Here is a 45,750-nt window from a genome sequence, read left to right on the forward strand (position 1 = left end):
CCACATCATCAAGGGTTCCAGGAGAATGGAAAGATATTCCGGTTGCAAGTGTAAGCAAAAATCTAACGGATCAGCCTGTCGAGTTTAGTCACTATGCTGCCGACAAATATTGGCTCGACACCTACGACATAAACCTGGTTGATGGTGAAAATTTCACAGGTGCAGATAAGTCGGATAGCCTGTATGTTTTAATAAATGAAAAAGCAGTTGCAACACTGAGCTTCAAGCAGCCGATTGGTGAAAGCATTTGGGTAATGTCTGATGGGGATTCTGTCAAAATGCGGATCAAAGGCATCGTGGAAGATTTCCATTTTCAATCGTTATATGAGCCTATAGGGCCGGTATTAATCACTCACTGGAATAATCACGTAAGATCCATTGATTACTTCACAATCAAATACAGTCAAAATCCAAAAGAAACCATCTCACATATAGAAGAAGTAAATGCTCAGTTTGATCCAGGCACACCTGCTGAAATACACTTCCTTGATCAGCAATGGGAACGATTCTATGAAGCAGAAGAAAGCAGAAGCACGATAATCCTTATTGCTTCAATTGTATCAATAATCATTTCAGCATTTGGACTTTTTGGCCTAATCAACTTCACTGTCGAGAGGAAAACCAAGGAAATAGGGATCAGAAAAGTAATGGGTGCAGATCTTCGGAACATTGCTACACTCATTTTGAAAGATTATTTGATTCTACTTATTATTTCATTGGGAATTGCGGCTCCTGCTTCCTGGTGGATGTTTGGTGATTGGCTGGCAGATTTTGCTTACCGCATCAACTTGAGCGTTGACTTGTTCATCATTGCATTTGTTGTGGTGCTTTTCATATCCTTTACTACTGTTTTGGCTCGTATTTATAAGATTGCGAAAGCGAATCCAGTTCAATCCATTCGCTACGAATGATAAATCACATTCCACCAAAGTGGCCGTTGAAATTATTGCGATGGTTTTGCAAGGATGAATACCTTGATGAAATCGAAGGAGACCTCTTGGAGCTCTACCAATTTCGAGGGAAACAATCCAGAGCAAAAGCTAATCTGTTCTTGGTTTGGAATGTTTTCAGGTCTTTTAGGAGGGTAAATCTTAAGCAAAGTGAAAGGCTGAAATTTGGTTTGATAAGAAACTATTTCAAAGTCGGTTTTCGCGCCTTGATTAAGGATCGTCAGTTCACAGTGATCAATCTATTCGGTCTTTCACTAGGACTATCAGTCTTTCTTACCATCCTTCTTTTGGTAAAACATGAGTTGAGTTTTGATCAATTTCATTCCAAAGTTGAACGTATTTATCAAGTCATTCAGGTTCATCAAAATGCAGACGGTGATGATCCGGAAATCTGGACCTCCTGGCAGTTATCTAATGCACTACGAACAGATCTTGATATCGTGGAAAATGCAGTCACAATTCATGCAACTTCATCCACTTGGGTAGAAGCTGGTGGCAAGCGTTTCTTTGAAGAGGAGGGGATAGTGGCAGGATCACAATTCTTTGAGATTTTTGATTTTGAGCTCAAGGAAGGGCGAGTGAAGGAGGTACTCGCAAAAAAGCGATCAATTATATTATGCGAGTCATTGGCCCAGAAGTATTTTGATTTTGAAGATCCAATTGGAAAAGAAGTAGATCTGGAATTTTATGGAAGATTTACCGTGACAGGAGTTTTAAAAGACATTCCACCCAATTCGTACATTCAGTTTGAATTTATCCTATCACAGGACTATGATGTCTTTCTTCAAAACGTTTCAGAAAATTTCCAAAAGTACTTTTATGAATGGAATGGAGACCCGGTGGCTACTTATGTGCTATTGAAGGATTCCAAAGACAAGCATCTTTTCGATACAAAAGTGGAAAATATGCTAGACAAGTACCTTGATAAAAGTGACATTAATAGACACTATTTATTGGGATTAAAAGACCTCCATTTCAATTCTCAAGGTATTGATGGACGAATCAATGAGTATGTAAAAGGAGACTTTGCAAAAGTTCAGTTTTTGATAATTGTAGGTTTCATCATATTGCTGATGGCCTGCTTTAATTACATCAGCATTTCTACAGCACGTTACATCAAACGGAGTAGAGAAGTTGGCGTAAGAAAAGCAATGGGAGCTCATGGAAGGCAAGTAGCTGCTCAGTTTTTAATTGAATCGTTTCTGATGGTTTTGTTTTCATTTTTGTTGGGAATGATTTTTACGAATTTCCTATTGCCATATTTCAATTTGCTTACAGGAATTGAGTTGGTTTTAGGAGCCCCATTCCTGATTGAATCACTTCCATATTTTATAGTCACCATCATCTTAGTCACACTTTTTGCAGGCTTCTATCCAGCCTTCCACTTAAGCCGATTTTCCGTGGTGAATGTCCTTAAAAACATGACCATTTCTGCTACCGGTAATGATCTGCTTCGAAAATCTTTAGTTGTTGTTCAATACTTGTTTGTCGTAGTGATCTTGGCAGGATTAATTATCGTCAATCAGCAGTATACCTATATGAATAGCAAATCATTAGGATTTAATACGGAACAACTAGTGGTGGTTGAAATCAATAGTGGTTCGGTCCGACATAATTATCTCAAAATCAAAGACGAACTACTAAAAATTCCAGACGTTCAGAAAGTAACTGGTCTCACCCGAATGATTAGCGGCTATCGATCGGGCACCGCAGTAGAAGTAAACAGTGCAGACAAGCCGGATGAAAAAGTTCCAATGAGATATTACGGCATGGATCAGGATGGTCTGTCAACCTTAGAACTGCAGCTAATTGCCGGAGCAAATTTTTCTGGAATTGAAGCACAGGATAGCACGTCTGTTATTATTAATGAGACAGCAGCAGAAAAGTATGGCGGTATCGGTGCGATTGGCAAATTCATTAAGATTCAGGAAATTGGCGATGATGATCTAAACGCCAGGGTAATTGGAATAGTAAGTGACTTCCACTATCGCTCTTTACGAAAATCCATAGGGCCTGTCGTTATTGGCCATTACAACAATCCGTTTGTTAGTCTGGATGACATTGTGGTTCAGCTGAGTGGATTCAATACAATAAGAACGCTCGAAAAAATTGAAACCATCCACAACCAATTTGACACAAACAAAGTGATGACATGGGAATTTATGGATGATATGGTTCAAAGGGAATACGAGAAGGAAGCGATTTTTAGAAATGTATTTGTCAGCGCATCTATTGTGTCTTTTTGTATAGCCATATTGGGTATGATTGGGTTAGCATCTTACAATGTGGTCGCACGTAGAAAGGAGATTGCCATACGTAAAATTTTGGGTGCTGGGTTTCTGAGTTTGCTGAATCAGCACGTACACGAGTTTGTCAAATTCTTGCTAATAGCTTCAGCCGTATCAGTTCCTCTATGCTGGTGGCTTGCCAATCAATGGTTAGTAAATTTCGAATATCGAGTAAGTATTTCACCAATCATTTTTTTAGGAGTTATCTTTTTTATACTGACTATAACATGCCTCGTGATATTGGTCGTAAGTAATAAAACAATCAAGTCAAACCCAGTCAATTCTATCCGCTACGAATGATAAAACATGTCGCTATAATCTGTTTGTTAGTTATTTCAACACTCAAAGTCAGGGGGCAAATAGATCTATTAAGGATAGAACAGCAACAGATGGTTGGGCAACTTTCAGGCAAGTTCGCTTTAGAAAATGGTTCATTTCTAAAATCTAGAGATACACCCTCAGCCAGAGCAGTAGCCAGGCAATACTTAGCCAAGCAAATTGAGGATATAGGACTTAAGCCAAAAAGGCAGAGTTACCGAATGCCAAACCTCAACCCTTTGATCGATATGCTTTTTTCACCTTTCAAAGGAGCAAACGTGTATACCGTTATTCCTGCGTCACGCAAAAGTGATAATTATGTAGTTCTTGGCGCTCATTTTGATACTGAATTAGATTGTCCGGGTGCTATAGATAACGCAACCGGTTCCACTCTCATTTTTAGTGTTGGGAAGATGCTGTATGCATTAGAAGAGCGTAAGATGAACGTGATCATTGTGTTCTTTGATCAGGAAGAAGAAGAGTTAATCGGGAGTCAGGCTTTTGCAAAATTCTTGAAAGCTGAGAATTTTAATGTTCATTCTGTACACACTTTTGACATGGTAGGTTGGGATGAAGACGGCAATAAGGAAATGGAACTGGAATTACCAACACCAGATTTAGAAAACGCATATCAAACCAAAGCACTGGAGTTAGGTATCCCGCTATACGTTACCAGTATCAACTCAACAGATCATCACTCGTTCAGACAAGTCGGATTTCAAGCCATAGGGATAAATGAAGCCTATGGCAAGAGAGACTCTACTCCATACAAAGACACACCTGAAGATACATATGAGACGGTCAACTTTGATTACCTGGCAGAGTCAACAATGTTTGTTTATGCCGTGATAAAAGAAATAATAAATGGAGGCGATTAAAGAAAGCTTTAAGTCTGACCCAATCTATGCTATATCTATGATTGGCTGTGGAATGGCATTTTTCCTAAAAGGAATAGATTATTTACTACTGGGCAGCCCGCTGCCTTTTGCAATTGGAACACTAATCGCAGGTGGAGCTTTTTACGTGCTTGTTAATAAGGATAAATCTTCGAGGAGAATCGTCAAGGTCATTGCCGTTTTTCTGATACTATGGGGTGTGACTCGATTAGGAATAGAGATTCTGTTTTCGTTCGCCTCTTTAACTGAGGCACACATAAGGTCTCAGTTCACTTGGGTCAATAAACTGTTTAGCCTTTCGGCAATATGGTTTGGTATTTACTTTTATAGAAAACTTAAGAACATTCGCTCCTTGAGTGCTGGGAAACACGTATGATTTTTCTTTCGTAGAAAAGAAATAAAAATGGTAATCAATTATATTCGACGAATTTTTACCAGAATTAAAGAAATCTGAAACCAGAACACACAATTTCTGGTTCTTTAGTCGTATATTATAAGGCAGTCTATTGCAAATACACGGCTCAAAAGCCTATCTTTGCAGATTGCTTTTTTATACCCATAACAAATTAGTTTTTAATAAGATAATATGCGACAGTTAAAGATTACCCAGTCGATTACCAACAGGAGAGAAAGCCACACCCTGGAGAAATATTTTACTGAGGTAAGTAATGTTCCAATGATTACCCCGGACGAGGAGGTTACGCTTGCCAAGCGAATCAAAGAGGGCGATGATCTGGCATTGGAAAAACTCGTTAAAGCAAACCTTAGGTTCGTAGTGTCTGTAGCTAAGCAGTACCAGAACAGAAGTTTACCCTTAAACGATTTGATCAATGAAGGAAACCTTGGATTGATCAAAGCGGCAAAGAAATTTGACGAAACCAAAGGATTTAAGTTTATCTCATACGCCGTATGGTGGATTCGTCAGTCCATTATGCAAGCGCTAGCTGAGCAGTCTCGTATCGTTCGTCTACCGATGAACAAGTCTGGTGCTATTAACCAGATCAGAAGAGCATATGCAGAGCTAGAGCAGCAGTTTGAGCGTGAGCCGACGGAAGAAGAACTTGCTGATATTTTGGACATGAAGCCAAGTGAGGTGAGAAACACACTAGGTGCGGAAGTAAAGCAAATGTCAATGGATGCACCTTTCGGGGAAGACGAAAGTGGATCACTTCTAGATGTTCTTGAAAATGTAACTACAGGGCCTACGGACGGAAACCTTGTATTTAACGATTCTTTGAAGGTAGAAACCATGCGAGCGCTATCAACACTTACAGCTCGTGAGAGAGAAGTAGTGATGATGAGCTTCGGTATTGGATGTGACAATCCATTTACTCTCGAGGAAATTGGAGACGCTATGGGACTTACTCGTGAGCGAGTGAGGCAAATCCGTGAGAAGGCACTTCAAAAACTAAGAGAGCCAGGCAAAAACAGAAGATTGAAAGAATTCTGTGCGAGCTAATAATCCGGGAAAAGCATAAATTTAATCCTGACCAAAGAGTCAGGATTTTTTTTGCCTAAACTTTAACGATGCCCATTCAGAATCAACTTGCATACGCACTGGATCGAAACGATCAGGAACCTAATAAGCAGGTTGCCAAGCAAATTGTTGATACTGGCGGTGTGAAAGAAGTAGACGAACTTGTTTTTTTTGTTAAAAGCAGGCCCAGGCAACGAGCACAAGCGGATGCCATACTTGCATTGGCTTACATAGGTGAGATCACACCCGAGCTGTTAACCAATCAGGCAGATTTTCTAATCGGTGAGTTAAAGAGTAAGATCAACCGAGTGATTTTCGGAAGCATGATAGGACTTTCACATATTGCTCATTTACAAAAAGAAAAACTATATGATTCATTACCTCAAATAATTGATGCAATGGATGCCGGCACTGTAGTTACTCGTGATTTTGGGTATCGAATCATGATCACACTCTATCAAGAAAATCGATTGCAAGCAGATATGTTTTTACTCATACAAGAGCAACTGATGAAAGCACCTGCCAATCAATTGGGGCAATATACAGAACGATTAATAGAAGTATTGAACAAATCTCACCTCAATTTGCTTATTGAGACATTGGAGGAAAGAAGAACCGATATTAGCAATGAGTATCACATAACAAGATTAAATAAGAACCTTAAAAAGCTGTATAAACAACTATGATTAGCTGGAGTGATTTCGAAAAAATTGATATGCGAGTAGGTACCATTATTAAAGCTGAAGAATTCCCAGAAGCTCATAAACCTGCCTACATTCTCACCATAGATTTTGGGCCGGAGATAGGCACAAAAAAAAGCTCTGCACAAATCACCGACCTGTATAATAAAAAACGTTTAAAAGGCGAGCAAGTCATAGCAGTAGTCAACTTCCCACCCAAGCAAATTGGCCCATTCATTAGTGAGTGTTTAGTCATGGGGATTTATAATGAACAAAAGGAAGTAGTACTGCTTCGGCCACAACGTGAAGTTATGAACGGGTGTAAGGTTGGATAATGAATAGGTGTGGTGTTTCTTTGCGCACCTAACCAAAAAAATCAACTCCTTAAATGCCCCAAATTCATCTGGTTTCCTGGAACGTAAATGGCATCAGAGCCATGATAAAGAAAGATTTCATAAAAGATGTAAGAGAGATGGATCCTGACGTGCTTTGCCTTCAGGAAACAAAAGGACAGCCAGAAGATGTGAAAACTGCATTGCAATTGTTACCAGAATATACAGTTGCAGTAAACTCATCAAAGGAACGAAAGGGATACTCAGGTACTGCCATACTATCAAAAGAAAAACCAATAGAAATATTCTATGATATGGGCATAGAGGAACACGATCAGGAAGGAAGAGTAATTGCAGCTGAGTTCGAGAATTTCTTTGTGGTGACAGTTTATACGCCCAACTCCGGGGAAGGCATGAAGCGTCTGGATTACCGTGCCACCTGGGACGATGCTTTTAGAGAATACATCATCAGCCTGGAGGAAAAAAAGCCCGTAATTATCTGCGGAGACCTGAATGTTGCGCATACTGAGATTGATCTTGCACGTGGCAAAGAAAATTACAACAAGCAGTCCGGATATACACAAACCGAGATTGACGGTTTGGATGCACTACTCAGTGAAGGATATATTGATACTTTTAGACTTCAATATCCCGATGAGATTAAATATTCCTGGTGGAACTATAAGTATCGGGCACGCGAAAGAAATGTAGGGTGGAGAATCGATTATTTTTTGGTGAGTGAAAAACTGAAGGAACAAGTTGATCAAGCTCATATTTACAATGAATACATGGGATCAGATCACTGTCCTGTCGGATTAAAACTAAATAGCTAATAGCATGGAAACGAAACAAATCCCTTTAAATGACCTGCACGAAAAACTAGGTGGTAAAATGATGCCTTTTGCAGGATATAATATGCCCGTTCGCTATTCTTCAGACAAAGAAGAGCATTTGACCGTTCGCGAAGGTGTTGGGGTATTTGATGTATCCCATATGGGAGAATTTATGTTGCGAGGGCCGCATGCACTGGACTTAATCCAATGGGTTACAAGCAATGATGCTTCCAAGATCATCAATGGTCAGGCACAATATTCTTGCCTGCCAAATGACAAAGGTGGTATTGTTGATGACTTATTGGTGTATCGATTTTCCGAGGAAAAATACATGTTGGTAGTAAATGCCTCTAATATTGAAAAAGATTGGAACTGGATAAAAAGTCAGGACAAATGGGGTGTTGAAATGGAAGACGTTTCAGACGATTTAGTACTTCTTGCTGTGCAGGGACCTAAGGCAGTGGAGACGCTTCAAAAACTAACTGAAGTAAATCTTTCGGAAGTAAAGTTTTATCACTTCAAGGCGGCATTCCTAGCTGGATATGAGATGATTATTTCTGCTACCGGCTATACGGGTTCAGGTGGTTTTGAATTATATATCAACAAAGAAGACGCGAGAGATGTCTGGAATAAGATTTTCGAGGCAGGTAAAGAGTTCGGTATCAAACCAATAGGGCTAGGCGCACGAGATACGCTCAGATTAGAAAAAGGATTTTGCCTGTATGGAAACGATATCACGGATGAAACATCTCCACTAGAAGCGGGCCTTGGCTGGGTTACTAAGTTCACCAAAGACTTTGTAAATGCAGAGAACTTGAAAGCTCAGAAAGAAGCAGGTGTTCAGAGAAAACTCGTTGGATTTGAAATGGTCGAGAGAGGAATCCCTCGTCACGACTATGAGCTTGCCGACCTTGAGGGCAATATCATTGGCAAAGTAACTTCAGGTACCATGTCTCCTTCACTGAATGTTGGAATTGGAATGGGCTATGTGACAGTAGAAAATAGCAAGGCAGATACAGAGATCAATGTGATCATTCGTGACAAGTCAATCAAAGCGAAGGTCGCAAGACCACCTTTTTTGAAATAACCTTGGTCATCCTGAACTTGTTTCAAGATCTTATAATATTGACATGAAAACCATTGAAGTTTGCTTAACACCCGACCTGATCCATCAGCATGAGCTTAGTGGGAAGATTGTTGTTGTAGTTGATATTTTCAGAGCTACATCATGCATTGTTACCGGTTTGGCTCATGGAGTAGAATCTATGAAACCCGTTGGTGAAGTAGAAGAAACTAAAGCATTAGGTAAAAAAGGTTACTTAATGGCTGGCGAGCGCGGAGGGATCAAAGTTCCCGAATTTGACATGGGCAATTCGCCATTTGAGTATCAGGCAGATGAGGTAAAAGGAAAGAAAATTGCCATCTCTACTACCAATGGCTCTCAAGCAATAATCAAATCAGCTGAAGCTCAAGAAATTATTATTGGTGCCTTCTTAAACTTGGAAAGCATAGCTCAATACGTGCTTCAGTCTAAGATTAATGTAGTCATTCATTGCGCAGGATGGAAAGGCACTCCAAACCTGGAGGATACACTTTTTGCAGGTGCATTGATTGATGAATGTGTTGAGGAAATGGGAACAGTTGGAGATTCCGCTCTGGTTGCACATCAGCTGTACATAGCTAATCATGAAAACCTATTTGGCATAGCCAAACAATCAAGCCATGCAGAGCGACTCAGTGGATTCGGCATAGAAGAAGATCTGGAGTTTTGCATGACAGAGAACGAATATCAGGTAGTGCCGAAACTGGAGGATGGAGAAATCGTAGGTTAACTCTATGAATTCTATTTACATTCTCATAGCAGTCGTCATTCTTATCCAGGTAGGGATTTTCATTATGACTCGCCGCATTCGAAAGCGAGAAAAAGAAAACAACGTCCTACTGAAATACAAGATCAACTCGCGCCAGCGAGCCTGGCAACTCTTAGCAGATCCATCTATCCCGGAAGAAGACAAAGAAAAGATTCAGGAATACTACGATGCGGAGTAGCTGGGATCAATCCATAAGCATTATCTCAACTTATCATTCTCCAAATGCCGTGTGGCATCTCGGCTATTCTTCTTCTCCAGATTTTTCTTTAACGCCTCTGTAAGGTCAACGCCTGTCTGGTTTGCCAGGCAAATCAGCACCCACAGTACATCAGCCATTTCATCTCCCAAATCCCTATTCTTGTCAGACTCTTTGAATGATTGCTCACCGTATGTTCGAGCCATGATTCTGGCAAGTTCTCCAACTTCCTCAGTAAGAATCGCCATGTTGGTGAGTTCATTGAAGTATCGAACGCCTTTTGTCTTAATCCATTCGTCTACTAGCTGCTGCGCTTGTGCTAAGGTCATCGGCTACTATTGGCTTCCAGGTTTTCGTTGATGTGCTTAATCTCAAATCCTTCTTTCTCAAGTTTGGTCAAATAAAAGTTCATCCGACCCTTTTCTTCATTCATCAGGCTATCCATGTTCGGATTAAACTCTTCGAATGTTTCATGTGGAAAGCGTTTGCCTGGTTCATAGTAATCTTTCCAGTATAGACTTTCTACCACTGCTCCGTCTTGATAATAGTATTTGAATTCCTCCGCCAGTCGGTCGTCCATGAAGTTCATCATATGTCCTGAGAAAATGGGCGCGTCATTTTCAAAGTAGAAATAGTCATCACGTTCAAAATGAGGTGTCTTTATGATGCCTACGAGTTTAATGAGGCTATTTCCGCTAAAGTATCCTCGAACTTTATAAGAAGAGTCCGCCTGAATAAAGTCGTCTTCAATGATGCTGATCCGATGATTTTGATCAATATGTTTGACTTTATAATCAATGGCTTTAACCAATGGCTGAAATTCTTTACTCACTTCAGACCCTGATTGATAGAATATCACAGCCCCGAGAATGATAACAATGACTACTCCAAGTATGTATTTCATGGCTTTTAATTTTAAAGAAAGTTAAGCAATTCTTCAATCTGACACTTTCATCATTCCATAGGCCTCAGATTTTCTTCGATGTATCATTGGTGACTTTATGCGCAGTTTGTAAAATAAATGTGTTAGAAGAAGGAACAAAAACTTGTTGTTTCCGTGCATAACAAGACATTTAGAGAGTGAGATTTACTCATCAGAATACAATTAATCTTAAAATAAGACACATTATGAAGTCATTAAAAGTTGTAGCCACACTGGCGCTAAGTTTACTACTGGTATTTTCTGCCAGTGCTCAAAAGGACAAAGAAAAAAGGAAAAGCCCACCAGCACAGGTTTCTCAAAAAGTTGGCGATGCGACCATCACCATTGATTATAGTCGTCCATCCAAAAGAGGACGTGATATTTTCGGTGGACTTGAAGATTATGGTAAGGTTTGGAGAACTGGAGCGAATGAGTCTACCTGGATCGAACTTTCTAAGGATGTAACGGTAGAAGGAAAGAAACTTCCTGCTGGTAAATATGGATTATTTTCCATCCCAGGAGAAGATGAGTGGACCATCATTTTTAATAAAAAATGGGATGGATGGGGTGCTTATGAGTATAAAGAATCAGACGATGTATTGAGAGTAAAAGTGAAAGCTTCCAGTACGGACGATGTGGTTGAAATGTTAACCTTTGAAATAGAGAAAAGCGGAGACGTGATTTTCGCTTGGGATCAAACCAAAGTAGAATTTTCTATTAGGTAACATTTTTTGAAAAAAATGAGAAAGCAAAACCCGTTTAGGCGGGTTTTTTTATAGAATATTCAAATTCTGTTCTTTAATCTTTTCAAGCTCATCCTTCATCATCACGACAGTACGCTGAATTTCAGCATGGTTAGCTTTGGAGCCAATGGTATTTATTTCCCTTCCTATTTCCTGAGATATGAAGCCTAACTTTTTTCCTGCGCATTCTTCCTTTACAATTACTTCATCAAAGTAATCAAGGTGTTGCTTTAGTCGTACTTTCTCTTCGGAAATATCTAATCGCTCCATATAGAAAATCAACTCTTGTTCAAATCTGTTTTCATCTACCTGAACTTTATCACGGATCTCATCAAGATTTTTCTGAATTCTCGAGCGAATATTTTCAGAGCGACTGTCATCGTTTGCTTCTACACTTTTTAAACCATTTCGAATGTTTTCAATATATTCTGAAAGCTTCTTAGTTAGCGTTTCTCCTTCATTTTTCCGAAAATCAATGCATTGGTCTATGGTCGACTGCAAACTTGCTTTAATGTCTTTCCACGGTAGAGATTCAGGATCTAATTCTTGCTGCTTAATTACGTCAGGGGCTTGAAGTGCAAGCTTTACCAACTCAGAACTTTCACCATTTATCTGGTTGGTGAGTTTGCTGAATTTCTCATAAAAAGCTTTGAATCTTGCTTCATCTACTTGCACATCTAAAGCAGTATCATCTGCAAGTTCAAGTTCGATAGTCAACATCGCCTTACCTCGTTTCAGGTGCTCCGTTACCATATTTCTAATTTCACCTTCTCTGAAACTCAGCTCTTTAGGATATCTGGGCGAGAAATCTAAAAATTTACTGTTTAGTGCTTTGATCTCAGTTTTGATCAGTAGGTTTTGACTCGTACGTTCATCACGTCCATAGCCTGTCATAGATTGCTGCATATGGCGCAAAGGTAATCTTTGGACTAAAAGTCTAGGCCAAGGGTAAAATAAAATCTGTAATTTTTTACCTCGCCATCCAAATATGGACGTGCTGCATCAAATTTGATGTAGTAACCCAGAAGAACAGTTCTTAAACCAAAACCAAAACCGCCAAGCCATGGATTTTGAAACTTCACAATTTCAGCTGAAAATGGGTTTCCTTCAAATCTACGTGTGATAGGACGTCCATCTTTAAACGGCGGAGATCCGGTCCAGACCGAGCCTATATCGAAGAAGCTGGTTAGCTGGAAGTTTCTCAGGAAATTGGATTTGATTGGCCCGTTAGTCAGGTAGAGGAATAGCGGCACACGCAATTCACTATTAAATACAAGGACGTCCGACCCATACGCTTCATTGTAATCTAAACCTCTCAGATTCGTAACAAATTCGTTGAAAAGTATGTCGCTATTATCTTTTTCATTTGTGATTGCCAATGGATCTTGTTCTCCTTGTACGTCAGATGATGCGAATAGCCAATTGTCCATACCACCAAGCATGTAATCTTTTCGAGCTGGCCCCATTTGCTTACCATACAGTAGTCGATTTGCCCATGTGATCTCTTTGTGAACTTTTTGGTAGTGCCTGATGTCCACCCTCAAGTTGCTAAAGTTCATATTTGAGTTGCTCGTATGAAAGTGCGATGTATACTCAATTAGAGCTCGTGTTCCCTGGTATAAATTGAATGAACGCTCGACGGTATTATCAAAAATAAATGAGATACTTCCGCCAGCATACCTTTCGCGACTGTTAATAGCTTGATCTGTTGCTTGATTGGTTACGCTGAGATAATTGAGATTTGTGAAAGAGGTCTCAGTAAAAAATGGGGAGGCTTCTACTCTAAATGTATGCGTGATTGGCAATGCTGCCGTCAGTTTAAATCTATTTAGCTTGTATTTATGACGGAAAAAGTTATTCTGATTTTCCAGTAAATAAGTTTTTCTATCCACCCTTAATTTGAAATCCATCCAGTATTTCAGGTATTGTAACTCAGCAAACAGATCTCCCTGTTTGAAGTCAGTTTTGATCAGCGCTCCGCCTTTGATTTTGTAGTTTTCAAGAACATCATTGATCTCCGTTTCCATGAACATCATAAAGTCGCGATATGGATCCCAGAGGAAAGAAGTAATTACATTATTGAATGTAAACCTGGGATTGTATGGAATAGGCCCTATTCGCTCATTCTCTTGTTCGAAGCTTTGATATTTACTGAAAAATGATTCCGTTTCAAATGCCGTCTCTGAGTCATCCTCAAACTCGTAGTTGTCCGTATCTATCCAATTGGGATTCTCTAATGAGAGACTATCGGCATCAGAATCTTCTTCAAATTGAAAGTCATCCGTATCAAGCTCATCCTTTACAGGTTCTGTTTCCACTTCTTTTACAGAATTGTTGAGCACCCGAGAGACCACAAGCATGGCGTTTTCCCTACGTTTTCTTGGTGTTTCAGTAGTGAATTTACTTGATGAAAGGTTGGTCAAAGAGTCGAGGTATACTCGTTCTTCACCTTGGCCCAACATAGAGTATGTCATCCGATCAGGATTGAAGTGAAGATCATAGCTGATAATACTCCTATCAAAATTAGTGATCTGTGTAGTGATAGAATCGAATAGGTTATATCTATAGAGATTGGAAATTCCTTGTTGATCACTTAAGTAATAAATTTCATTGATGTTTTTAGCATAGGGCTTCCTATCCTCACTATAGGTATTGGTTAATCGATGGAATTTGGTTGATGTAGTATCCAGGTCGTATACAAATAGATTGAAATTTTTATCCAACGTTTCCAGAGGAACGTCACTTACATTTACTGAATCACTTACACGATTTGAGCTGAATACAATCGCTGCGGTTCCCGGTACGAAGACAGGGTCAAGATCGTCGTAAACATCACGTGTAATTCTGCGGAGTGCATTTCTGTTCATAGCAATTAGAAAAACATCATTCTGTCCGTCGATATCACCTGAAATGACTGCTAGTCTGCCATTGTCATTAAATGAGAAGCTTTCTATTTGTCGAAATCTATTTAGTGGCTTTTGACCTTTGGTTTTATCTTCCAAATTGTAGGTGTTCAAATAGAGAAAGCCTCGTTTGAAAAGGATTACTCCTAAGGTGAAATTGTCTTGCCAATTGAGTAAAGGAAGGTGATCATCAATGTCCTGACCACTTATTCGGTATCCACCGCTAGTGATTTTGTTAGTCTGCCCGGTAATTAAGTCCGTTACATAAACTTGATATTTGCCATTTTTCAAAAGTGCATATGCCACTTTATCAGCATCATTGTTAAAGCTGATAGTACTTGTAATTAGTTCTTTTGAATTTTTAATATCTAGAAGCAAGCGTTCATCACCAACGGATGTATAGTTTTCTTCTACTTCCAGTCGCTGTAGCAAATAATAATTTTGCCAGTCCGCCATGAATGTTTTGAAGGAGACACCGAGTGTATTTGCGATGCTATTTTCCTCTTTCCGTATAATACGCGTGAGATTCAAAATATTGGCAATGTTGCCTCTCCCGTACCTAACTGCTATATAGTTCCAAATACTTTGGCCTACAATTGATGCAGACTCTCCATCTATTCGCTTTAGTTTTTTAATTTTCTTTCTGCTCATATAATCACGCAAAAAGTCATCCATCTCTCTAGACCATCCATAAGCGATGTATCGCGCAGCGCCATCAATAAACCAATCAGGAAGGCTCAATAAATAGCTATTCTGAAAGATTTCTGCAAGACTTCCTCCATACATCATGTCATTGATTAGAGTACTTGCCAATTTGTAGATAAGATCTTCCTTGAATTGATGAGCTTGTCCTGGATAGGCAACTTCTAGCTGCAACTTCACAAATTCTGTTCGACCACCAATTGTATAAACTGCACCATCTATGCCCACATTACTCTGCTGCAAATCATGGATAGAATTGTAAATGAAGATCTTGGTTTTGCTGTACGGAGCATAGCCAAGTCTATCTGTGAGTTCTACGAACTCATCTTCTAAGAAATTGATTGCTTCAAGTGCATATTCCTGACCACCAGGATAATAGTAAATATCAAAGTTGTTGGTGCTGTAATAATACCAGTCAAAGTTTTTGTACTGGATCCTATTTTGCCCAAAAGGCGTGGTATAGTGTTGGCCATACGCCACACTTACCATCAGAAAGAATGGAATAATGTATTTAAATAACCCTTTGAACATGTACTTCTTCGTCTATCTCACTTTTTCCTTGTAAAACATCCACAAAATGTTTTGCGAAATGTGGTGCTAAAGAAACACCTTTCGTGCCAAAACCATTAAAAATACCTAATGTTTTATACTTATGATGTAAACCTATATACGGTTTTCTGTCATGAGTGGCTGGCCTCACTCCAGCCCTTTTGTCAAGAATTTCATATCTCCCAGAAAATAATTTCTTTAACCGTTCTTCCAATGATTTGATTCCCGATTCCTGTGGCTCGTAGCATAGATTATTATGATCATAGGTAGATCCTACGGTAAATCGATCTGCCTTCGGTATCATAAATACGCCTTGATTGATGATGTATTTTGATTTTAAGTCACAGGTTATATCAATAATTTCTCCTCGCACAGGTTTAAAAGGCAAAATCCAATATGGATTGTTTGACAATGATCCTTCACAAAAAATTATCTTTTTTGCAGAGTAATTTTTATAATTCACAGAATCAGAGTTAAGCTCCATTCTTTCATAGTCAAACACTTCACTATGATACAGTCCCTTATTCAATAAGTAATTCTGAACAGCAAGGAGCATCTCAGGGAGATTCACATAGCCCGATTGATTAATGATAATGCCTCCTAATTCGTCATGAACACCTGTCAGCCCCAGTGACATTGCATGCATTTCCTTCAGGAATTTTCGATGTGACTCATCAGCCACCTTACCACCCCAGTCATTCTGATCTTCGATAGATTTAAAAGGTCGATAAATTGAAATAGGATGTAGAAAGTGTTTGCCGGTAAGATTTTCAATATTTCTATATTCATCTTCCAGAGATGGAAAAAGTTGATCGGCACGCCATGTTTTGATCATTTTTCTTCCTGTTATGGGATTGTAAATTCCAGCAGCTTTTTTAGACGAAATTTTGACTTTATCTTCATTTATCACAGCAAAAGTCAGCCCTCTCCGTTCCATTTCCAGGGCAAGCCATGATCCTGCCAGGCCTTGCCCTACGATGATATAATCTACCTTTGTGATCCGCACTTTACTTTTACAATCTCAAAAGCTTAAAACTAATCAGATGAAGATAAAATCTTTTGTGTTCAATCCGTTTTACGAGAATACATATGTGGTATCGTCCGATGAGGGTAATTGCCTGATTTTTGATCCTGGTTGCTATGAAGATTACGAAGTAGCTGAGTTGAAAGAATACATTCATATGAATGATCTTAAGGTAGTGGCTATTATCAATACCCACTGTCACATTGATCATGTGCTGGGCAATGATGTGCTGAAGACTGAATATAAGGTGCCTCTCAAAATTCCAAAAAACGAAAAGGAGGTGTTCGATTCGGTACCAGCTTACGCTCCGCAATGGGGGATGGCGGGCTATAGACATGCTGAAGTGGATGAATTTCTTGCTGAGGCAAACGATTTAATATTGGATGAAATCAAGCTAAAAATGATTGAAGTTGCCGGCCACTCTCCAGGTCACCTGATTTTTTACAATGAAGACGCTAAAGTGATCATTGGTGGAGACGTCTTGTTTCGGGAAAGTATTGGTAGAACGGATTTGCCTGGTGGCAATCACGACGATCTTCTTCGAAATATTCAAGAAAAAGTGTATACACTTCCAGAAGATGTCAAAGTACTGCCTGGCCATGGCCCATCAACAACTATTGGACACGAAAAAACACACAACCCATTTGTAAAAGCATGAAACGACAAATTCCCAACTTGCTGACGTGCCTTAATCTGGCAATAGGTTGTGCAGGTATTTATTATACACTCACCAATAAGGAACCAAGCGCATTCTATTTTGTAATAATTGCAGGTCTTTTGGATTTTACAGATGGATTTGCGGCAAGAATTCTCAAAGTTCAGTCTGATATGGGAAAGCAACTCGACTCTCTTTCAGATCTGGTTTCCTTTGGTTTGCTACCTTCATTTTTCATGCTCCAATGGCTGCTTCAATCTGGTTCTGAATTTTATTGGGTTGCTATTATTATTGCAATCTTTTCCGCGATTCGATTGGCCAAATTCAATATTGATGAAACACAATCTGACAGTTTTAAGGGACTTCCTACGCCAGCAAATGCAATAATGCTTACCTCTTTAACTTTCGTTTCTTTTGAACTATATGAATACACCCTGATAAGTATCTGTATATTCTCAGCCATTCTTTTAGTATCTCCAATTAGACTAATAGCACTGAAATTTTCTTCATCTGGCTGGAAAGGAAATGAAGAACGATGGATTCTCCTTATGGGGATTTTGATACTTGCTACAGTCTTCCAATGGACATTTATTCCATTTTTAATTCCTTTTTATATAGTTGTATCAGTTTTTTCTTTTTTGATAAGAAAGAAAACATAGAATTTTTGGCGTGAAGTATGCGTTTACCATATCGATGAGAAGGATTCTTCCTTTTTTATGTCTGTTAAGTCTTCATCTGGGATTCACACAATCTTCAGTGCTAGCTACAGGTGCATGGTATAAAGTAGGAATTACGGAGACTGGTATCCAGAAAATTGACATTAATACACTTTCTGCTCTTGGTATTTCAGGTTCGATTGATCCGAGAAAGATGAAAATTTACGGGAATGGTTTAAAAGGAATCATCCCTCAGCCTAACTCTGAGAATCGGCCAAAAGACTTGCTTGAAAATGCCATTTTCGTTTCAGGAGAATCTGATGGATCTTTTGATCAGAATGATTATCTCCTTTTCTATGGGATTGGTCCAGACAAGGCGATATGGACAGAGTCCGGGTTTGAACATGAGAAAAATATTTATTCAGATACAGCCTACTATTTTTTAAATATTGATGGTGCGGATGGGAAACGAATTGGGGCCACAGCCAGTTTGGCAGGAATAGCCTCATCAACCATTACGTTATTCAATGATTTTATCACTTTCGAAGAAGATGAAATCAACTTGATTTCTTCAGGCAGAGGGTGGTACGGCGCGACGATTACCAATGGAGAATCTCAATCGTTTAATTATCAAATTGATGGACTCGCTTCAGAAATTGAGCTAAATCTAAGCGCGATAAATCAATCTTCAGAAGATGCCACTTTTGATGTTTCAGTAGGAGGTAGTTCTTTCGGATCCCTTGCTATTGATGATGTGCCTGACGGCCCTGGAACTACGTATTCGATAAAAGCCAGACAGGGAGAAGGTGTATTTACTCTTCCAAATTCTGCAGCATTTAACATGGAAATTAAATTCAATGGGAATGCTTCAGGCGAAAGAGGGTTTATTGATTTTTTTCATCTGACATTTTTACGAAACTTAAATCTTATCAATAATGAGACTGACTTTCGATGGACTCAAAACGTCGGAGAACTTATAAGATATGAAGTCTCAAATGCTTCTGGTGCTACGATATGGAATGTGACAGATCCGATCAATATTACGTCTCAACAATTCACGGTTCAGGGAAATAAAGCAATTTTTCAAAGCCAGTCTACGAATGTTGAAGAATTTGTAGCACACGCTGGAGATGACTTCCCAACTCCATTTATTTTTGGAAGTGTTCCCAACCAAAACATAAAAGGAACCACTGGTTTCGATGGTGTCATAGTTACAAATCCAGCATTTAGATCTGAGGCAGAGCAGCTGGCACAATTTCACCGTGATCATGACGGACTAGACGTCCAGGTAGTGACGACTCGTGAAGTTTACAATGAATTTTCTTCTGGCAGACAAGATGTTTCTGCAATACGGGATTATGTAAAGCATGAGTATGAAAATGGAGGAAAACTTAAATACCTCCTTCTATTTGGAGACTGTTCGTACGATTATAAAGATCGTATTCCAAACAATTCCAATTATGTTCCTACTTATGAATCAAGACAAAGTTTTCATCCCATTTTCAGCCACTCATCTGATGATTATTTTGGATTCTTGGAAGATGATGAAGGAGAGTGGATCGAGTCTATTGCAGGAGATCACACATTAGAGATCGGTGTAGGAAGATTGCCAGCCAAAACAAAAGACGAAGCTCAAGCAATGGTAGACAAGATCATTTATTACTGCACCAATCCAAAGACCTTGGGAAAATGGAGAAGCGAAATGACCTATGTTGCTGATGATGGTGATGGAAATGTGCATGCCCGACACGTTGAGGATTTGTCTGAACTAATAGATACTACTTATGCTCAATACAATATTAATAAGGTGTTACTGGACGCTTTTACTCAAGAAGCTTCGGGTTCATCAGAGAAATCCCCTCAGGCAAACTCTGCATTAAAGACAAGAATCAAAAACGGAACGTTCGTGGTAAACTACATTGGCCATGGCAACGAAAGACTGTGGATGGAAGAAGAGATTCTTACAAAAGCAGATATCGATCAACTTACCAATAGAAATAGGTTACCAATCTTTGTTACGGCTACTTGTGAATTTGGTCGCTACGATGACCCTATAAGAGTTTCGGGTGCTGAAGAATTGTTGCTTTTGGAGCAAGGTGGAGGTATTGCATTGCTTACGACCTCACGTCCTGTTTTTGCAAGTACAAACTTCAGCTTGAATCAGGCATTTCACGAGAATATTTTCCGAAAAGAAGGCAATCAAAACCTACGATTAGGCGACGTGATCCGTCTAACCAAAAATGAAGGACTTGAAGGACCAGTCAATAGAAATTTTACTTTGTTGGGCGATCCCATGATGATGCCCGCATATCCGAAACTAGATATTGTTCTAAATGAAATTGGATCCGAATTGGATACCTTGAGCGCCCTTGAAGAAATCACATTTACCGGAGAGATACGTTCTGAGGGCGCCCTTAAGTCTGATTTTAATGGAAAGATGGTAGTTGGGGTTTTTGACGTGAAGCAAACATTCAAAACCAACGGACAAGAAAGCGCACCTTATAGTTATTCATTGAGAAGCAATGCATTATTTCGAGGTGAGGCAAGTGTAGAAGAGGGTGAGTTTACATTTTCATTTGTAGTGCCTAAAAATATCTCCTATCAATATCAAAAAGGCAAAATGAGTCTTTATGCATGGGATGAAGAGAACAATATTGATGCCGGGGGCTCATCAAGATCATTTGTAATTGGAGGCTCAAATACGAGTCCAACTATAGATAACACACCACCTGCCTTACAAGCATACATGAATGATTCGTCATTTGTTGATGGAGATCGGGTGGGAGCATCTCCTCTGCTTATTGCAAATATTGAAGATGATAGTGGGATTACTACTACTGCCTCCGGAGTGGTACAAGGAATTACTTTAACAATAGCCAATGAAATTCTCAATCTCAATGATTTCTATACGGCAGAATCCAATACTTTCAAGAAAGGAACGGTTGTTTATCCATTGCAAGATCTGAAACCAGGTAGTTATTCAGCGATACTGAGAGTGTGGGACACGCATAATAATTCATCTCAGAGGACAATAAATTTCACAGTTTCATCTGAACCAATTTTATTTATATATAATCCAATCACCTATCCAAATCCTGTGACCAGTTCTACTATTTTTTCCTTTGAACATGACAGGGAAGACGAAGATTTATATGTTTCATTGTTAGTGTATAGCTCTCGAGGTGAGGTTGTAAGTAAGCGTCAAGTCCTATTGGAAAACAGTCAGAGGAGTGTAGAAATACCTTGGGAAGCCAATACAAATTCTGGAGAAGCGTTGAAGCAAGGAATCTATTACTCGAGGCTGATAATTCAGAGCAGATTAGATGGAGCGACAAAAGAAATCACTCAAAAGCTCGTTATTGTAAATTGATTAGCACTTAGTTATTTGAAAATCAGCACTTTTATTCAAAATTTTAATCGGTATTCATCTGATAATGTTAAGTTTGGCATCCTTTTATAAAATCATTCGAATGAATCATCTTGAGAAGAAGATATTCACAATTCTTCTAGTTTTAGTGACATTTCAGTCTGTTGGACAGTCTTCATTTATTTCTGGTCAAGACAGTTTAAGAAATCCAATTACGGTAGCAGTACCATTTTTAAACTTTGCACCTGATAGTAGAGCATCAGCTATGGGCGACGTAGGGGTTGCCACCTCTCCAGATGCCAACAGTGTTCATTGGAATAATGCGAAACTGGCTTTTATTGACACAGACATGGGATTTGCTTTTTCCTATTCTCCATGGCTTGGCAACATTGTTGACGATATGTCCTTAAATTATTTATCGTTCTACAAAAAAATTGATCAAACCCAAGCCTTTGGGGCAAGCTTTAGGTACTTCGATTTAGGAGAAATAGCCCTTTATGATGAGTTTGCAAATCCAAACGGAGTAGAAAATCCAAGTGAGCTTGCTTTTGATGGTACCTATTCCCGAAAATTATCTGAAAGATTAAGTTTAGGTGTGACCTTGAGATTTATCTGGTCTAATCTTGCCGGAAATATTACTGGGGCACCCGACGCCAAAGCTGGAACATCTGTGGCTGTCGATTTTGGAGTATTCTACACGAAGCCCTTCATACTGTCAGGTAAAAATTCTGAACTATCACTCGGAGCACATTTGTCTAACATTGGCCAGAAAATAACTTACAGTGCAGAGAGCAATGAAAATTTCATTCCTGCGAATTTCAGGTTGGGATCTGCATTTAAAACTGATTTAGATCCATATAACACCATAACTCTCGCTTTTGACATTAACAAGCTTATGGTGCCAACGCCTCCAATCTACCAGACAGATGGAAGTGGCAATATTGAAACAGATACCGATGGCAATAAAATTATTGCGAAAGGAAAAGATCCTGATAGATCACTATTGTCAGGTACTTTTGGCTCTTTTGGCGATGCACCTCGCGGATTCAAAGAAGAGTTGCAAGAGCTAACCTATTCTATTGGCGCGGAGTATTGGTATCGTGACTTGTTTGCAGCGCGGGCTGGATACTTCTCAGAGCACAAAAACAAAGGCGATAGGAAATATTTCACTGTAGGCGCCGGATTTAGATACCAGATATTTGGATTCGATTTCTCATATCTAATTCCGAAAGGCCAAAATCACCCACTTGCTGATACACTAAGAATATCTCTTCTTTTCAACCTGAATCAAGGAGGCGAAGAAACCAGCGAGTGACCGAATCATTTAAAAGTACATTTGAAGGAGAGTTAGCTGATTTTAGTTGACTCTTCTTTCTATTTTTGCCAAAAAATACCACATGAGCACACTTTCCAAAAGAATTAAAAGCATTCCAGAATCTGCCACTTTGGCCATGGCGGCCAAGGCCCGAGAGATGAAAGAGAATGGTGTAGAGGTTATCAGTCTCAGCTTAGGCGAGCCAGACTTTAAAACACCAAAGCACATCCAGAAAGGTGCCATGGACGCAATCCAATCAGAAAATTATTTTGCATATCCACCTGTCAATGGATATCCTGATTTAAGGAAGGCAATATCCGCAAAATTCCAGCAGGATAATGGCTTATCCTATGCGCCAGACCAAATCGTGGTTTCGAATGGAGCAAAACAATCCATCGCCAACGTGTTTATGGCAATACTGAATCCAGGAGATGAAGTGATCGTATTAACACCCTACTGGGTGAGCTACTCCGCTATGATTCTTCTGGCAGAAGGAACTCCAGTTTTTGTCAGAGGCACGATTGAGAATGATTTTAAAGCAACAGCAGATCAGATAAAGGAAGCAATCACCGATAAAACCAAAGCTTTAATTTTTTCATCACCTTGTAATCCTACAGGATCAGTTTTTACAAAAACGGAGCTCGAAGCAATCGCTGAAGTTTTAAAAGACAGAAGAGATATTACAGTGATTTCAGATGAAATCTATGAGCTCATCAACTTTGGTGCAAAACATGAAAGCATCGGAACCATTGCAGACATGATCGATCGAACCGTCACAGTCAATGGATTTTCGAAAGGATTTGCAATGACAGGGTGGAGAGTTGGTTATATTGGTGCGCCTGCGTGGATCGCTAAAGCTGCCAATAAAATGCAAGGTCAATACACTTCAGGAAACTGTTCCATTGCACAAAGAGCGGCACTGACAGCTCTCACGGGACCGATGGAGCCAACACATGAAATGGCGGAGGCTTATGAAAGTAGACGAGCGTTAGTTTATGATTTGCTGAAAGAAATACCAGGATTTGAAGTAAATATGCCGCAAGGGGCATTCTATTTTTTTCCAAATGTTAAATACTATTTGGGAAAAGTGAACAAAGGTGTTAAGATCAATACCGTCAATGATCTATGCATGTATTTATTGGAAGATGCGCATGTTTCACTCGTTACTGGTGAGGCATTTGGAGATCCTGAATGCCTCCGATTGTCTTATGCTGCATCAGAAAGTGACTTAAAATTAGCCATCGCTAAAGTAAAAGAGTCACTTGCCAAATTAATATAACCTCATTTTAACTGAAGATTCATGAAATCCATTGAAGAAGTATTTGAATCATTTAAGGACAAAACGGTTCTTGTAGTTGGTGATGTCATGATCGACTACTATTTGCACGGTCAGGTGAGTCGTATATCTCCGGAAGCCCCAGTGCCAGTACTCAAGCTTGGGAAGCAAGAAAAAAGACTGGGCGGAGCAGCGAATGTGGCAATGAATATTCGAGCACTTGGAGCTACTCCTATACTATGCTCAGTCGTTGGTGATGATGCAGACGGAGCTGCATTCGAGCAATTACTTGAGTATGAAAAAATGCCCAATAAGGGAATAATAAGAAGTCAAAACAGGATAACAACTACCAAAATGCGAGTCATGTCTGGACTTCAACACCTGCTTCGAGTTGATAATGAAGATGTGCATCCTCTGGTAGACTTAGATCAGAAATCATTACTTCATCACATTAAAAACTTACTTGAGGAATGTGATCTGGTTATTTTTGAAGATTACGATAAAGGAACTATCAATCCTGAGGTAATTGAAGAAACCATCAAGTTAGCGCGGGAAAAGAATATCCCAATTGCAGTCGATCCAAAAAGAAGAAATTTCACACAGTATCAGGGAGTATCCATTTTTAAGGTGAACATAGCGGATTTAAAAGATGGACTTGGAATTGAATTTGATGCACTTGAAGAATCACAGTTAGAAGATGCTGCCGATAAGCTTAAGAGCAATGTTGAAGCTGAAAATTACCTAATCACTTTATCTAAGCGAGGCATCTTTTACCACTCGAAATCTAATTCAGGAAAACTTTCTTCTCATCCACGACAGATCGCTGAAGTACTTGGAGCAGGAGATACAGTAATTAGTATTGCAGGTCTGTGCCTCACTTTGGGATTACCTCTTGAATTTATTGCAGAATTGGCCAATTTAGGAGGAGGAATTGTATGCGAAATGCCAGGTGCCGTGCCGATTGATAAGGAAATCTTGCTTCAAGAAGCTAAGGAGAATTCTATACTCAAAAAATATCTTTAATTTGGCTGGTGGCAGCCATGAATAAATTCGTAATCACCTTAGTCGCACTTATTGCTTTACCCTTGATTGGTAAGGCACAAGAAGTTGTTGATGGAGTACTAGACCTTTCCAAGGTTGATTTGAATGATAATGCAGTAGCATTAAATGGCGAGTGGGAATTTTATTGGGAAGAACTTATTAAACCTGATTCAATTTCGCATTACGAATCAGACTATTATCCATTTCCAAAATTATGGAATGGAGGTGTTACCAGAAATGGTAAGCATTTGAATTCAAAGGGATATGCTACTTATAGAATTCGGGTATTGCTTCCCCCTAAGACACCTCAACTTGCGATCTCATTAGGAGAATCTTACAACTCTTACAGACTATACTACGATGGTTTTGAGATTTCGAAGAATGGCAAGGTTGGGAAGACCAAAGAGAGTACAGTGCCCGACTGGATGCCTCAGGTAGTTTCCATTGCTCGATATCAAAATACGCTAACATTTGTACTTCAGGTTTCCAATTTCAGGCACACTAAAGGGGGAGTTCGCGAGCCGATTTTACTTGGAGATCGGAAGGTGCTAAATGCTAAAAGAGATTTTGATTTTAGTTATGACTTCCTCTTAAGTGGTAGTTTAATTATGGGAGGATTGTTTTTTCTAGGCCTTTTCATGTTTGGTCAGCATGAAAAGTCAGTGCTTTTTTTCGCCCTGTTTTGTCTAACGTTTAGCTATCGAATGATTGGTAGCGGGGAGTACGCCATACACGCGTTATATCCGAATATGTCTTGGGAACTGATCATTCGGGCGGAATACCTGGCATTGTTTATACCCTGTGGAATATTTACAGTGTATAGCTACTTGTTATATCCTGAGGATAGTAAAAAATTCATTCTGCTTGGCTTCACAGCTATATCCACCGTCTTTTCTCTATTCTCCTTATTTGCTCCCACGACTTTCTTTACCAGGTTAGTAGAGCCATTTTTTATTTTGGTTATTGTGGCAATTTTTTACCTCATTTATGTCTATTGGATTGCATATAAGAGAAATAGAACAGGAGCACAATACGCTTTTGCAAGTACTGGTATAGTGTTTATGGTTGCTGTTTACCTTATTTCTGTATATCTCACACCAGTACAGGAAAATACTTTTTTAACCTTCATTGGTTTTATACTTTTCTTCTTTTTCCAATCTCTCATCCTTTCATATCGATTTGCACATTCATTACGAAAGGCCAAAGATGCAGCAGAGACAGCTTCAAAAGCCAAGACTGACTTTTTAAGTACAATTTCACATGAGATAAGGACCCCACTTAATGCAGTTGTAGGGATATCACATTTTTTGATCAATGAAGAGCCTCGAGAAGACCAAAAAGAAAGCCTGGAATCTCTTCAATTTTCTGCCGAGCATCTGACGGCCTTAATAAATGATATCCTTGATTATAATAAGTTAGAGGCCGGTTCCATTGAGTTTGAATTCACAGAAGTAAATCTTAAAACCCTTTCAGCAAAAATTATAAAAGCACATACTGCCCTGGCAAAAGAAAAGGCGATCAGCCTGGTCCTTGAGCTCGATGAAGATATGCATCCGCTCGTAATGGCAGATCAGACTCGTATTTATCAGGTACTTAACAATTTGATAAATAATGCCTTAAAGTTTACTTCCAAGGGATATGTAAAACTTAAAACTGCCGTTTTATATCAAGATGAAAATGTCCAAACCATACGAACTGAGGTTTTAGATTCAGGAATTGGTATTCCATACAATAAACAAAAACTAATCTTCGAACGATTTACTCAGGCAGGATCTTCTACGACACGTGAGTATGGTGGAACCGGATTAGGCCTGGCAATCATCCGCAAGATTCTTAATATGGTCGGGTCTGAGATCTATGTGAAAAGTGAGCCAGGATCTGGCACCATCTTTTGGTTCGATCTAAGTTTCAAAAAAGTACTTCATGCAGAAGTAGATCAAGCTGTTCAAGAAGAAGCTGATACCAATATTATAGCTGGCAAGAAAATTCTTCTAGTCGAGGATAATCAAATGAATATCATGGTTGCTGAGAAATTTCTTAAAAAATGGGAACTTCGAGTCGAGATCGCCTTCAATGGACAAGAGGCTGTTGAGAAACTACAAGAAAATAAATATGACCTTGTGCTTATGGACCTTCAAATGCCAATAATGGATGGTTATAAGGCCACGCGTAAGATTAGAACTTTCGATGAAAAAACGCCAATCATTGCGCTTACAGCATCAGCACTTCTTAAAGTTAGACAAGATGTGATTGCAGCCGGGATGAACGACTATATCACTAAGCCTTTCGATCCAAATGAATTGCGGCGCAAGATTGCATCTTATATTAAATATCAATAAGCGGATAGATTTTTCACGCACTCTATAAAGTATTTTACTTTTTGAGGATCAGTATCAGGATATACTCCATGTCCGAGATTTGCAATGTAAGGATGATCGCCAAAAGCATTCAACATTTTTTCTGTTTCATGCCTAATAGTTTCGTTAGAACCATACAAAGCACATGGATCTAAATTGCCTTGCAATGTTTTATTGTTTAATATTTTTCTTGCGCTATGAGGATTCATGTTCCAGTCCAATCCAACAGTTCGGCAGTCAATATCAGCCATATCAGGCAATGCCCACCAAGCTCCTTTTGCAAAAACTGTAACTGGAACTTCATCAATAGCATCACATATTTTGGAAATGTACTTTAATGAAAATTGTGAGTACTGCTCAGGAGGCAGCACACCTGCCCACGAGTCAAATACCTGTATCATGTCAGCACCGGCCTCAATTTGTTTCTTCAAATACCCGATGGTTGACTCTGTAATCATTTCTAAAAGTCTCTCAGCCATTTCAGCATCAGCATATAGCAATCTTCGTGCTTTTGAGAATGTCTTACTTCCGCCACCTTCTATCATGTAAGAGAAGATGGTCCAGGGTGCTCCGGCGAATCCTATTAATGGGACTCTACCATCTAATTCTCTTTTAGTGATCTTAATAGCATCAAATACATAGCTCAAGTCTACTGGGTCAGCAACCTTTAAAGCATCAATATCCTTTGAGCTCTCGACAGTTTTTGGAAAATGGGGCCCTTTTTGTTCCACCATTTCGTAGGTTAAACCCATTGCTTCTGGGATGACCAAAATATCTGAAAAAATGATTGCTGCATCTACTCCTAGAATATCAACAGGCTGGATAGTTACTTCGGCAGCTAATTCAGGTGTCTCCACCAGCTCTTTAAAACCAGAAAGACTTTTGCGCACTGCTCTGTATTCAGGTAATATTCTACCCGCTTGTCTCATCAACCAAACTGGAGTTCGTTCAGTTTTCTCCCCTCTGGCAGCTCGTAAAATAAGATCATTTTTTAGCATGGCCGCAAAAATAGCCACCTTATGGAAACTCACAGTGAAAAGCGACAGTTATTGGCCTAAACAAATGGTATCTTTGAGTATGGGCGTTCTATTTAACAACTTCGAGGCGTGGAAGAAAGAGTGTAAGGAAAATAATCTTCCATTATTTCGGCCAGTACTCGACTTTGAGATTAATCAAAAAGGGAAAGACGAAGAAGCAATCTGGACTGGAATTGGTAACGCATATCAAGTGATGAAGGAGGCTGTCAAATCTGGTCTGGAGGAAGATATGAGCTCGTATTCAGGGATGATTAATAACGGAGCAAAAAAGGTGATGAATTTCCCAAAAAGTGTTTTGTCACCTGAATTCCAAAAGTTGGTAGCCCGAGCTCTTGCAGCGAAAGAGGTGAATTCTTGTATGGGAAGGGTAGTTGCCGCACCTACGGCAGGTGCCAGCGGAATCTTACCTGGAACCCTTTTTACTCTTCAAGAGATTCATGATATACCAGACCAAAAAATATTTGAAGCATTATTAATTGGAGCCGGTGTAGCCCTAATTCTTGAAAAACGGGCGTCTATTGCAGGAGCAGTTGGTGGTTGTCAGGCTGAAACCGGTGCTGCTGCAGCAATGGCTTCAGCTGGAATTACTTATTGTCTGGGAGGGAGTAATGAGCAAATTTTTAATGCAGTTGCAATCACAATTCAATGCATGTTAGGACTTGTCTGCGATCCTGTTGCTGGATTGGTAGAGATTCCTTGTGTGGTTAGAAATGCCAGTGCAGCAGCTATCGCAAATTCATCTGCCCAAATAGCTTTGGCGGATGTAAGTCCGGTTATTCCTGTAGATGAATGTGTAGACGCGATGGGAGAGGTTGGGCAAAGCATGGAAGCCAGATATAAAGAAACTGCTCAAGGCGGTCTTGCAGCTACACCAACTGGCCGAGCCATTTCTAAAAGAGTGCTAATTCAGGATATCGAATTAATGGAGGATGAAACTGAGGAAGAAGGTTAAAGAGGAATAAAATCTTCAATTAACCAAAAAGCATACTTTACGGTCAAAGTAATAATGGTGCTCCAAAGGAAAGCACTAATCCACATCCATTTCAAAATCAATCGTTTATTAGATCCCAAAAGGTTGACAAGAAGTCCTCCGCCAGGAGGCGTTAAAATTAAGGGAGTTAATAGACACATCCCTTTAAGTCCAAACTTCCTCCAAAGCCTCACAAACCTCCTGCTTTTTTTAGTGAATACTCGTTTGTTTTTTCTGAACCTACCGAAGAATTTTCGAAGTTCATCTCCGAAAAAGGTAAAGAGATATATGGTGGTCATCATCCCCAAAGCGGTGAGGATAATAATGGCTAAGACCGGTAAATCATTAGCTACCCCGAAGGTCGGACCGAAGATAAATTTCAGCCCACTCAGGAAGTAGACGGTGAAGTATTTGAGCGCTGTAGCCATATTAGTTCGCTAACTTACTGATACTAGTTTAAAAACAGACTGCTAGATATATTTTTAGCCCTTATCTTTGTCGCTTTTTACAAATTGAAGCTATGCTGAATATTGTTTTGTTTGGTCCTCCGGGAGCGGGGAAAGGAACGCAGAGTGCGAAAATTATTGAATCACATTCACTTATTCATATTGCTACAGGTGATCTGTTTCGCAAGCATATGGGGGAGAATACTGAGCTTGGCCAGCTAGCCAAAAGCTACATTGATGCAGGCAATCTAGTGCCCGACCAAGTGGTGATAGGTATGGTGGAAGATAAAATTCAGGAGAACCTGGATGCAAGCGGATTCATTTTCGATGGATTTCCTAGAACTGTAAATCAAGCAGATGCATTAGATGAAATGCTCGAAAAGCATGGGCTTTCCATTTCAGGCATGGTAGCGCTAGTGGTTCCTGAAGACGAACTGAAAGTTCGGATTAAGGAACGCGCCAAGACGTCCGGTCGGGTTGACGATCAGGACGATGATAAAATCAATAATCGGATACAGGTGTATAATCGTGAGACATCCCCTGTGGCAGATTACTATAGAGGTCAAGGAAAATTCACAGCCATCAATGGAGTAGGTAGTATTGATGATATTTTTCATGAAATCAATTCTGCGATTACCTCTTTAGAGGTCTAAAGACCAATGGAATCTAACTTTATAGATTACGTCAAGTTCTACGCTCGCTCGGGCGATGGAGGAGCTGGTTCTGTCCATTTCCGCAGGGAAAAGCATGTCCCAAAAGGGGGACCTGATGGTGGAGATGGAGGCGAAGGGGGAAGTATTGTTCTTCGTGGCAATAGTCAGTTGTGGACGCTTCTTCACCTCAAGTACAAGAAACATATCATGGCTGAAAATGGAGGCAATGGTGAAGGAAACAGACGCTTCGGTAAAGACGGTGAAAATATAGTTCTTGAAGTCCCAATAGGAACGATTGCGCGTAATTCTGAGACCAATGAAAAAATAGTAGAGATCCTTGAAGATGGCGAAGAAAAGATACTCCTTACAGGCGGAATGGGAGGAAGAGGAAATGTTCATTACAAGACCTCAACCAATCAAACACCAAGATATGCTCAACCAGGTATAGATGGAATAGAAAAATGGGTCATCCTTGAGTTAAAAATTTTGGCAGATGTAGGACTTGTTGGATTCCCAAATGCGGGCAAGTCAACTTTGTTATCAGTCGTTTCGGAAGCCAAGCCCGAGATCGCCGATTATCCATTCACTACGCTTGTTCCAAACCTAGGCGTAGTTCCCTATAGAGACTACAAATCTTTTGTGATGGCAGATATACCCGGAATAATTGAAGGAGCCGCAGAAGGGAAAGGATTGGGTAATCGATTCCTGCGCCACATAGAAAGAAATTCCATTCTGCTATTTATGATACCTGCAGATGCAGATGACATCAGGAAAGAATTTCAAATACTCATGGGTGAACTTGAAAAGCATAATCCGGAGCTAATGGATAAGGATAGATTGTTGGCAATATCTAAATCAGATCTTTTGGACGAGGAACTGATGACGGAAATGAGGGATGAACTCCCTGAAGTGGAAACACTATTTATTTCCAGCGTAACTGGCTATGGAATTCAAGAGCTGAAAGATAAGATCTGGCAGCGGTTAAACTAAACTGACATATTGGCACATCAAATGTCATTGGCAAAGAAATTGTCAAACACAAACCATCTTTAAGCATAATTGAAGAATGAAGGAAACGAAAGAAAAAGTGAACAAAGACCAAGAAATCGTTGAAGAAAAAGAGATAAAGGTGGAAAACGAGGAATTGAAAGAAACTGAAGAACAAGAAGAAACCTCAGAAGAATCTTCAGAACCAACTTTGGAAGAACAATTGGGTGAAGCTAAAGACAAGTACCTGCGTTTGTATTCTGAATTTGAAAATTTCAGGCGTAGGACTTCTAAAGAGAAATTGGATTTGATAAGCACCGCCAACAAGGATTTAATGGCAGATTTGATTCCAGTGCTAGACGATTTTGAGCGAGCAATGACAGCTTCTGAGGCAAGTGAAGATATCAAAGCACTGAGAGAAGGAATGGTGCTCATTCAAAACAAGCTGAACAAATCCCTTGAAAGCAGAGGCCTAAATAAGATAGAGGTAAAAAAGGGAGATTCTTTTGATGATGAAAAACACGAAGCAATTACTCAGATACCTGCTGAAAAGAAATTAGAAGGAAAGATTGTGGATGTAGTTGAGCCAGGATACACTCTTGGAGAATCCGTGGTAAGATTTGCGAAAGTAGTAGTAGGAGCGAAGCAATAACATGGCAAAAAGAGACTATTACGAGATATTAGGGGTCGATCGTTCGGCGAGTAAGGATGAAATGAAAAAGGCCTATCGAAAGATTGCCATTAAGTATCATCCAGACAAAAATCCAGACGATAATGAAGCTGAAGAAAAGTTTAAAGAGGCAGCGGAGGCTTATGAGGTCCTGAGCAACGATGAGAAACGTCAACGCTATGATCGCTTTGGTCATCAGGGTGTAGGTGGTGCTGGCGGTGGATTCGGTGGCGGCAATATGAATATGGAGGATATATTCTCCCAATTCGGAGACATCTTCGGAGGTGGCGGAAGTCCTTTTGATAGTTTTTTCGGAGGAGGTGGAGGTAGAGGTGGACGAAGAACCAGAAAAGGTACCAATCTTCGAATTAAACTGAAATTGACATTGGAAGAAGTTGCCAATGGCGTTGAGAAAAAAATTAAGGTAAATCGACTCGTAGTTGATCCGGATACCAAATTCCAAACTTGCTCCAGCTGTAATGGTTCAGGTCAGGTTCGAAAAGTCATGAATACCATGCTTGGACAAATGATGAGTACATCTACTTGTCCAACCTGTGGTGGAAGTGGTCAAACAGTAGAAAGCCGAGCGACAGGTGTAGATAGTTCTGGTTTAAAAAGACAAGAGGAAATTATTCCAATAAAGATACCCGCAGGGGTAACAGATGGGATGCAACTATCTATGTCAGGCAAAGGAAACGAAGTAGCCGGAGGAATCCCTGGAGATCTACTAATTCTTGTAGAAGAGGTGGAAGATGAAACACTGAAGCGAGATGGGAATAATGTTATCTATGATCTTTATATCAATTTCATTGACGCAGCACTAGGCACTTCTATTGAAGTTCCAACCATAGGTGGAAAGGCGAAAATTAAGATTGATCCAGGCACACAAAGTGGTAAAATTCTGCGTCTTAGAGGTAAAGGAATCAAGTCCATAGAAGGATATGGCCAGGGAGATCAATTAGTACATGTCAATGTCTGGACACCCAAAAAACTCAGCACCGAGGAAAAAGAAACCTTGGAAGCGCTAAGAGAATCTCCTAACTTTCAACCTGATCCAGGTAAGTCAGATAAGAGCTTTTTTGAGCGAATGAAAGAATTTTTCTAGCGTATCAAAAGAGCCTGATTTCTAGGTTTGAGAGCTTTAAATAAAATAAACCCAGAATTTGATCTAATTCGTTTGATTAAACGTAACATCCCTTGATCCAATTCGTAATACACTCCATGTTGCGGTTGGTATTGATAGCAGGGATGTCCCTGCTAATAGGCATAAGTGCGATTGCACAACTTTCAAAATTCTATACAGTAAAGGATTCTCCGGATTTCGATACCGTTGACTTCTATCTTAAAGCAACAGCTACGAATTGCTTACTGAAGCAATCAAAAATCGACAACAATCCTCTTACTATTTATGGGAATCCAGATCTTGAAAAGATCAATCCTTCTTTTGCCAGCAAGGTGAAAAACAATACCTGTTATTCGAAACTGGTGTTGGATGAATACAACTCATCGGGCTTCGGAGATAGCTTCACAATGGCAGTTTCCCGAAGTGACAAAGACAATGACTTTTGGAAAGTTAATCTCAATAAAAACAAGATTTACAAACTGAACCTTATCTATGGATTGGGAAATGCAGATGTTAATCTGACTGGCTCTTCTGTCCAACGCCTAAAAATCAAATCTGGTAGTGCTGATATAGTTGTTGGTTATGATGATGGAAATATGAATCCAATTAAGATGGATACATTTTTTGTTAAGGCAGATTTTGGATCGATTGTAGCTAAGCGAATGGATCTTGCCAGAGCAAAAAATGTCATTACAAAGATTGGTTTCGGAAACGTGCTATTAGATTTTGATCGCGAAATGTCTGAAAAGTGTAATGTAAATGCATCTGTTGGAGCCGGAAACCTAGAGATTTTACTTCCAAGAGAAGGAACGCCCGTAATGATTAAAATCAGAGATTCTCCACTTTGTGCAGTTAAGATTGCTAAGGGCTTTGAAGAAGTAGAAAAGAATGTTTTTGTAAACATGAGCTACACTGCAGAGGCAGAAAACCTACTCACCTTCGATGTAGATGTTGCCCTCGGAATGGTGCGTTTCAAGTACACAGACTAATCCTTACTTGTCTTCTGATTTTGTGAACTCTCTTCGAAATTTATTCCGCATGTTTCAAAATACCCAGTACAAGCAGTAACTGAGCCGCACAATAGGTAGACATAATCAAGACACCTGCATAGGGTATTGCTGTATGGAATGAGTTGAAGGCGAGAATGGAATCTGAAGCAAGAAAAAAGATGCTCCCTATCAGAGCGAGTCGATAGCTCTCATGTGAAGTATTACCATCTCTCAACCTAGACGTAGCAGCCATTACCATAATTACTGAACCATATATAACAATTGGAATTGTAAAATCGCCAGCTGGTAGCAAAATGTAAAAAAGAACTCCTGCAAAGATTAAAAAAGGTAAAACTTTTACCAGATCAAATGCGGGGTTTTGATACATCGATTTCTTGAGCACAATAACATAGGTCACCTGAGCGATGAGAAAAAGCCCGATCCCAGCCATGAAATAAATTTCGTTAGACTGATACATCAGCACTACATCACCCAACCATGAGAATAACAATGCAATACATAGCAGGAGGATTCGGGCAGTGGTTTTTCCAAGACTTGATTTATAGACATAAATCATAAGTAATGGCATCAAAAGAGGCTTTGTATACAGATTAAGCTCCTCAGAAGGAATCACTTTCGCAATCAGGTTGGCGATGGATATAGCTATATATATCCACAAAATATATTTGGTCATTTTACTTTCCTTTAAACAAAAGGTAAATAAAAGCTAAAAATGCGAGGCTTCCACATCCAGTAAAAACCATCGGAAAATTATCAGGATTACCATTATAGATCTGTCCTGCGAGCATAGCTCCCATTCCAATTCCAATTTCAAGTGCCATAAAGAGCGTAGAAAATCCACGACCTCTGAATTGATCAGGAGCTAAATCGGCAGCCCAGGCAAACAATGCTGGAGAAGAGAGACCATAACCCGCACCAAAAATTAATGCGCCAATAAAAAGATGAAAAGCAGACTGTGAAAATCCAATATAGACAGAACCCGTAGATACTATGAGCATAGCCGCAATGAGTACTTTACGCCTTCCAAATTCATCAGATAGTCTGCCACCAACTACTCTGGAAACAAGGGATGTTATTGTGAAATATGAAAAGAACAACCCTTTATTGGCAATGCCCAAGGAAACACTTAAGTCAGGAGCTAGTGTCAAAGCAGCACCAAACGAGAAAGTGACCAGCATCATCACCACTGATGGAACAAGCACAGTAGGTTCGTAGATGTCGACAGCTTTTATCTTTAGAAGATTACCAGAAAACTTCTGTTTGTTTTCTACGGTTTCTTTCATTCCGGCTATGACAATGACGGAAAGCAAAGCAACAGCTGCACTGCTATAAAAGAGGACATCAATATCGTAGTAAATTGCAATCTCTCCACCGATAAAATTCCCTATCCCCATTCCTGTCATGCCGAAGAAACTGAGTATCCCCATACCTTCTCCACGTCTGTTTGCAGGAACAATATCCGCAACATAGGCAGCCGTGCCAGTGGGTTTGAATCCGGTTGAAAATCCATGTAGAAAGCGGATAAATAGAAAGGCATAGATGTTTAAGAAGAAAGGATAGAATAATGACACTACGGCAGTTACAGCGGCACCAAATACCATTACAGGAATTCTACCCCAAGTGTCTGTTAACTTTCCACTAAAAGGACGCGAGATAAGGGCCGTCAATGTAAAGAAGGTGATGTGAAGACCAATGTAGTTTTCTCCACCAAACGTACGCATGAAATCAGGGAGCTCTGGCAACACCATATTGAAAGAGCCAAAAAAGAGGAAAGAACTTAAGGAGAGCAACCAAAAGTTCAGTGAGTATTTTTTCATGTAAGAAGTGTTTGGCTATTCCTCATGAAGGAGATAGGCTTTGATATAATCGTTCAAATCCCCATCAAGCACGTTCTGCACATCCGTACGTTCAAAACCTGTTCGAGCGTCTTTTATGAGTTTGTATGGATGTAACACATAATTCCTGATTTGTGATCCAAAATCAATCGCTTTTTTTCCAGCTTCAATATTAGCTCGCTCTTTATTCCTCTTTTCAATCTCCATCTGGTAAAGCTGAGACTTCAGCATCTGCATGGCTCGTTCACGGTTTGCGAGCTGTGAGCGCTCCACCTGACAGACTACTACAATACCCGTTGGTTTGTGAGTTAGTTGTACTTTAGTTTCAACTTTGTTTACATTCTGGCCACCCGCACCTCCGGATCTGGACGTGTGTAATTCTATGTCACTCGGATTAATATCAATCTCAATTGAATCGTCAGCTACTGGATAAACATATACTGATGCAAAGGAAGTATGTCTTCTTCCGCCGCTATCGAATGGTGAAATCCGAACCAAACGATGCACACCATTTTCTGACTTTAGATATCCATAGCCTAATGGACCGTCAAACTCCAAAGTCACCGATTTTACTCCAGCAACATCTCCTGCCTGATAGTCTACCTCCCGAACTTTATATCCATTGGTTTCTCCCCACATGATGTACATCCGCATAAGAATACCCGCCCAGTCATTACTTTCAGTCCCACCAGCACCTGGTGTGATCTGCAACATTGCAGAGAGTTGATCTTCCTCTTCTCCCAACATTTTTTTCAATTCCAGCTCTTCAAGTTGCTGTAATGCGCTGGAATAGGCTTCATGTACTTCTTCATCTGAAGCTTCTCCCTCCTGATTAAATTCATAGAGAGTTTCTACATCACCAAGGGAGGTTTCCACCTCCTCGAAACTATCCGTCCACCCTTTTAGGCCACGGATTTTTTTCATGGTTTTTTCAGCCTCCTCAGGGTTGTTCCAGAAGTCTGGTTGGGCGGTAACTAGTTCTAATTCTCCGAGATTTTTCTTACGACCATCATAGTCAAAGGTACCCCCTCAAGGCATTAACACGAGCCTTTAAATCTTTCAATTCTTCGTTTGTCATAGAATGTTAAAATTGAAGTGGCGAAGATAGTAATACATTAATCTCTTTCAAGATTTCTCTGAAATCAAATACGTTAAATTAATGTTGCCAGTAGGAGTTGGTTTATCCTACTTTATGCATCCAGCCGAATCTATCATCTTCCCGACCCAATTTGATCTTTGTCAAAGAGTCAAGAATTCTATTCGAGATGGTTCTGGATTCAATTGCTGGAAGTTCATAATCAGTTCCTTCATATCCAATAACTGCAATATGTGAAACTGTGGCAGCCGTACCAATTCCGAATGCTTCAGTTAATGTGCCAGTTTCTATAGCCTCAATGACTTCATCCACTTTGATTGGTCGTTCATCTACTTTGATGCCCCAGTCTTTTGCAAGAATCAATGCACTTTCTCTTGTAATGCCCGGTAAGATTGAATCACTGGTGGGTGGAGTAATTAATGTATCGTCTATGACGAACATAATATTCATTGTTCCGGATTCTTCAATGAATTCATGAGTTTGACCGTCGGTCCAAACTAACTGATGATATCCTTGAGCTTGAGCTTGCTTTGCAGGATAAAGAGAAGCTGCATAGTTGCCTGCAGTTTTGGCGGCACCAACCCCTCCTCTTACAGCTCTAGTAAAATGTTTTTCAATTTTCACTCTTACTGGCTCAGAGTAGTATCCTCCAACAGGTCCGGTAATTAACATGAACTTGTAAGTCTCTGATGGACGAACCCCAATAAAAGGATCGTCGGCGAACTGAAATGGTCTGATATATAATGAAGTACCAGGATTATTTGGAACCCAGTTTTTATCAATCGAGATAAGCGTTTCAATTGCCTCCATGAATAGTTCCTGTGGGACTGGTGGCATGCACATACGTTCCGCACTTTTGATCAATCTTTTGGCGTTAGCTTCAGGGCGAAAAATTAAAATATCACCATTATCTGCCTTGTGGGCCTTCAGCCCTTCGAAAATACTTTGAGCGTAGTGGAGTGTAGCGTTGGCCGGGCTCACCGATAAATTCTGATAAGGCGTAATCCTTAAATCTGTCCATTCGCCGTTTTTGTAATCGGCGATAAACATATGGTCTGAAAAAGTTTTTCCGAATGCTAGGTTATCGAAATCGATTCCGGGCAGTTTGGAAGTCTGAGTTTCGGTGATTTGAATATCCAACGTCTCTGTCATTTTCTACAATCTTTGGGTTGAAATGGGATTTATTTCAATCTGACCCTGGTGACCAAGGAATCTCCTTCACACCTAAAATGTGGCCGATTGCGCGCGCAAAGATGAACAAATAATCAGACAATCTATTCATGAACTGTAATATTGACTCATCTACTGGCTCATGCGTACTTAACGAAATGATGCTTCTTTCGGTTCTCCGGCATACTGTTCGACATATATGAGCCAATGAAACTGCAGGATGACCACCCGGTAAAATGAAAGTCTTAAGAGGAGGAACCTCCCCATCAAATTTATCAATCCAAACTTCTAGTTGTTGAACTTCCGTTTGAGTAATTTTTGGAAGTTCAAATCCTTTGAAATCTGCTTCCGTAGCTAGAATACTACCCATTGAGAATAAGTGTTCTTGAATCCAATAAAGTTGCTGTTTTAGACGGTTTTCGACACTCTCATGATCTTTTAAATGCCCAATAAAGGAATTGAGTTCATCAACATTACCATAGGCCTCTATGCGTAGATCAGCCTTGGAAACTTTCTTTCCTCCTAAGAGTGAAGTTTTTCCCTTGTCGCCTGTTTTGGTATAGAGCTTTGCACTCATGCCAGTGTCCGTGCAGACCGAATGTTTTTGTTTACTTCATCAGTTTCTATCAGTCCATCTCTCAATCTTACTATTCTGTGCGAATACTCAGCTATATCTTCCTCGTGTGTTACCATGATAATGGTGTTGCCCTTATCGTGAAGCTCTTGAAAAAGATCCATGATATCATATGATGTCTTGGAATCAAGGTTACCAGTTGGCTCATCCGCCAGGATAATACTTGGATCGTTAACAAGCGCTCTAGCAATTGCTACTCGTTGACGTTGACCTCCGGAAAGCTCATTTGGTTTATGGTAAGCTCTATCATGCAATCCCACACCGGCTAGTGCTGCAAGCGCTTTTTCTTCTCGATCTGAGGAGTTATACCCTGCGTATACCAAAGGGAGAGCTACATTTTCCAATGCTGATGCTCTGGGTAAAAGGTTGAATGTCTGAAAAACAAACCCTATTTCTTTATTTCTGATCTCAGCTAGTTCATTTTCGGTAAGATCACTTACATCATGGTTGTTTAGCACGTAAGTGCCATCTGTTGGTGTATCCAGACATCCTATGATATTCATAAGCGTCGACTTGCCTGAACCTGACGGCCCCATGAATGACACATATTCTCCCCTATCAATGTTGATAGTGATGGATTTTAGGGCCATGATGATTTCACTACCCATTATATATTTTCTGGAAATTTCGGTGGTCGAGATTATACTGCTCATTTGCTTTTTTTATGTTCGGCTAAAGTAAAAAATAATGGTAAGGCCTTCGCAAGACTCTAACACGTTTTTTAGATAGTTTTGGTTCTCATAATGTTACACACCATGTTGACAATTTTCATAAGCCTTTTGTTTGGTCCCCAACTTTCCGGCTGGGAATTATTATCCTCAGTAGAGATAGTTGTGGGTTACGATGACTTTATGGGTGCCGAAGTTGAACAACCTAAATTTTCTGAGCAACTAAAATTACGGGAAGGGAAAGAGCTGACCCTCGAAGGGTTTATAATCCCACTCCAGCAGGAGAGTGATCAAGACTATTTTGTACTTTCTCGCTTCCCCTATCAAGCATGTTTTTTCTGTGGTGCGGCTGGCCCAGAGACTGTGGTTGAGGTTTATTCTGATCGTGAATTTAAATTCACTGATGAACGTGTAAGAGTGAAGGGAACCTTACGATTAAACGATGATAATCCGTTGCATTTATTTTTCATTCTAGATAAGTGTGAAGTTGAAAAGCTAGACTAAATGGATAAGGACAGTTTTTTTAAAGATGTCTATGAAGTTGCTAAACTGATACCGGAAGGAAGAGTGACAAGCTACGGTGCAATCGCTGCATACTTAGGTGTTAAACGCTCCGCAAGAGTGGTTGGCTGGGCAATGAATGGGGCGGTGGCTCAGCATGATGTACCGGCTCATAGGGTTGTCAATCGCATAGGAGTACTTACTGGGAAAAACCATTTTCAATCTCCAAAAAGAATGCAAGAACTCTTAGAAGCCGAGGGTATCAAAGTCAAAAATGATCAAATAGTGAATTTTGATAACCATTTTTGGGATCCAATGATCGAATTGGGATTGTAGATTTACTTAGTTCTTGCCTGATAAATCTTTATAAACATAATATTAGCAATATTACTCGCCCGTTGCTTGATCATATCGGCTTTAGTGCCAGCAAACATCGAATCCGTTATTTCATTCCATATTTTTACCCATTTGTTAAAGTGACTTTGCTCAAGCGAATGACTTAAGGTTTCATCTACTTTTTGATGAAGAGCCATCGGGTTTCCTCGGTAAGAGCCAGTTGAAAATAAAGTAGCCTCCCAAAAACTAGCGACCTTTCGGATATGCGGTTCCCAGTCATCAACAAACCGGTGAAATATAGGACCGAGCATTTTGTCGTTTTTCGCTTTACTGTAAAAAGCGTCCACTAATCGATGCAGATCTTCTGGCGATTCAATGTCTCGCATATAAAATTTTTTACTTCCGTCTGATTAATAATAAACCGATAAACATAATCAATCCATTAAGGATCAAGATTTCAAAGCCAAACTTATAACCTCTCAAAAGAGCTTCAGAATTTATATTAATAATGTAGCTAAGGAGTGGTGAGAGAACAGATATCAATGGGACTAGATTGTCTTTAACATTCCATTTAGTTACAATCCCAAAAGTGAAAAGCCCAAGCAACGGACCGTAAGTATAGCCAGCCGCTATAAAAATAGAGTTGATCACACTTTGATCATTGATCGCTTGGAAAATGAGAATAACAAAGAAAAGAATAATTGAAAATCCGAAATGAACACCTATTCTCAACTTCTTTTTCTCTTCATAATTCTCTTTTTTAAATCCCAAGAAATCAACACAAAAGGAAGTAGTAAGCGCAGTAAGCGCAGAATCTGCACTTGAGTAAGCTGCAGCAGTGATCCCAAGCAAAAAGGTAATGGTACCTATGGATGAAAAGTTATTCACGGCTAGCATTGGAAATAAGTTGTCTGAGCGTTCAGGAATCGCAATACCTCCAATTTCTGCATATTGATAAAGCAAAACCCCGAGGCTGAGAAACATGAAATTGACAATGACGAGAATGATACAAAACCAGAAAACATTCTTTTGGGCCTCACCAATATTTTTGCAAGTCAAATTCTTCTGCATCATATCCTGATCAAGCCCGGTCATCACTATGGCGATGAAAGCACCACTAAAAAATTGTTTAAAGAAATTATGTCCGCTCTGCCATTCCCAGTTGAAAATTGTGGATCGTTCATCTTGAAAAAGGTTGGCAGTGAGCTCTGTCCAGGTCCAGGAAAGTTCGTTTTTGATGAATATGATACTTACACCAACTGCGATTAACATGAAAGTGGTTTGCAGTGTGTCTGTCCATACAATAGTTTTTATTCCTCCTCTAAATGTATACAACCAAATCAGAACAATGGTGGTAAGCACAGAAATCCAGAATGGCAGGTTAAATGCATCAAAAAAAGCGATTTGAAGCACCCCGGCAACTAAAAAGAGGCGAAAACTTGCACCAACGATTCTGCTTAGAAGAAAAAAGAATGCACCAGACTTATACGACCAAAACCCAAAACGCTGTTCTAAATAAGTATAGATAGAAACAAGGTTTAATCGATAATACAGTGGAAGCAGAACTTTGGCTATTACAAAATAACCCACCAAATAACCAAGCACTACCTGGAAGTAGTTGAAGTTGGAATTTGCCACTTCTCCGGGTACAGAAATAAATGTTACACCCGAGAGCGAGGCACCAATCATTCCAAAAGCCACCAGATACCACTTAGACTCCCGGCTGGCTGTGTAAAAGTCTGTTGATTTGGCATTTTTGGAAGTCATCCAGGAGATCCCAATTAGTAAAATGAAATATCCAAGAACGATGGTGCCAACGAAAAATGGATTCATGGTGTTTATTAAATGTTGAGCCTGCAAATTACAAATCAAGTAGGGTTCTGATGCAATTGTTAATTTTGTAGTAAATCAAGAGGGATGAGTACTGAATTTGATATAGAGGAAGAAATACAAACCGATAAGGACATTGGTAGTGAGAGTGTTCGTGATCTAATGGTATACAATGACGAATTTAATACGTTTGATCATGTGATTAACACTCTTGTTAAGGTTTGTAAGCATGATATACATCAAGCCGAACAATGTACTTTTTTGATCCATTATAAAGGCAAGTGTTCTGTGAAAAAGGGTGCTTATGAGGAATTGAAGCCAATGAGGGAAGAAATTACTTCAGCAGGAATAAAGGCTTCTATCGTCTGATATGGAATATCCATCGCAGTTAGTAGAACGTGCTGTTGAAGAGATTTCTAAATTGCCGGGAATAGGTAAGAAAACCGCACTTCGACTGGCATTGTATCTTTTGAAGCAGCCGCAAAATTCTACGTTTGATTTGTCTTCTGCGCTGAAGGAGTTGCGAGAAAATATCAAATATTGTGAGACTTGCCACATTATAGCTGATACCGAAGAGTGCACCTGCCAAAATGCCTATAGAGATACTTCCGTAATTTGTGTGGTAGAAGATACCCCTGATGTTTTGGCAATAAGAAATACCGGACAATACAATGGCCTGTTTCATGTGCTGGGAGGGCGCATATCGCCTATGGATGGAATTGGACCTGAGAATGTGAAAATTGATTCACTTATCAATAGAATTAAGAAAGACCATCAGGTAGAAGAAGTGATTCTAGCACTTAGTGCCACAATGGAAGGAGACACCACTTCCTTTTATATCACCAAATTGTTAAAGGAATTTGGAATAAAGGTTACGACAATTGCACGTGGTATTCCAGTGGGTAGTGAATTGGAGTTTGCAGATGAAGTGACATTAGGCAGAAGTATTGCCACTCGGACGCTTTTCAATCAGGACTAATCCTTTCTTCGACCTCCTGGTCTAAGATTTTGTGAAAGCAACACAGCAATTCCCAGAGCCATAATCAAAAAAATCCATCGGGGATTTCCCTCCTCATAAGTTTTAAGTAAGTACCATACACTTAGAACCATTGCGAGGACAACTCCTGCAAAAGCAAGCGGTCTAATGAGTCTAGGATCCATGATGTAAATATATGTGGTCATTATTGGCTGGTAAAAGATATTTTTGTTGCAATGGGGGATTTCATTGAATTTCTTTACTCACGGTTTCTCTTAAGTGATGGTGTATCTATAGATACAAGAACAATAGAGCCAAATAACTTATTCTTCGCTATAAGTGGGCCAAACTTTAATGCGAATGTATTTGCTGAAGAAGCATTGAATAAAGGTGCGGCGTATGCAGTGGTGGATGATGAGGAATATGTCACAAATGAACGGATCATCTTCGCACAAGATGCCTTGAAAGCTTTACAGGAGCTAGCAACGTTTCATAGAAATAGGTTTAAACGTCCTGTTCTTGCCATCACTGGCTCTAATGGTAAAACAACTACAAAAGAATTGATCAACCGAGTACTTTCTGAAAAGTACATTGTTTATTCCACCAAGGGGAATTACAATAATCACATTGGGGTTCCGCTTACATTGCTTCACATCCATCCTCAGGTAGAGATTGCAATCATTGAGATGGGAGCCAATCACGTGGGCGAAATTGAGAATTATTGCGAGATGGCAAGGCCATCACACGGATTGATTACTAATATAGGGAGAGCTCACACACAAACTTTTGGAGGTATTGAAGGAGTGATCAGAGGGAAGAGTGAATTATTTGATTTCATTAGAAGGACAAGAGGAATAGCTTTCATAAACAAGGATGATTCCGTTCTTTTAAATATGTCCAAGCGATTTGAATCTCCAGTCCTATTTCCACCCAAGGATTTAAGATTGACATCAGCTCAACCATATGTAACTATATCATTGAACGGTAGTGATCAGGAAACCCGAATCGTTGGTCGATATAATTATAATAACATAGCTGCAGCTGTGTCTGTTGGAAAGTATTTTGAAGTGCCAGATGAAAACATTTTAAGCGCGATAGCATCGTATGAATCTGACAATTCAAGATCGCAAATTATTAAAAAGGGAACCGTCACAGTTATTTTAGATGCGTATAATGCAAATCCAGATTCAATGAAAGTTGCCCTGGAAAACCTTGCGGAGCAGAGGGGCCCTAAACTAGCAATACTTGGAGATATGAATGAAGTTGAAAATTCAGATGATCAACATGCAGAATTATTGGAATATGCTAGAAAGCTAGGATTAACAAATGTGCTAACAGTAGGTGAAAAGATTGGAAAAGTAGCAAATCCAAATCATCATTTTAAATCTAAAGAGGCATTAGAAGAAAGAATAAAGAAAATGGATTTAACCAGCTCAACTGTCCTTTTGAAAGCTTCTCGATCGATCAAATTAGAAAGTATATTAAAAAGCATAGCATAATGGATTTACAGTTTACCCTTGATTTCCTGTCCGATCTGGCAAAGCACAACAAAAAAGAATGGATGGACGACAACAAAAAGCGATACCAACAAGCAAAACTACAAGTGATAGAGTTGGTTGCCGAAGTAATCAAAAAGTCCCTGGTATTTGATCCATCACTTGCAGGGATCGATCCAAAAAAAACTTTATTTCGAATCAATCGAGACATTAGATTCAGCAAAAACAAAGACCCGTACAAGACCAATTTCGGAGCAGCAATAGTGGAAGGAGGAAGAAAATCAGGTAATCCAGGTTACTACCTTCATATTATGCCCGATAACAACTTTGCTGGAGGCGGTGTTTATCAGCCATCAGCGGAAATGTTGCAAAAAGTAAGACAAGAAATTGATTACAACGGCCAAGAGGTAAGATCTATCATTGATAGTGGAACTTTTAAGAAAACCTTTGAAGAGCCGTATAGTGATGACAAGCTAAAAACAGCACCTAAAGGATATCCGAAGGACCATGAAAATATTGAGCTCCTTCAACTAAAGCACTACGTCTATATGACCAAAATGACGGACAAGCAGGTAACATCCAAAAACTTTTCTGATCAAGTGGTTGAAACTTACAAAACCTTACATCCCTTCAATATATTTCTAGCGAAAGCGCTGGATTGAAAATTAATTTGGATAGAGACTTGCACGGAAAGCAAAGCGTACTAAATTTGCACTCCTTTTGATCACCAAAGCATTTGTAACGGTGATTTTTTATTGAAAGGGCGCTTAGCTCAGTTGGTTCAGAGCATCTGGTTTACACCCAGAGGGTCGGGGGTTCGAATCCCTCAGCGCCCACACTTCAAAACCCTGATTCATTTCTGAGTCAGGGTTTTGTTTTTAGTACCACAGAAATTTTTGAGGGATGAGAACCCAGGTTCGAAACCGAAGTGCAACGTAGGTTCACGAGGGGTTTAGGGCAT

Annotated in this window: 47 protein-coding genes and 1 tRNA gene (1 of these 48 cut by a window edge); 32 read left to right on the forward strand and 16 right to left on the reverse strand. The window is 39.7% G+C overall.

The genetic code is table 11. The features are described from left to right. The 11 genes from ABJG98_RS13450 to ABJG98_RS13500 all read left to right on the forward strand — a co-directional run. Nucleotides 1–911 carry the final stretch of an FtsX-like permease family protein gene (locus ABJG98_RS13450; RefSeq protein ID WP_348280043.1) on the forward strand. Its footprint begins 1,720 nt before the window's first position, so only the last 911 of its 2,631 coding nucleotides appear in the window; its start codon lies beyond the left edge, outside the window; the stop codon is at nucleotides 909–911. Then, entirely contained in the window at nucleotides 908–3,538 is a 2,631-nt protein-coding gene (locus ABJG98_RS13455; RefSeq protein ID WP_348280044.1) for an ABC transporter permease, read from the forward strand. The genes ABJG98_RS13450 and ABJG98_RS13455 overlap by 4 nt, the downstream gene beginning before the upstream one ends. Further along, nucleotides 3,535–4,434 (forward strand): M28 family peptidase, encoded by a 900-nt coding sequence (locus tag ABJG98_RS13460; RefSeq protein WP_348280045.1) that lies wholly within the window; start codon nucleotides 3,535–3,537, stop codon nucleotides 4,432–4,434. The genes ABJG98_RS13455 and ABJG98_RS13460 overlap by 4 nt, the downstream gene beginning before the upstream one ends. After that, the gene (locus tag ABJG98_RS13465; RefSeq protein ID WP_348280046.1) at nucleotides 4,421–4,828 is read left to right on the forward strand and encodes a hypothetical protein; all 408 of its coding nucleotides are present in this window, start codon (nucleotides 4,421–4,423) and stop codon (nucleotides 4,826–4,828) included. The genes ABJG98_RS13460 and ABJG98_RS13465 overlap by 14 nt, the downstream gene beginning before the upstream one ends. A 210-nt stretch (nucleotides 4,829–5,038) precedes the next feature. Continuing rightward, nucleotides 5,039–5,911, forward strand: a complete 873-nt coding sequence (locus ABJG98_RS13470; RefSeq protein ID WP_348280047.1) for an RNA polymerase sigma factor RpoD/SigA — start codon at nucleotides 5,039–5,041, stop codon at nucleotides 5,909–5,911. Between the two features lie 68 nt (nucleotides 5,912–5,979). Then, on the forward strand, nucleotides 5,980–6,615 hold the full coding sequence (locus ABJG98_RS13475; RefSeq protein WP_348280048.1) for a hypothetical protein: 636 nt from the start codon (nucleotides 5,980–5,982) through the stop codon (nucleotides 6,613–6,615). After that, on the forward strand, nucleotides 6,612–6,944 hold the full coding sequence (locus ABJG98_RS13480) for a tRNA-binding protein (RefSeq protein ID WP_348280049.1): 333 nt from the start codon (nucleotides 6,612–6,614) through the stop codon (nucleotides 6,942–6,944). Before ABJG98_RS13475 ends, ABJG98_RS13480 begins: the two co-directional genes overlap by 4 nt. A 53-nt stretch (nucleotides 6,945–6,997) precedes the next feature. Further along, a complete protein-coding gene (locus tag ABJG98_RS13485) occupies nucleotides 6,998–7,774 on the forward strand; it encodes an exodeoxyribonuclease III (protein WP_348280050.1) in 777 nt (258 codons plus the stop codon). A gap of 4 nt (nucleotides 7,775–7,778) precedes the next feature. Beyond that, nucleotides 7,779–8,861 carry a glycine cleavage system aminomethyltransferase GcvT gene (gcvT, locus tag ABJG98_RS13490; protein WP_348280051.1) on the forward strand — a complete coding sequence of 361 codons (1,083 nt, stop codon included), beginning with the start codon at nucleotides 7,779–7,781 and terminating at the stop codon, nucleotides 8,859–8,861. A gap of 43 nt (nucleotides 8,862–8,904) precedes the next feature. Beyond that, entirely contained in the window at nucleotides 8,905–9,606 is a 702-nt protein-coding gene (locus tag ABJG98_RS13495; RefSeq protein ID WP_348280052.1) for a 2-phosphosulfolactate phosphatase, read from the forward strand. 4 nt (nucleotides 9,607–9,610) lie between these two features. After that, nucleotides 9,611–9,823, forward strand: a complete 213-nt coding sequence (locus ABJG98_RS13500; protein WP_348280053.1) for a hypothetical protein — start codon at nucleotides 9,611–9,613, stop codon at nucleotides 9,821–9,823. A gap of 20 nt (nucleotides 9,824–9,843) precedes the next feature. Here ABJG98_RS13500 and ABJG98_RS13505 read toward each other — a convergent pair whose 3' ends face one another. Both ABJG98_RS13505 and ABJG98_RS13510 read right to left on the reverse strand, forming a co-directional pair. Further along, a complete protein-coding gene (locus ABJG98_RS13505) occupies nucleotides 9,844–10,170 on the reverse strand; it encodes a nucleotide pyrophosphohydrolase (protein WP_348280054.1) in 327 nt (108 codons plus the stop codon). Then, a complete protein-coding gene (locus ABJG98_RS13510) occupies nucleotides 10,167–10,745 on the reverse strand; it encodes a hypothetical protein (protein WP_348280055.1) in 579 nt (192 codons plus the stop codon). The genes ABJG98_RS13505 and ABJG98_RS13510 overlap by 4 nt, the downstream gene beginning before the upstream one ends. A gap of 224 nt (nucleotides 10,746–10,969) precedes the next feature. Here ABJG98_RS13510 and ABJG98_RS13515 point away from each other — a divergent pair, with 224 nt between their 5' ends. Beyond that, entirely contained in the window at nucleotides 10,970–11,488 is a 519-nt protein-coding gene (locus ABJG98_RS13515) for a DUF2911 domain-containing protein (protein ID WP_348280056.1), read from the forward strand. Between the two features lie 48 nt (nucleotides 11,489–11,536). Here ABJG98_RS13515 and ABJG98_RS13520 read toward each other — a convergent pair whose 3' ends face one another. The 3 genes from ABJG98_RS13520 to ABJG98_RS13530 are packed head-to-tail and all read right to left on the reverse strand — an operon-like array spanning nucleotide 11,537 to nucleotide 16,666. Further along, nucleotides 11,537–12,412: a YicC/YloC family endoribonuclease gene (locus ABJG98_RS13520; protein ID WP_348280057.1), complete on the reverse strand. Its 876-nt coding sequence runs from the start codon at nucleotides 12,410–12,412 to the stop codon at nucleotides 11,537–11,539. Nucleotides 12,413–12,435: 23 nt separating this feature from the next. Beyond that, nucleotides 12,436–15,642 carry a translocation protein TolB gene (locus ABJG98_RS13525; protein ID WP_348280058.1) on the reverse strand — a complete coding sequence of 1,069 codons (3,207 nt, stop codon included), beginning with the start codon at nucleotides 15,640–15,642 and terminating at the stop codon, nucleotides 12,436–12,438. Then, a complete protein-coding gene (locus tag ABJG98_RS13530; protein ID WP_348280059.1) occupies nucleotides 15,623–16,666 on the reverse strand; it encodes an FAD-dependent oxidoreductase in 1,044 nt (347 codons plus the stop codon). Before ABJG98_RS13530 ends, ABJG98_RS13525 begins: the two co-directional genes overlap by 20 nt. Nucleotides 16,667–16,703: 37 nt before the next feature. On the opposite strand from ABJG98_RS13530, the gene ABJG98_RS13535 reads away from it, so the two are divergent. The 7 genes from ABJG98_RS13535 (at nucleotide 16,704) to ABJG98_RS13565 (ending at nucleotide 27,333) form a co-directional block, all read left to right on the forward strand. After that, nucleotides 16,704–17,342 carry an MBL fold metallo-hydrolase gene (locus ABJG98_RS13535; RefSeq protein WP_348280060.1) on the forward strand — a complete coding sequence of 213 codons (639 nt, stop codon included), beginning with the start codon at nucleotides 16,704–16,706 and terminating at the stop codon, nucleotides 17,340–17,342. Continuing rightward, nucleotides 17,339–17,998 (forward strand): CDP-diacylglycerol--serine O-phosphatidyltransferase, encoded by a 660-nt coding sequence (gene pssA, locus ABJG98_RS13540; RefSeq protein WP_348280061.1) that lies wholly within the window; start codon nucleotides 17,339–17,341, stop codon nucleotides 17,996–17,998. The genes ABJG98_RS13535 and pssA overlap by 4 nt, the downstream gene beginning before the upstream one ends. Nucleotides 17,999–18,032: 34 nt before the next feature. Next, nucleotides 18,033–21,365: a type IX secretion system sortase PorU gene (porU, locus tag ABJG98_RS13545; protein WP_348280062.1), complete on the forward strand. Its 3,333-nt coding sequence runs from the start codon at nucleotides 18,033–18,035 to the stop codon at nucleotides 21,363–21,365. Nucleotides 21,366–21,465: 100 nt separating this feature from the next. After that, nucleotides 21,466–22,677, forward strand: a complete 1,212-nt coding sequence (porV, locus tag ABJG98_RS13550; RefSeq protein WP_348280063.1) for a type IX secretion system outer membrane channel protein PorV — start codon at nucleotides 21,466–21,468, stop codon at nucleotides 22,675–22,677. Between the two features lie 82 nt (nucleotides 22,678–22,759). Further along, nucleotides 22,760–23,956 carry a pyridoxal phosphate-dependent aminotransferase gene (locus ABJG98_RS13555; protein ID WP_348280064.1) on the forward strand — a complete coding sequence of 399 codons (1,197 nt, stop codon included), beginning with the start codon at nucleotides 22,760–22,762 and terminating at the stop codon, nucleotides 23,954–23,956. Between the two features lie 21 nt (nucleotides 23,957–23,977). Continuing rightward, nucleotides 23,978–24,976 carry a bifunctional ADP-heptose synthase gene (locus tag ABJG98_RS13560; RefSeq protein WP_348280065.1) on the forward strand — a complete coding sequence of 333 codons (999 nt, stop codon included), beginning with the start codon at nucleotides 23,978–23,980 and terminating at the stop codon, nucleotides 24,974–24,976. A 17-nt stretch (nucleotides 24,977–24,993) separates the two neighbouring features. Continuing rightward, nucleotides 24,994–27,333 carry a response regulator gene (locus ABJG98_RS13565; RefSeq protein ID WP_348280066.1) on the forward strand — a complete coding sequence of 780 codons (2,340 nt, stop codon included), beginning with the start codon at nucleotides 24,994–24,996 and terminating at the stop codon, nucleotides 27,331–27,333. Here ABJG98_RS13565 and hemE read toward each other — a convergent pair. Next, nucleotides 27,327–28,349 (reverse strand): uroporphyrinogen decarboxylase, encoded by a 1,023-nt coding sequence (hemE, locus tag ABJG98_RS13570; protein WP_348280100.1) that lies wholly within the window; start codon nucleotides 28,347–28,349, stop codon nucleotides 27,327–27,329. The two genes, ABJG98_RS13565 and hemE, sit on opposite strands and share 7 nt — an antisense overlap. 79 nt (nucleotides 28,350–28,428) lie before the next feature. Between hemE and sdaAA the strand changes: the two genes are divergently transcribed. After that, nucleotides 28,429–29,340, forward strand: coding sequence for an L-serine ammonia-lyase, iron-sulfur-dependent, subunit alpha (gene sdaAA, locus ABJG98_RS13575; protein ID WP_348280067.1), 912 nt, complete (start codon nucleotides 28,429–28,431; stop codon nucleotides 29,338–29,340). Here the strand turns inward: sdaAA and ABJG98_RS13580 are convergent. Then, the gene (locus tag ABJG98_RS13580; protein WP_348280068.1) at nucleotides 29,337–29,786 is read right to left on the reverse strand and encodes a hypothetical protein; all 450 of its coding nucleotides are present in this window, start codon (nucleotides 29,784–29,786) and stop codon (nucleotides 29,337–29,339) included. The genes sdaAA and ABJG98_RS13580 overlap by 4 nt on opposite strands. A 92-nt stretch (nucleotides 29,787–29,878) precedes the next feature. Between ABJG98_RS13580 and ABJG98_RS13585 the strand changes: the two genes are divergently transcribed. From ABJG98_RS13585 to ABJG98_RS13605, 5 genes are all read left to right on the forward strand, one after another. After that, complete coding sequence (locus ABJG98_RS13585; protein ID WP_348280069.1) at nucleotides 29,879–30,457, forward strand: adenylate kinase; 579 nt, start codon at nucleotides 29,879–29,881, stop codon at nucleotides 30,455–30,457. Nucleotides 30,458–30,463: 6 nt separating this feature from the next. After that, nucleotides 30,464–31,447, forward strand: a complete 984-nt coding sequence (obgE, locus tag ABJG98_RS13590) for a GTPase ObgE (RefSeq protein WP_348280070.1) — start codon at nucleotides 30,464–30,466, stop codon at nucleotides 31,445–31,447. Nucleotides 31,448–31,523: 76 nt separating this feature from the next. Beyond that, a complete protein-coding gene (locus tag ABJG98_RS13595; protein ID WP_348280071.1) occupies nucleotides 31,524–32,096 on the forward strand; it encodes a nucleotide exchange factor GrpE in 573 nt (190 codons plus the stop codon). Nucleotide 32,097: 1 nt separating this feature from the next. Further along, on the forward strand, nucleotides 32,098–33,219 hold the full coding sequence (gene dnaJ / locus ABJG98_RS13600; protein WP_348280072.1) for a molecular chaperone DnaJ: 1,122 nt from the start codon (nucleotides 32,098–32,100) through the stop codon (nucleotides 33,217–33,219). Between the two features lie 92 nt (nucleotides 33,220–33,311). Further along, nucleotides 33,312–34,226, forward strand: coding sequence for a hypothetical protein (locus ABJG98_RS13605; protein ID WP_348280073.1), 915 nt, complete (start codon nucleotides 33,312–33,314; stop codon nucleotides 34,224–34,226). 40 nt (nucleotides 34,227–34,266) lie between these two features. Here ABJG98_RS13605 and ABJG98_RS13610 read toward each other — a convergent pair whose 3' ends face one another. The 6 genes from ABJG98_RS13610 to ABJG98_RS13635 all read right to left on the reverse strand — a co-directional run bounded on the left by ABJG98_RS13610 (nucleotide 34,267) and on the right by ABJG98_RS13635 (nucleotide 39,635). Next, nucleotides 34,267–34,920, reverse strand: a complete 654-nt coding sequence (locus ABJG98_RS13610; protein ID WP_348280074.1) for a lysoplasmalogenase — start codon at nucleotides 34,918–34,920, stop codon at nucleotides 34,267–34,269. A gap of 1 nt (nucleotide 34,921) precedes the next feature. Further along, nucleotides 34,922–36,064 (reverse strand): MFS transporter, encoded by a 1,143-nt coding sequence (locus ABJG98_RS13615; protein WP_348280075.1) that lies wholly within the window; start codon nucleotides 36,062–36,064, stop codon nucleotides 34,922–34,924. A 15-nt stretch (nucleotides 36,065–36,079) separates the two neighbouring features. Next, nucleotides 36,080–37,160, reverse strand: a protein-coding gene (gene prfB, locus ABJG98_RS13620; protein WP_348280076.1) for a peptide chain release factor 2 whose coding sequence is annotated in 2 segments (ribosomal slippage) — nucleotides 36,080–37,099 and nucleotides 37,101–37,160 — 1,080 coding nt in all. Because the reading frame shifts where the segments join, the coding sequence is not laid out codon by codon here. Between the two features lie 102 nt (nucleotides 37,161–37,262). After that, the gene (locus ABJG98_RS13625; RefSeq protein WP_348280077.1) at nucleotides 37,263–38,330 is read right to left on the reverse strand and encodes a branched-chain amino acid aminotransferase; all 1,068 of its coding nucleotides are present in this window, start codon (nucleotides 38,328–38,330) and stop codon (nucleotides 37,263–37,265) included. A gap of 34 nt (nucleotides 38,331–38,364) precedes the next feature. Next, nucleotides 38,365–38,925: a cob(I)yrinic acid a,c-diamide adenosyltransferase gene (locus tag ABJG98_RS13630; protein WP_348280078.1), complete on the reverse strand. Its 561-nt coding sequence runs from the start codon at nucleotides 38,923–38,925 to the stop codon at nucleotides 38,365–38,367. After that, nucleotides 38,922–39,635, reverse strand: a complete 714-nt coding sequence (locus tag ABJG98_RS13635; RefSeq protein WP_348280079.1) for an ABC transporter ATP-binding protein — start codon at nucleotides 39,633–39,635, stop codon at nucleotides 38,922–38,924. The genes ABJG98_RS13630 and ABJG98_RS13635 overlap by 4 nt, the downstream gene beginning before the upstream one ends. Nucleotides 39,636–39,737: 102 nt before the next feature. On the opposite strand from ABJG98_RS13635, the gene ABJG98_RS13640 reads away from it, so the two are divergent. Together ABJG98_RS13640 and ABJG98_RS13645 are read left to right on the forward strand one after the other, a co-directional pair. Then, nucleotides 39,738–40,154, forward strand: coding sequence for a hypothetical protein (locus tag ABJG98_RS13640; protein ID WP_348280080.1), 417 nt, complete (start codon nucleotides 39,738–39,740; stop codon nucleotides 40,152–40,154). Then, nucleotides 40,155–40,487, forward strand: coding sequence for an MGMT family protein (locus tag ABJG98_RS13645; protein WP_348280081.1), 333 nt, complete (start codon nucleotides 40,155–40,157; stop codon nucleotides 40,485–40,487). It begins immediately after the preceding gene. A gap of 2 nt (nucleotides 40,488–40,489) precedes the next feature. Here the strand turns inward: ABJG98_RS13645 and ABJG98_RS13650 are convergent, their stop codons facing one another. Further along, nucleotides 40,490–40,873: a group III truncated hemoglobin gene (locus tag ABJG98_RS13650; RefSeq protein ID WP_348280082.1), complete on the reverse strand. Its 384-nt coding sequence runs from the start codon at nucleotides 40,871–40,873 to the stop codon at nucleotides 40,490–40,492. A gap of 10 nt (nucleotides 40,874–40,883) precedes the next feature. Beyond that, nucleotides 40,884–42,320: a sodium:solute symporter gene (locus tag ABJG98_RS13655; RefSeq protein ID WP_348280083.1), complete on the reverse strand. Its 1,437-nt coding sequence runs from the start codon at nucleotides 42,318–42,320 to the stop codon at nucleotides 40,884–40,886. Nucleotides 42,321–42,404: 84 nt separating this feature from the next. On the opposite strand from ABJG98_RS13655, the gene ABJG98_RS13660 reads away from it, so the two are divergent. Then, complete coding sequence (locus ABJG98_RS13660) at nucleotides 42,405–42,686, forward strand: ATP-dependent Clp protease adaptor ClpS (RefSeq protein ID WP_348280084.1); 282 nt, start codon at nucleotides 42,405–42,407, stop codon at nucleotides 42,684–42,686. A 1-nt stretch (nucleotide 42,687) separates the two neighbouring features. Next, nucleotides 42,688–43,296: a recombination mediator RecR gene (recR, locus tag ABJG98_RS13665; protein WP_348280085.1), complete on the forward strand. Its 609-nt coding sequence runs from the start codon at nucleotides 42,688–42,690 to the stop codon at nucleotides 43,294–43,296. Here recR and ABJG98_RS13670 read toward each other — a convergent pair. After that, on the reverse strand, nucleotides 43,293–43,499 hold the full coding sequence (locus tag ABJG98_RS13670) for a hypothetical protein (RefSeq protein ID WP_348280086.1): 207 nt from the start codon (nucleotides 43,497–43,499) through the stop codon (nucleotides 43,293–43,295). The genes recR and ABJG98_RS13670 overlap by 4 nt on opposite strands. Nucleotides 43,500–43,529: 30 nt before the next feature. On the opposite strand from ABJG98_RS13670, the gene murF reads away from it, so the two are divergent. From murF to ABJG98_RS13685, 3 genes are all read left to right on the forward strand, one after another. After that, nucleotides 43,530–44,792 carry a UDP-N-acetylmuramoyl-tripeptide--D-alanyl-D-alanine ligase gene (murF, locus tag ABJG98_RS13675; RefSeq protein WP_348280087.1) on the forward strand — a complete coding sequence of 421 codons (1,263 nt, stop codon included), beginning with the start codon at nucleotides 43,530–43,532 and terminating at the stop codon, nucleotides 44,790–44,792. After that, a complete protein-coding gene (locus ABJG98_RS13680; protein WP_348280088.1) occupies nucleotides 44,792–45,451 on the forward strand; it encodes a DUF2461 domain-containing protein in 660 nt (219 codons plus the stop codon). The genes murF and ABJG98_RS13680 overlap by 1 nt, the downstream gene beginning before the upstream one ends. Before the next feature lie 99 nt (nucleotides 45,452–45,550). Then, nucleotides 45,551–45,625 (forward strand) — tRNA-Val (locus ABJG98_RS13685). Nucleotides 45,626–45,750 lie beyond the last annotated feature (125 nt).

Origin of the sequence: Ekhidna sp., assembly GCF_039960695.1 — a bacterium.
GTDB lineage: Bacteria > Bacteroidota > Bacteroidia > Cytophagales > Cyclobacteriaceae > Ekhidna.

Bases quoted from the DNA above. Each gene is read 5' to 3' on its own strand.
- ABJG98_RS13455 (WP_348280044.1), top strand. From the start codon at position 908: ATGATAAATCACATTCCACCAAAGTGGCCGTTGAAATTATTGCGATGG.
- ABJG98_RS13460 (WP_348280045.1), top strand. From the start codon at position 3,535: ATGATAAAACATGTCGCTATAATCTGTTTGTTAGTTATTTCAACACTC.
- ABJG98_RS13465 (WP_348280046.1), top strand. From the start codon at position 4,421: ATGGAGGCGATTAAAGAAAGCTTTAAGTCTGACCCAATCTATGCTATA.
- ABJG98_RS13470 (WP_348280047.1), top strand. From the start codon at position 5,039: ATGCGACAGTTAAAGATTACCCAGTCGATTACCAACAGGAGAGAAAGC.
- ABJG98_RS13475 (WP_348280048.1), top strand. From the start codon at position 5,980: ATGCCCATTCAGAATCAACTTGCATACGCACTGGATCGAAACGATCAG.
- ABJG98_RS13480 (WP_348280049.1), top strand. From the start codon at position 6,612: ATGATTAGCTGGAGTGATTTCGAAAAAATTGATATGCGAGTAGGTACC.
- ABJG98_RS13485 (WP_348280050.1), top strand. From the start codon at position 6,998: ATGCCCCAAATTCATCTGGTTTCCTGGAACGTAAATGGCATCAGAGCC.
- gcvT (WP_348280051.1), top strand. From the start codon at position 7,779: ATGGAAACGAAACAAATCCCTTTAAATGACCTGCACGAAAAACTAGGT.
- ABJG98_RS13495 (WP_348280052.1), top strand. From the start codon at position 8,905: ATGAAAACCATTGAAGTTTGCTTAACACCCGACCTGATCCATCAGCAT.
- ABJG98_RS13500 (WP_348280053.1), top strand. From the start codon at position 9,611: ATGAATTCTATTTACATTCTCATAGCAGTCGTCATTCTTATCCAGGTA.
- ABJG98_RS13505 (WP_348280054.1), bottom strand. From the start codon at position 10,170: ATGACCTTAGCACAAGCGCAGCAGCTAGTAGACGAATGGATTAAGACA.
- ABJG98_RS13510 (WP_348280055.1), bottom strand. From the start codon at position 10,745: ATGAAATACATACTTGGAGTAGTCATTGTTATCATTCTCGGGGCTGTG.
- ABJG98_RS13515 (WP_348280056.1), top strand. From the start codon at position 10,970: ATGAAGTCATTAAAAGTTGTAGCCACACTGGCGCTAAGTTTACTACTG.
- ABJG98_RS13520 (WP_348280057.1), bottom strand. From the start codon at position 12,412: ATGCAGCAATCTATGACAGGCTATGGACGTGATGAACGTACGAGTCAA.
- ABJG98_RS13525 (WP_348280058.1), bottom strand. From the start codon at position 15,642: ATGTTCAAAGGGTTATTTAAATACATTATTCCATTCTTTCTGATGGTA.
- ABJG98_RS13535 (WP_348280060.1), top strand. From the start codon at position 16,704: ATGAAGATAAAATCTTTTGTGTTCAATCCGTTTTACGAGAATACATAT.
- pssA (WP_348280061.1), top strand. From the start codon at position 17,339: ATGAAACGACAAATTCCCAACTTGCTGACGTGCCTTAATCTGGCAATA.
- porU (WP_348280062.1), top strand. From the start codon at position 18,033: ATGAGAAGGATTCTTCCTTTTTTATGTCTGTTAAGTCTTCATCTGGGA.
- porV (WP_348280063.1), top strand. From the start codon at position 21,466: ATGAATCATCTTGAGAAGAAGATATTCACAATTCTTCTAGTTTTAGTG.
- ABJG98_RS13555 (WP_348280064.1), top strand. From the start codon at position 22,760: ATGAGCACACTTTCCAAAAGAATTAAAAGCATTCCAGAATCTGCCACT.
- ABJG98_RS13560 (WP_348280065.1), top strand. From the start codon at position 23,978: ATGAAATCCATTGAAGAAGTATTTGAATCATTTAAGGACAAAACGGTT.
- ABJG98_RS13565 (WP_348280066.1), top strand. From the start codon at position 24,994: ATGAATAAATTCGTAATCACCTTAGTCGCACTTATTGCTTTACCCTTG.
- hemE (WP_348280100.1), bottom strand. From the start codon at position 28,349: ATGCTAAAAAATGATCTTATTTTACGAGCTGCCAGAGGGGAGAAAACT.
- sdaAA (WP_348280067.1), top strand. From the start codon at position 28,429: ATGGGCGTTCTATTTAACAACTTCGAGGCGTGGAAGAAAGAGTGTAAG.
- ABJG98_RS13580 (WP_348280068.1), bottom strand. From the start codon at position 29,786: ATGGCTACAGCGCTCAAATACTTCACCGTCTACTTCCTGAGTGGGCTG.
- ABJG98_RS13585 (WP_348280069.1), top strand. From the start codon at position 29,879: ATGCTGAATATTGTTTTGTTTGGTCCTCCGGGAGCGGGGAAAGGAACG.
- obgE (WP_348280070.1), top strand. From the start codon at position 30,464: ATGGAATCTAACTTTATAGATTACGTCAAGTTCTACGCTCGCTCGGGC.
- ABJG98_RS13595 (WP_348280071.1), top strand. From the start codon at position 31,524: ATGAAGGAAACGAAAGAAAAAGTGAACAAAGACCAAGAAATCGTTGAA.
- dnaJ (WP_348280072.1), top strand. From the start codon at position 32,098: ATGGCAAAAAGAGACTATTACGAGATATTAGGGGTCGATCGTTCGGCG.
- ABJG98_RS13610 (WP_348280074.1), bottom strand. From the start codon at position 34,920: ATGACCAAATATATTTTGTGGATATATATAGCTATATCCATCGCCAAC.
- ABJG98_RS13615 (WP_348280075.1), bottom strand. From the start codon at position 36,064: ATGAAAAAATACTCACTGAACTTTTGGTTGCTCTCCTTAAGTTCTTTC.
- ABJG98_RS13625 (WP_348280077.1), bottom strand. From the start codon at position 38,330: ATGACAGAGACGTTGGATATTCAAATCACCGAAACTCAGACTTCCAAA.
- ABJG98_RS13630 (WP_348280078.1), bottom strand. From the start codon at position 38,925: ATGAGTGCAAAGCTCTATACCAAAACAGGCGACAAGGGAAAAACTTCA.
- ABJG98_RS13635 (WP_348280079.1), bottom strand. From the start codon at position 39,635: ATGAGCAGTATAATCTCGACCACCGAAATTTCCAGAAAATATATAATG.
- ABJG98_RS13640 (WP_348280080.1), top strand. From the start codon at position 39,738: ATGTTGACAATTTTCATAAGCCTTTTGTTTGGTCCCCAACTTTCCGGC.
- ABJG98_RS13645 (WP_348280081.1), top strand. From the start codon at position 40,155: ATGGATAAGGACAGTTTTTTTAAAGATGTCTATGAAGTTGCTAAACTG.
- ABJG98_RS13650 (WP_348280082.1), bottom strand. From the start codon at position 40,873: ATGCGAGACATTGAATCGCCAGAAGATCTGCATCGATTAGTGGACGCT.
- ABJG98_RS13655 (WP_348280083.1), bottom strand. From the start codon at position 42,320: ATGAATCCATTTTTCGTTGGCACCATCGTTCTTGGATATTTCATTTTA.
- ABJG98_RS13660 (WP_348280084.1), top strand. From the start codon at position 42,405: ATGAGTACTGAATTTGATATAGAGGAAGAAATACAAACCGATAAGGAC.
- recR (WP_348280085.1), top strand. From the start codon at position 42,688: ATGGAATATCCATCGCAGTTAGTAGAACGTGCTGTTGAAGAGATTTCT.
- ABJG98_RS13670 (WP_348280086.1), bottom strand. From the start codon at position 43,499: ATGACCACATATATTTACATCATGGATCCTAGACTCATTAGACCGCTT.
- murF (WP_348280087.1), top strand. From the start codon at position 43,530: ATGGGGGATTTCATTGAATTTCTTTACTCACGGTTTCTCTTAAGTGAT.
- ABJG98_RS13680 (WP_348280088.1), top strand. From the start codon at position 44,792: ATGGATTTACAGTTTACCCTTGATTTCCTGTCCGATCTGGCAAAGCAC.